The sequence below is a fragment of the Planctomycetota bacterium genome (assembly GCA_021414025.1).
Lineage (GTDB): Bacteria > Planctomycetota > Phycisphaerae > Phycisphaerales > SM1A02 > SYAC01.
This window is the reverse complement of the sequence record JAIOPG010000005.1, coordinates 284,576-335,142: the sequence shown is the minus strand read 5'-3', so window position 1 is coordinate 335,142 and position 50,567 is coordinate 284,576. Positions and strand designations below refer to the sequence as shown.

Here is a 50,567-nt window from a genome sequence, read left to right as displayed (position 1 = left end):
CCGAAGGCAAGGTCGACTTCACCCAGGACTTCTTCGGGCGCGAGGCCTTCCTGACGGTGTCGGGGCAGCTCAACGTCGAGGCGTACTGCCTCGCGCTGTCCAAGGTGTACACCTTCGGCCCGACCTTCCGCGCGGAGAACTCCAACACCAGCCGGCATCTGTCCGAGTTCTGGATGGTGGAGCCGGAAATCGCGTTTGCGGACCTCGCGGACGACGCGAACCTCGCCGAGGCCTTGCTGAAGCACGTCTTCAGGACGCTGCTGGCCGAGCGGGCCGAGGACATGGCGTTCTTCGACGAACGCATCGAAAAGGGCCTGGTGGCCAAGCTGCAAGGCATCGTGGAATCTGAATTCGTGCGCATGGACTATTCCGAAGCCGTTTCCATCCTCGAGCGGGCGAAACAGAAATTCGAGTTTCCCGTGAAGTGGGGCATCGACCTGCAGTCCGAGCACGAGCGCTACCTCACCGAGCAGCATGCGAAGAAACCGGTGATCGTCATTAACTACCCCAAGGGCATCAAGGCGTTCTACATGCGCGTCAACGACGACGACCGCACCGTGGCGGCCATGGACGTGCTGGCGCCGGGGATCGGCGAGATCATCGGCGGCAGCCAGCGCGAGGAGCGGCTGGACATCCTTGATTCGCGCATGCGCGAGTGCCATCTGGATCCGGCTTCCTACGGTTGGTACCGCGATCTGCGGCGCTACGGCTCGGTGCCTCATGCGGGGTTCGGCCTCGGCTTCGAGCGGACCATCGCCTACGCCACCGGCCTGACCAACATCCGCGACTGCATTCCATTCCCGCGGGCCTCGGGCACATGCGAGTTCTGAAGCCGCAAGCGGCGCGTACTTCGCCACGACTCGCGCGGAGGCTTTCGCCGTGAAATGCAACATCGATCAAAAGGGCCGCACCGCACGGATCATCGCTGGAGCCCTAGTTGAGTTGCTGGGTATCGCCGCGGTGGTGTGGTGGTTCACGAATGGTCCCGCTTGGCTGATCTGGCCCGCCATCGGATGCATTCTTGGCGGGTGGTTCGTCATGATCGAAGGCATGCTGGGCTGGTGCGCCATTCGCGCCCTCGGCTTCCGAACACCAATTTAAAGAGTGCAAGTTGCTAGACTTGTTCCTTCACTGATCGTTTGGCGGGGCATAGCTCAGCTTGGTAGAGCGTCTGGTTTGGGACCAGAAGGTCGTCGGTTCAAGTCCGGCTGCCCCGATTGCTGAAGGAGCGTTCCGGCCGCGTGTCCGGGGCCGTGTTGCGGATTTGACGGGTCCAAGGAACAATGGCGACGATGATCGAACTGGCACAGGCACCCACCGATTTCACGCTGAGCTCCTACGCGCCGATCCTGATCGTCTTCGTGATGGCGGTCATCTTCTCGGTGGTCAATCAGGTCGCCACCTCGCTGCTGGGCCCGAAGAACACCGGCTCCACCAAGGGCGTCGCGGTGGAAAGCGGCATGAATCCCTTCGGCACCACGCGCAAGCGATTCAACATCCGCTTCTATGTGCTGGCCATGACCTTCCTGGTCTTCGACGTCGAGATCATTTTCCTCTACCCGTGGGCGGTCACCTTCACGCAGCTCGAACCGCGAAGCCCCGAGGCGCTGCTCTTCCTGGCGCGAATTCTCTTCTTCATCGGCACCAGCGTGATCGCCTACATCTATGCGTGGCGCAAGGGCGTCTTCCGCTGGGATTGAGTCGCGGGCAGCCGCGGCACTTTCACATCCAATTCAGAAGCGTTCGGCGGCGCTCTTGGGACTGGCGTCCCAGACGTTTGACTTGATCCCGTTCACCGTTGACCCATTTTGAATCGCGGTCCGGATCATGTCCAGGAATTCCCAGGGGAAGGGCGGTTCGAACTTGGTCAGCTGATGCAGCTTGGCGTGGTCCTCGGCGGTCAGTTTCACGGCGCAGGCCCCGAGATTGTCCTTCAACTGCGATGGCCGCCGCGCTCCGATGATCACGCTGGTGACCCCGTCCTGGTCGAGCAGCCAGCGCAGCGCCACCTGCGCCACGGTCGCCTGACGCAGGGCGGCGATCTCCTTCAAGGCGTCGATGAGCAGGAAGGTCTTCTCGTTGAGCCAGACCGATTCCTTCTTCACGCGCGTCGAGCCGTCGTCCTTGGGCGGATTACTGCGGTCGAATTTTCCGCTGAGCACGCCGCCGCGCAGCGGGCTCCACGGCGTCACTCCCAGGTTCAGGTCGCGGGCCATGCTCATGAGGTCGCTCTCGACGGTGCGCTGCAGCAGTGAATACTCGATCTGCAAGGCGCAGAGCGGCTCCCAGCCGCGCATCAGCGCCGTGTACTGACACTTCACGCAAACCCACGCCGGATGATCGGACAATCCCAGATGCAGAACCTTGCCCGCCTTCACCAGGCGATCGAGTTCCGCCATCATTTCTTCGATGGGCGTGTGCTGATCCCAGAAGTGCGCCCAGAGCAGGTCGATGTGATCGGTCTGAAGCCGACGCAGCGAATCCTCCACCGCGTGACGGATGGCCTTGCGGCCGGCGCCGCCTCCGTTGGGGTCCTGCGGCCACATGTTGCCCATGAACTTGGTGGCGATCACCACGCGATCGCGCGTGCCCTTGCCCGGGCCCTTGGAGAAGTAGTCGCCGAGAATCTTCTCGCTGTGGCCCTTGTTGTACATGTTCGCGGTGTCGATGAAGTTGCCGCCCGCCGAGAGGTAGTGCGTGATCATCTCGTCGCTCTCGGCGCTGTCGGTGCCCAGCTTCCACTCGTTACCGAAGGTCATGGCTCCCAGGCAAATCGGGCTGACGCGCAGACCCGAGCGGCCCAACGTGACGTAGTCGGTCAATGAATGTCCTTGCATGACGAAGCGAACCTCCTGGTGATTTCGGATCTCGATCGGCGGGAAACTATTTCTTGCCCGCGGGGGCGCCGGCTTTTTCGGAGGCCCGCAGCGTGACATTGACATCCTGCTCCACGCCGTCGCGCATGATGTGCAGCGTGACGATGTCGCCGGGATTCTTCTCGCGCAGACGATCCATGAGCTCGCTGGCCTCGTTCATCGGCTGCCCATCCCAGGTCAGGATCACGTCGCCGCCCTTCAGGCCCGCGTCAGAGGCGCTGGTGTCGGCACTGACGCCGTCGATGGCCAGACCCGGCGACTTGCGCTTGCTCATGCCCGGCTGCACGCCCAGGCGAACCTTGGCGTAGCCGCGGCTGGCGCCCGCGCTGCCGTCGGTGCTCTTGAAGACCGGCTTGGTCGGCGTGGTCGCGAGAGTTTTCACCAGGCCCTCCGTCAGCGTGATGATCTTGCTTGCGCCATAGGGATTCACGGTGAAACCGCGGTCTTCGGGCTTGTGATACTCGCCGTGGCTGCCGGTGAAGAGGAAGAGCACGGGAATGCCCGCGGCGTAGAAGCTGGCATGGTCGCTGGGGCCGCGGCCGCCCGGATCCGCCTTCACGATCAGGCCGCTGGACTCGACCGCGGGACGGATCAGATCGATGAAGCCTTCCGCCGTGCCGGTGCCGCTCATGGCGAGCTCATTGCCGCGCAGGCGCCCGACCATGTCCATGTTGACCATGGCGGCGATCTTGTCGGAGGGAACCGTCGGATGCTTGACGAACTCTCGGCTTCCATCCAGGCCCATTTCCTCGGCAGTGAAGCCCATCAGCAGCAGGCTGCGGCAATTGTCCGGCGACTCCTTGGAGGCCATGTAGTCCTTCAGCTTCTTGGCCAGGCAGAGCATGGCCGAGGTGCCGCTGGCGTTGTCGTCGGCGCCGGGATGCAGTTTGCCGCGGTTGGAGGGATCCGCGCCGAAGTAGCCCATGCCGACGTGGTCGTAATGCGCGCCGAGCACGACCCATTCCGAGGCGAGCGCTCCCTTGCCGGGAATGACGCCGCCGACGTTCTGCGCCGGGAGCCCCTTCTCGGAGATCGCGACATGGACGGTGGCCTTGACATCATCCTTCAGAGCAAGCGTCTTGATCTTGCCCTGGTCGGCGAGGCGGCGGAACTCCATGAGCGAGCGGCCCTTGGGATCTGCGCTCTTGAGCAGCGCGTCGGCCTGCTCCTGGGTGATCTGCACGATGGGGAAGTCATAGCCCGGGCCGAAGACGCTGCTCTCGGTGTGCTCGAGGCCCTTGGCGCCGCTCTTGCACTCCGGCGGATTCACCATGATCAGCGCCGCGGGCTTGCGCTCCGAGAGCGCGTCGAGCTTGGGGCGCATGCCTGCGTATCCGCTGAAGCGGCGGTCGCTCCACAGGCTGGCGCCGCTCTCGTCCAGCGGCTCGTAGCGCAGGAACACCACGATTTTCCCGGCGAAATTGTCCTTCTCCTCGAAGCTGGTGTAGCCGTCCTGACCCGACTCGATCGCGTAGCCCGCGAAGACCAGCGGCGCCGTCACCGTGCCGCTGCCCGAGCTGCCCATGACCTCGAACTGATCCTGGCGCTTCAGCGCACTTCCATTCAAGGCGAGCTCGGCGGTCTCCACCACCGGCGCGCCGCCCTCCAGCTCGAAGGGCTGGCGATAGCTCTTGCCCGCGGCACCCGCCGCATTCGGGAAGGCCGGCTCAAGACCGGCCTGCTTCATGAAGAACTCGATGTACTCGGCGGCCAGATCGTTGCCGCGGCTTCCGGGCACGCGTCCCTCGAAGAAGGGGTTCGAAAGCGTCTGCACATGCTGGTACCACTCGGTGGCGGTCGGCCCCATGGCCTCCAGCGCGGCACGCAGGTCGGTTTCCGCGGGGTTGTTCGGATCGCCCGCGATCGATTCGGGCTCGTAGGTGTAGGGGTTGATCTTGTCACCCTCGACCAGCTTGCCCGCGTGCGACGAGGCGCTCTTGAGAGGGTCGGCCTGTTCCGGCGACGCCTTGGCGGCCTGATCCTTCTTGACGGGCGCGGTCTGCTCCGCGCTTTGTTCCGTCTTGATCGGAGCGGTCTTGTCGGGAGCCGGCGGAGGAGCGAACGCAATGGCGGCCGAGCACGTGACGATGAAAGCGGCGAGGGAGAGGCGCTGGGTGTTCATGATGACTCCTGGGAACTGGAAAGATGCACATACTAAGTGTGAGGAGAGGTCGGCGCATCGCCCAACCCGGACAAAGTTGCAATTGCATGCCCCGCCAAATCCGGCTTTCCAACGGCGATTTCCCCTAGACTGCCGTTCACGGCTGGGTTTTCGACGGCCTCACGCGACTCCCGCTGCTTTCCAAAAGAAGGATGACTCCCATGGTTCGACTTGCGACCCTCTCCGCATCCCTGGCTCTGGCCACCCTCCTCTTGTCGGGCTGCTCGACGGTTCCGGAAAAAAAGGCTGACCGCGACGCGCTGGCCTCCGCGTGCACGGCGACCATCTCCAGCGCCAAGGCGAAGGACGCGTCGCTGGAGACATTCTTCAAAGACAGCTATGGCTACGCCATCTTTCCCGAGGTGGGCAATGGCGGCGCGGGCCTGGCTTTCAGCTATGGACACGGCATGGTCTACAAAGGCGGAACGGTTGTCGGTTATTGCGATCTCAGCAAGGGCACCATCGGATTGACTCTGGGCGGACAGGCTTTTGCGGAGTTGATCTTCTTCAAGGACAAGGAGCGCTACGACGGATTCGTCGCCGGCAAGTTCGTCTTTGCGGCCAACGCCTCGGCCGTGGCCATCTCCGCCGGCGGCGGCGCCAGCGCCTCCTATAAGGAAGGGGTCGCCGTGTTCATCACCGATCCCGCCGGGTTGATGTTTGATGCCTCCATCGGCGGTCAGCAATTCAACTACCGGTCCATGGACTCGGTCAAGTAGCTGCCGCGATACGCGGGCCACAAACGCGGTCCAATCACGGGAATTCACGCTGCTTCCCTCCCTATACTGGGCCCATGTCCATGCTTGAAAAAGTTTCGTCCTCCACCGGCAGCGCCCACGCTTCGCTTGAGCCGCTCGACACCTTCGCCCGCCGTCACATCGGCCCCAGCGACGCCGACATCGCGGAGATGCTGACCTACATCGGATATGAGAGCTTGGACGCGCTGATGCGGGCGGCGATTCCCGAGTCGATCCGCTCGACCAAGCCGCTGGTCATCGACGATCCGACCAACCGCGGGGCTTTCCGGATGCGCGGCGAGGCGGAATGCCTTGCTGGCCTCGCCGAACTGGCGAGCAAGAACCAGGTCTTTCGCTCCTACATTGGCATGGGCTACAACGACTGCCACACGCCGGGCGTGATCCTGCGCAATGTGCTGGAGAATCCCGGCTGGTACACGCCATACACGCCTTATCAACCCGAGGTTTCCCAGGGGCGCCTCGAGAGCCTGCTGAATTTCCAGACCATGGTCAGCGAGCTCACCGGGCTCGAGATCGCCTGCGCCAGCCTGCTGGACGAGGCGACCGCGGCCGCCGAGGCCATGCACATGTGCCTGAGCGTGCGACCCGGCTGTGCCAAGTTCTTCGTGGACTCCGCCACGCATCCGCAGACCATCGCCGTGATCCAGACGCGGGCCAAGGGCCTGGGCGTCGAGATTGTCGTGAGCGACGCGGACAAGATCGACTTCACCAAGAAGGATTACTGCGGAGCGCTGCTCTCCTATCCGGCGACCGACGGTCGCATCCGCGACTGGAAGATCACGGTCGGCAAGATCAAGGCGGGCGGCGCTCTGGTGGTGATGGCCGCCGATCCGCTGGCGCTCACGCTGCTGACCTCGCCGGGCGAGCTCGGCGCCGACGTCGCGATCGGATCGATGCAGCGCTTCGGCGTGCCCATGGGCTACGGCGGCCCGCACGCCGCGTACTTCAGCACCAAGGCGGAGCATGTCCGCAAGATGCCGGGGCGCCTGATCGGCGTGAGCCGCGATTCGGCCGGACGTCCGGCGCTTCGCCTTTCGATCCAGACCCGCGAGCAGCACATCCGCCGCGACAAGGCCACCAGCAACATCTGCACTGCGCAGGCGCTGCTGGCCAACATCGCCGCCTTCTACGGCGTCTATCACGGCCCCGACGGCCTGAAGCGCATCGCCGAGCACGCGCACCGCGCCACCGGCACCGTGGTGGCCGGACTGAAGATGCTCGGCCACGCGCCGCTGCACGAGCACTACTTCGACACGGTCCGCGTCCAGCTCAAGGGCACAAGCGCCGACAAGGTGCACGCGGCGGCGAAGAAGCACCGCATCAATCTGCGCGACTATGGCGACGGCACGGTCGGATTCGCGCTGGATGAAACCGTTCTTCCCAACGATCTGCAGGACATCCTCGACTGCTTCGCGGCGGGCACGGGCCGGCCCACGCCCAAGGTCTCCTCGCTGCACGCGGTCGACGCGCTGCCGGTGTCGCTCAAGCGCACCAAGAGTTTCATGACCCAGGATGTCTTCAACCGCTATCACTGCGAAACCGAGCTGCTGCGCTACATTTTCCAGCTGCAGGGGCGCGATCTCAGCCTGGCCCACAGCATGATTGCCCTCGGTTCATGCACCATGAAACTCAACGCCACGGCGGAGATGCTTCCGGTGACCTGGCCCGCGTTTTCGAAGCTGCATCCCTTTGCGCCGCTGGAGCAGTGCGCCGGCTACGCCGAAGTCTTCCGCACGCTGGAGAAGTGGCTCTGCGAGATCACCGGGTTCGCGGGCATGTGCCTGCAGCCGAACTCCGGCAGCAACGGTGAATACGCCGGGCTGCGGATCATTCACGCCTACCACGAGCAGCGCGGACAGGGTCATCGCGATGTCTGCCTGATTCCGGTGAGCGCGCATGGAACGAATCCGGCCAGCGCGGTGGTGGCGGGCATGAAGGTGGTGCCGGTCGAATGCGACGCGGAGGGCAACGTTGACTTGGCCGATCTTCGCGCCAAGGCGCTGCTGCACAAGAACGACCTGTCATGCGTCATGATGACCTACCCGAGCACGCACGGCGTCTTCGAGGACCGCATCAAGGAGCTTTGCTCGATCATTCACGAGCAGGGCGGACAGGTCTACATGGATGGCGCCAACATGAACGCGCAGGTCGGACTGACCCGGCCCGGCGAGATCGGCGCCGACGTCTGTCACCTGAACCTGCACAAGACCTTCTGCATTCCCCACGGCGGCGGCGGCCCGGGCATCGGCCCGATCGGCGTCGCGCCGCATCTGGTTGACTTCATCCCGGGGCATCCCGTGATCCGTCCCGCCAACGCCGGCAAGCATGCGATCGGTCCGGTTGCCGCGGCACCCTACGGCAGCGCCAGCATCCTGCCGATCTCGTGGGTCTACATCTCGCTCATGGGTGCGGAGGGTCTGCGCAAGGCCACGCAGGTCGCCATTCTTTCCGCCAACTACATGGCCAAGCGCGTCCGCGACCACTACAAGGTGCTCTACGTCAACGCCAGTGGCTGCTGCGCCCACGAGTTCATCGTGGATTGCCGCGCCTTCGACGCCTCGGCGGACATCAAGATCGACGACATCGCCAAGCGGCTGATGGATTTCGGCTTCCACGCCCCGACCATGAGCTGGCCGGTGCCCGGAACGCTGATGATCGAGCCGACCGAGAGCGAGTCCAAGGAGGAGCTGGACCGTTTCTGCGAGGCGATGATCCAGATTCGCAATGAAATCACCCAGATTGAGCAGGGGAAAAGCCCCAAAAACGACAATCCCCTCAAGGGGGCCCCGCACACCGCCGAGGCGATCGGCGCTGACACGTGGAGCCATGCTTATCCGCGGTCGCAGGCCGCCTATCCGCTGCCCTGGGTCCGCAACCGCAAGTTCTGGCCGGCCGTCGGACGCGTCGACAATCCCTTTGGCGACCGCAACCTCGTCTGCTCCTGCGAGCCGATGAGCGCCTACCTCTGAGCAAAGCGCGATGGACCGCCGCCAAGTTCTTGCCGCGGGCTTGCTGGCGGCGGCTTCGCGCGGCGCGAGCGCGGCGATCCAATCGGGAAGCCGGGCGCCGGCGAAGGATGGCCGGCTGCTGCGGCAGAGCGTGGCGCGGTGGTGCCACAGTTCGCTGTCGATCGAAAATCTCATTGAGCTGGTGAAGACCACGCGCCTGGACGGCATCGACCTGCTGGATCCGCCCGACATCGAGAAAGTGCGCGCCGCCAAGCTCGCCTGCCCGGTGGCCAACGGGCCGACGACCATCAGCGATGGATTGAATCGTCTTGAGAACCATGACGCGATCCTGAAGCGCGCCGAGGAGCTCTTTCCGAAAATCTCCGAGGCGGGCGCCCCACTGGTGATTGTCTTCGCCGGCGACCGGCGCGGACTGGGCGACGACACGGGCCTGGAGAATTGCGCCGCGGGTTTGAAGCGGCTGCTGCCGCTGGCGCAAAAATGCAATCTCGGCGTCGCCATGGAGATGCTCAACTCGCGCGTCGATCACAAGGACCACATGGGCGACCACACCGAATGGGGAGTGCGACTCTGCGAGTCGGTCGGCGACAAGCGCTTCGGGCTGCTCTACGACATCTACCACATGCAGATCATGGAGGGCGATGTGATCCGCACGATCCAGAAGGCGTCGCCCTGGATCCTCCACTACCACACCGCCGGCGTGCCGGGTCGCGGACCGCTGGACGCGCAGCAGGAGCTCAACTACCAGGCGATCATGCGGGCGATCGTGGCCACCGGCTACCACGGGTTCATCGGGCATGAGTTCATGCCCGCGAAGGACACCAAGGCCGAGTTGCGCGCCGCAATCGCCGCCTGCGCCGGCGACTGAGGATCCGCGCCGCGGGTCCGGGCGGCCGCAAACATGAATGACGGCTATGCTCGGCCGAGTGGCTGAACGAGCGACAATCACACTGCTGGGCGCTGCGGGCGAGGTGACGGGATCGTGCACATTGCTGGACACGCCGCGCGGCCGCGTGGTGATCGATTTCGGGCTTTTTCAGGGCTCCCCCGAGCAGGAGCAGAAGAACCTTCAGGTCCCGGAGATCGACTGGCGGCACGTGGACGCGGTCATCGTGACCCACGCGCACATCGACCACGTCGGCCGCCTGGGCATGCTGCCGCGCATCGGCTGCGGCGCCCCGATCTACGCCACGCCCCCCACCGCCGACCTGCTGCCGCGCGTGCTGCGCTCAAGCGCCACGCTGCAGACCATCCGGCACGAGGAGTGGCGCAACGGAAGCGCGCCGATCGCCCGCGTGGTCGATCCGCCGCCGGCGCCTGGAACGCAGTCCAAGGCCTCCGACAGCGAGCCGCCGATCCTCTACGACACGCGCGACGCCATGCAGGCCGCGGAGAACATCCGGCCCGTCGAGTACGGCGTGTGGCGCGAGGTGAAGAGCGGTCTGCGCTTCCGATTCCATGATGCCTCGCACATCATCGGCTCCGCGAGTGTGGAGGTCGCCTTCGATGTGAACGGGCGCGAGAAGAAGGTGCTGTTTTCGGGCGACCTCGGTCCGGCTCGCAGCCCCCTGCTGCGGGCGCGCGAGGAGCTTCCCGCGGTTGATCTGATGCTGATGGAGAGCACCAATGGTGCAAGAGTATTTTCACCCAGCTCGTCGTCGGTCGACGCACTGGGCGCGGTGGTGAAGCGCGTGGCGGCGCGCGGCGGAAAAATTCTGGCGCCGACCTTCTCACTCGGCCGCGCGCAGACGCTGCTGTTGCGCCTGGCGGAGTTGTCCCGCGCCAACCAGCTTCATGGCATGACCGTGTATCTGGATTCACCGATGGCGATTCGCGCGTCGGAACTGTGCGGCCGCTATCCGGCGCTGCTCGAGCCTTCGCTGCGCATCGCGGCGGAAGCGGGAACGGATCCGCTGCACTTCGACGGACTGCAGCATCTGTTCAACCGCAAGCAGAGCCTGAAGCTGACCAAAAGCGAAAAGATTGGCGTCATCCTCGCGGGCAGCGGATTCTGCGACGCGGGTCCCGTGCTGCATCATCTGGCATCGATGGTCGATGATCCGAAGAACGCGCTGGTCTTTGCCGGACATCAGATCGTCGGTTTGCTCGGACACTCCCTGCTTCATCATGCGAAGAAGATCGAGCTCAAGGAAGGAATCTTTGATGTGCTCGCCGAGCGCGTCCACCTGGAGGGGCTCAGCGGACATGCCGATCAGGCCGATCTGGTGAACTGGATCGGGTCGCGCGAAGGCGGCACGCCGCGTGTGATCTTGAATCACGGCGAGAATGAATCAAGGGCAGCGCTTTCCGATGCGATTCGTGCCGCGCTTGCGCTTGAAACCGAGCAGCCGAACTTCATGAAGTGCATTGAAGTCTGATAATGTAATTTGGACGTCGTATTAAAGTCTACAAAGCACGTCGATACAAACAGTTGTGTGATCGCCGACCTGGCTCGACCACATATTCAATTCTCAAATCTGATTTGATCCGGACGGAGACCGAGTCTTCCGAGCATGCCCTCGAATTGATCGAGCGAGAAGAATTCCATGGAGACCTTGCCGGTGTTTGGCTTTCTTCCGAGTTGGATGGTGACTCGAGTTCCCATGAGTTGACTCAATCGAGTTTCTAAATCCTTCACGTTGGCCTGTCGCCTTGCGGTCGTTGTGGTTCCACGTGGAACTCTGCTTTTGGATTCAGTGGAGAGTCGCTGGACTTCACGCTCAAGTGTTCTGACGGACCACTCGCCGCGGATTGTGGAATCCGCAAGCGTTGACCTAGCCTTGAGATCAGCAACACCAAGCAACGCCTTGGCATGTCCTTGAGAAATCAAACCCTGACGAACCAGGCTTGCGGTCGCTGAATCCAATTCAGCCAAACGCAGCAAATTCGTGACGGTGGAGCGGTCGAGCGAGATCTTCTTGGCGAGCAAGTCGTGCGTCAAAGTAAATTCATTGGCCAGCCTTTGAACGGACAGTGCCCGGTCCATCGGATTGAGATCGGTCCTGTGGATGTTTTCGATCAGGGCCCAAACACCCGAGTTCTCGTCGGAGGCCTGGATGACTATGGCCGGAATTGTTGGCTTGCCAATGATCTGAAATGCGCGCCAGCGCCTTTCGCCGGCCACGATTTCAAATTGTCCAGGAGTCCCATCGACAGGTCGAACAACGATTGGCTGAAGCAGTCCACTCGACCGAATTGAATCGGCCAAGCTCTGCAACTCAGCTGTGTTGAAGTCGCTCCTGGGCTGCCTCGCATTCGGACGGATCTTTGAAAGTTCGATCTCCTGAACGCTCCTGCCAAAATCGACTTGTTTGGCATCCGGCTTCTTCACGGAAACCTGCAAATCTCCCGCAAATGCCTGTGGTTTTGGATTGATCGATGCCACAGGGGGCTTTTCTACTTCTGTGACAACTGATGATTTTTCAGCACCAATTGGCTGATTTTTGACCGGAATCAACCTTCCAAGTCCTCGACCAAGTCGAATCCCGGTGGGGGATGCCGGATTGGATGGGCCAGACACCTTGTTTACATCCTTGTTTTCGCCACTATTTTCGTTGGTGTTGTTAGTCATATTGCCTCCTTGCAATTGAGGCTGGAATGTAACACCAAAACGCCATTCTTGTGTTCCCCGTGGAACAATTTATCAAAATTAACTTATAGGACTTTTTGTGTCGGCCGAGTCCATTGGAATGGGATGCGGACCGGCGCCTCATTCGATGTCCATTTCTTCCACGCTACCTTTGCGACTTCCTGATCATCGCACCACAAACACATTCACGGAGCCAACCATGTTTCGACCCCTCATGACCTGCCTGGTTTCAACGTTCGCCGCCCTCGCCCTCGTCGGCGCCACTCAACAAAAAACTCCCTCCGCGACTCCGGCATCGGCGCCGCCGGCGTCATCCGCCGCGGCCGGCTCGACCACATGGAAAATTGACGACACCCATTCGATGTCCTTGTTCCGCGTCCAGCACTTCGGCGCGGGAATGTTCTGGGGAAGATTCGACGGCGTCACCGGAACGATCACGACCACCGGCGCCACTCCGGAAACGCTTGCCCTCAACGTGACGATCGACGCGAACTCGGTCTCCACCGCGAACAAGGACCTGGACGCGCATCTGCGCAGCCCCGACTTCTTCAGCGTGAAGGAGTTTCCGCAGATGACCTTCGTCAGCACCTCCGCGAAAAAGATCGACGGCAACTTCTGGGAAGTTTCCGGCAACATCACGATTCGCGGAACCACGAAGCCGCTCACCGCCAAGGTCGAGTTCATCGGACTCTCGGAGTCGCCCAAGGGCAACCGCATCGGATTCGAGGCGGTGTTCACGATCGACCGCGGCGAGTTCGGCGTGAACTACGGACTTGAGAAAAACGTGCTCGGCCGGAACGTGCGCGTCACGGTCGGACTCGAAGCGACCTCGTCGTAAGCCGCGGCGCCACTCGTCACGACCGAAGCCGACTCGACATGGAAGCGCAGATCCTTCTCTTCGGAGTGGCGCTGCCGGCGACGCTTGGTCTGCTCTGGCTGATTGTGCGCCGCCCCTTTGCCGCGGTATCGACCCGTGCGGATTCATTCGTGGGCTGGGCCTTCGCCCTGACGCTTGCGGCGAGTGCGTTGTCGCAGGAATCGATTCGGGGATTTCCAACGCAGGGCGGCTGGCTGTGGTTTCCCCTCGGCGTGCTGTTGTGTGCGTTGATCTCGGGAATCGAAGCGAGGTTCGCCCAATCGAAATCCTGGCACATCATTCTTGTGCTTGTTGCGGTCGTGCCCGCCGCGCTGCTGCTGGACATTCCCGAATGGAAGGGGCTGCTTTCCCGTGTTTTGCTCGGAATTGCGGCCGCCATCGCCGCGGCGGCGCTGCTTCGACTCAGCCGCGATCGGAATGCATTTTCAACATCGATCGCCCTGAGCTTTTCCCTTGTCGGCGCCTCCGTCGTGGCGATGCTCTCAGGTTTCGCCAAGCTGGCGGTTCCGATCGGGGCCGTCGCGCTATGCGCTGGTCTGCTTCCACTTGTCCGAATCGCGTTCGGTTTCCGACGAAGTCCCGCGGATCATTCCTTGGGCTTCGATGGCGCGGTGGTGATCGCCACGGTCGCTTCGCTCGGTGCCGCCACCGGATACGGCTACGACACCAGCGGCGTGCCGATGGCGAGCTGGATCTGCGCGGCACTCGCGCCGCTGGGCATCGCGCTGGGCGAGATTCCCGCCTTCCGTTCGCGACGCGCACTCTCCGCCTGCGCCCGGATCACGGGGTGCGCGGTGCTTTCGGCGGCGGCGATTGTCCTGGCCGCCAAGCCGTAGACTGATGAAGCGATGCGTTTCCCACCCGCGCTCACGGCCGCCGCTTCTTTGGCGATGCTCTTCCTGCCCGGCTGCTTTCCGCGCCCGCTCGATCTGCAACTGAGCAACGCGCAGGACTGCGCGCCGGTCGAGGGGGTGACGATCCACCGCCACAGCGTGACCCTGCTGTCGCTTCTGGCCACCGACTCGAACGCAGTCAAGAGCGGACCGGCGGGTGAGGCCCGCGTCTGGGTGCCGCCCTTCAACACCAAGTTGACCCTGCTGCAGCCGGGGTTCGAGCCCTCGTCGATCGAGGTCTTCTCCTCGAAGACAACGCCAAGCATGCTGACCGCCGAGGACTCCTCGCGCATGGTGCTGCGCTTCGACGACCTCGACGGCAAGGCGAAGCGCTCCATGTCGCTCACGCCGGTGACCTATCTGCCGATGACGATCCGCGTGGTCGATTCCTCGGACAAGGCGCCGATCGTCGACGCCGATGTGCTGGCGACCACCTTTCTCTATCTGCCCATGCCCGGTCTGGAGGATCGCTGGGGCTTTCCCGATCTGCAGAATCTTCGAACCGATGACCAGGGGCACTCCTCGGTGAATCACGCCTCGGGATTCCGCAATGTGATCACCGTGCGCAAGCCCGGCTACCAGGAGGCCCGGCAGGATTTCGAGGCGAATGGCTCCAAGAATGAGCTCATCGTGTCGCTGCGGCGCCTTCAATACAAGACGCTGCGGTTCAAGGCGGTCGATGCCGAAAGCGAGAAGCAGGTCCCCGGCGTGGTGATCCGCCTGGACGAGCAGCGCAACGGCCTGCCGCCCGATCCGAACGGCTTTGCCGCGGTGAGTGACGCCTCCGGCTTGTCGCCGGCGATTCCGGTTCCCAACCTGATGCCTCTGGTGATCGAAACTGAGTGCCCCGGCTACCGCCGCTACTCCGCCGGACTGGATTGGCGCTCCCTGAAGGAAGGGGAGGTCGTCAAGGTCCAGGTCCGAAAGAAGGGTTGGTTCGAATAATTCAGCCGGCCGCGTCTTGAAGCCGATCTACGCATTGCGCTTGGACTTGGAGAGATGGCCCGGCTCGCATATCGTGGCACACCATGGCAACCCCCTCAGCTCGAACTTGCAAAGGCAGCGAATGCGTCACGCACGGCATCCGCATCACGGTGGAGCCGCGCTACCTGCCCTCGCATTCCGATCCGGAGAACAACCGCTACCTCTTCAACTACAAGGTGGTCATGCTCAACGAGGGCGAGAGTTGCGCGCGGCTGCGCAGCCGCAAGTGGGTCATTGTGGACTCCGACGGCGAGCGCCATGAGGTGCAGGGACTCGGCGTGGTGGGACACCATCCCAACCTGGCGCCGGGCGAGACCTTCGAGTACTCCAGCTTCTGCCCGCTGCAGACGGCGTGGGGAACAATGCAGGGGACCTATGTGATGGAGCGCGACGACGGTTCGTCGTTCGAGGTCGAGATCGCACGCTTCTTCCTCATTGGTCCGCACCAGTGAGCGGCAGCGCGGCGCATCCCACCATTGCCCAGACAAAAAGTGATCGCACCGATTCCGGCAGGAAGACCTTTTGCGTTTCGGTGATCGGGGCCACGGGCGCCGTCGGCCGCGAAACACTGCAGGTGCTCGAGAAGCGCCGCTTTCCCGTCTCCGAGCTGCGCCTCTTCTGCAGCGACCGCTCGGCGGGCGAAACCTTCCAGTTCAACGGGCGACCGCACGCCGCACGCCTCTTCGAGCGCTCGGCGCTGGAGGGCAGCGACTTCGCGATCCTCTGCGTCGATGCCGAGATGGCGAAAACGCTGGCGCCGATGCTCGCCGACATGGGCGTCGTCACCGTCGACAATTCCAGCGCCTTTCGCAACGATCCCGCTGTGCCACTGGTGGTGCCCGAGATCAACGGTCACCTGCTCAAGAGCGGGGCGATGCTGGTGGCGAACCCGAACTGCACCACGATCGTGGCGCTGATGGCTGCGGCGCCGCTGCACCGCGCGGCGTACTTGCGGCGCATGACGGTCTGCTCCTACCAGGCGGTTTCTGGAGCGGGCATCGCCGCGATGCGCGAGCTGGAGTCGCAGGCCCGCACGTGGGCCGCCGGCGGCGAGGTCAAACCGCAGGTCTTTCCGCGCCCCGCGCTGTTCAACGTCTTTCCGCACAACTCGCCGCGCCTGCCCGACGGCTCGAACGAGGAGGAGCGCAAGCTGGTCCGCGAAAGTCGGCGGCTGCTGGCGTGCGAGGACCTGCGCGTCAGCGCGACCTGTGTCCGCGTGCCCACGCTGCGGGCTCACGCGGTGGCGCTGCACCTTGAATTTGAGAAACCGCTTTCACCCGCGCAGGCCGCGGAGATTCTTTCCCGCGCCCCCGGAGTGCGCGTGGTCGACGAATCGACCGGCGCCGCTCCCGCCGACTCGCTCATGGCTTCAGGTCTCGACGAGGTGCTGGTCTCGCGGATCCGCGTCGACGATGGCGGCGCTCCGGAGCGCTCGCTGGCGCTGTGGTCGGTGGGGGACCAGCTGCTCAAAGGCGCCGCGCTCAACGCGGTCCAGATCGTCGAACTGCTCGCCGCCGGTTGCGATCGTGGCGGATAACGACGCGCCCGCTCCGAGTCCGCGTATCTAGACCCCGCGAAGTTCCCTGAGCGCCGCACCAGGATCGGGCTGGCGAAGCAGATGCTCGCCCACCAGCACAATGCCCACCTCATGCTGCTGCAGGCGCTGAATGTCCTGCGCCGTTTGAATGCCGCTCTCGCTCACCACCACCGAGCGGTCCTCGATCAGATCGACCATGCGGAAGGTGTGTGCCAGGTCGGTCTTCATGGTCTTCAGGTCGCGATTGTTGATGCCCAGCAGCGAATACCCCGCGTGCGGGAAGCCAATGTGGTTCTGCACGCGATAGAGGCTTTCGACGTCGTGCACTTCGAGCAGGGTGGTGAGCCCGAGCTCGACGGCGAGAATCTGGAAGTCGACGATCTGCTGCTCGGTCAGGCATTCGGCGATCAGCAGGATGGCGTCGGCGCCCGCGGCGCGGCTCTCCCAGACCTGCCAGATGTCCACGATGAAATCCTTCCGCAGCACCGGCAGCGGCGTCGCGGCGCGGATCATCTCGATGTACTCCAGCCGCCCGCCAAAGTCCGTCTCGTCGGTCAGGCAGCTGATGGCCGCCGCACCGGCTTGGTGATAGCGTTGAGCGATGTCCACGGGATTGAAATCGCCCCGGATCAGCCCCGCCGAGGGGCTCTTTTGCTTGATTTCAGCGATGACCCGGACCGGAAAGGCCGTGTCCCAGACGACCGCGCCGAAAAAATTGCGCGGCTGCGGCATGGCGCCGACTTTTTCCCGCAGCAGCTCGATGGGGGTGTGCTCCTGCAGCTCCCGCACTTCGATTTTTTTCCGTGCGACAATTTTCTGGAGCGCGTTGAGCATGCCTGCTGCGAGTCTATGCGTTGCCGCCGAAAATGCTCCGAGCCATGTTCCGCCGGACTCGGTTTGGCTCCGCGCATTGATGACCCTCTGGTTTCTCTCTTCCATCTTGGTGGTGTGGCGGGCGCAGTTCTGCCGCCTGAAGGACACCGCGATGCTGATGTGGAGGCTCGGCGCGAACCAGTGCGGCCTCCTGGCGGCGGCGGGAACCTTGTTCTCCGGATTGGTCGGCGCCGTGGTGTTGCGCGCGATGAGCTCGGGTGCCGGCGGTGATCCTTCTCCGCCGGCCATGCTGCTGGCTTTGGTCGGTGGGTCGCTCACCACTGTCGCGATTTTTCTTTTCCTTCACTCGCGCGGCTCGCGGCCCGCCCCGTTTTCAAACCGAAAAGTCTGTCCTGTTCCCAAGGCGATTTGGATCGGCGCGATCGGCCTGCTCCTGACCTGGCCGCTGATTCAGTACGCCTCCCTGATTGGCGGAGAACTGCAAGCCACCTTCACGGGCGTCGAGGCGCCGACCATCGGACATCACTTTCTGGAGACCATCCGCGAGCAGGGGGGCAGCCCGGTGACCTGGGGACTGGTCGCCACGATCGTGCTGCTCGGGCCGCTGGCGGAGGAGTTGATCTGGCGCGGCGCCGTGCAGCAGGGGCTGAAGCAAATCGGACTTCCGCGCGTCGCCGCGATCTTCATCACCGCCGTCGCCTTCGCCTTCTTCCACTGGGGCGCGGTTCCTGAAAACGGTCGCGCCGCCGCGATTCCGGCGCTGGCGGTGCTCGGCGTGGCGCTGGGCTATCTGATGGAGCGAACGGGTCGCATCTGGGCCTCCTACGCGGCGCATTCCCTCTTCAATTGTGCAAACCTTTTTCTCTTCTCTATGCTTCCCCAATGAGCGCCGCCGATTCCAAGCAACCCGCCGCGGGCCGGCCCCGCATCCTGACCGGCGACACGCCGACGGGGCGGCTGCACCTGGGGCACTGGGTGGGCAGCGTGAAGCGCCGCGCCCAGTTGCAGCACACGCACGACTGCTACTTCATCATTGCCAACTATCACGCCTTCACCACCCGTGCCGACCAGCCCAAGGAGATCCGCGCCGACTGCCTGGAGATCGCCCGCGATCTGATCGCCATGGGAATCGATCCCGATCTCTCGAGCATTTTCCTGCAGAGCGAAGTGCCGACGATTCACGAACTGACCTTCCTCTTCGCCATGCTGCTGCCCTTCAACCGGGTGATGCGCAATCCGACCCTGAAGGACGAAATCAAGGTGAAGAACCTCGGCGAGACCTATTCCTTCGGCTTTCCTCTCTACGCCGTCGGGCAGTGCAGCGACATTCTTTCCTTCCGCCCCGAGAGCGTGCCGGTGGGCGAGGACCAGGTGCCCCACCTGGAGATGACCCGCGAAGTGGCGCGGCGATTCAACCAGATCTACTGCGGCGTCAGCGAGAAGGCGGAGGACCACGAGCATGTCAAGCTGGGCGGCGTCTTTCCCGTGCCCCGCGCCGACGTCGGCGCAGTCGGCCGCCTGATGGGCGTCGACGGCAAAAATAAAATGAGCAAAAGTCTGGGCAACGCGATCTTTATCTCCGATCCTCCCAAGGAGGTCGAGAAGAAGGTGATGCGACTCTTTACCGGCCGCCAGAGCGCCACCGAGCCCGGCGACATCAAGAACGCGCTCTTCCAATATGTGGAGACCTTCATCCCTGACGCGGCCCGCGTGGCCGAGCTGAAGGATCGCTACGCGCGCGGCGACAACATCGGCGACGGGCACATCAAGAAGGAAGTCGCGGAGGCGATCAACGCGCTGATCGCGCCGATGCAGAAGCGCCGCGCTGCTCTGGAGGGTCGCGACGACCTGGTGCTGGACATCCTGCGCAAGGGCTGCACCAAGGCGAACCTCACCGCGGAAGAGACGCTCGAGTCTGCTCGCAAGGCGGCCGGCCTTCACTTCTTTCACCGCGAGCTGAGCTTTCCGGTTTAGATAGAGCAGCGGACAACTTGTAAGAATTAGAGTATGAGTCGACTGGCGCCTCCAGCCCCTCCGGTAGACTCATTGTTTATCTTGAAAGGTCGAGTTCCAACTCTGTAACCAAGGAGAAGTTGATGTTGCAATGAAATCGTTTACGTTCATTGATTTATTTGCAGGAATCGGGGGCTTCCACCATGCGCTCTCTCGCATTGGTGGTCGGTGTGTAATGGCTTGTGAACTTGATGCAGAGTGTCGGGGGGTTTACCGATCTTCATTTCCAACGGCAACACGCGCCTGCTTCCCCAAGAACATTCGTGAACTGACTCGGAAAGATGTGGACGAGGAGTGTTCGATCCGCTCTGCTCGCGAGATCGATCGGATCATCCCCGACCACGACATGCTTTGTGCGGGATTTCCCTGCCAACCATTTTCGAAAAGCGGTGTCCAACTTGGAGTTCAAGACCGTACACGTGGGACTTTGTTCTTTGACATCATGCAGGTTGTCCGAGCAAAACGGCCGCGATACCTGTTGCTCGAAAACGTTCGAAACCTGGCCGGGCCACGGCACACCCAGACTTGGCGCCTAATCATCGAGAATCTTCGGGATGCCGGCTATTGCGTATCTGATGCCCCATCGATCCTCTCGCCACACTTGTTGCCGCCGAATTGCGGGGGAACTCCGCAAGCTCGTGAGCGCGTCTTTATCCTCGCGGAACAGAGAGGTGGTTCCACCTCCACATACGAAAGGTCTGTACCGCCTGTCGATCGAATGCCCGTTGTGCGATGGAACCCGGCAAATTGGCGAATTGAGCAATATCTGGAACCAGACTCCGAGATCATCGACATTCAACGATATCGTCTCAAGCGCGCGGAACTCAGTTGGCTTGAGGCGTGGGATGCGTTTGTCCGTGGACTTCCTTCCGATTCTTTACCTAGTTTTCCTATTTGGGCTGATGCTTTTAGACGTCGCCCGATCATTCCCGAGGGGGCGCCCGACTGGGAAGCAGATTTCTTGCGAAAGAACGCTCACTTCTACAGTGCCCACCAAGGATTCATTGATTCGTGGCTTCGTAAATCTTGGGGTGATTTGGGCCTCACACTTAGAGATTTCCCGGCTTCGCGGCGAAAATTCGAGTGGCAGGCTCGAAGTTGGCATCCGATTCGTAAAGGGCGAACAATTCGTGACCTAGTGCTCCAAATGCGCCCAAGTGGCATTCGGGTGAAATCACCAACCTATCTCCCGGCTCTTGTAGCAATAACGCAGTGCTCGATTGTTGGCCCCGAAGTCGGTCGGGTTAGCGAGTATCGAACGCTAACACCGCGAGAGGGTGCAAAACTACAGGGCGTTCCAGAGGATATTTTTGAAAAGGCGGGAGTGTCAGATCGCGTGGCTTACAAACAACTGGGGAATGCTGTAAATGTTGGTGTCGTGCGTTGGGCGGCCCACTCCCTTTTTTGTCGATCGGTATCCAAGGCATCTGCGAACAATGGTATTTCGCGACGCCTCAAGATATCAAATAAGTTCGTTTAGATGCCGTGCAGCGAGCACGGACAAACAAATCCGAAAAGGAATTAGAATGCCCGAAATGCTTATGAATAGTGAGGACTCTGCAGAGGAACTAACGGAGTCGTTGAACGAGATTGCAGAATCGCTGGCCGAGTTGTCTGCTCTTGAAGATCTGCCCCCGGTGGTTAGCCGCCCTCATGTACCGCGTTCCAAGGCTGAGATCCTTGATGGAATTTCGACAACTTTGTTTTCGACACTGATTTATGAGCAGGAGTGGCTCAATCTTGATGGGGAAGCGATCTCTCGGGAATCATTCGAAAGAGATCCCCTGACGGCGATGGTGTCGTTTTTTGTTGGCATTGGTATGTCCGACGATGAAGCGGGTGTGTGCGTGATACCTGGCGATTCGGGACCGCGTCTTACTACACAGGGCGCGGATGCGCTCTCGATTCGACTCGCGGCGGCGTTGCGATGCGCACAGCGATGCATGAAATTGGCGGCATCTGACGAAACCGACAGTCGTAAAGAGGAGTGGGAACAGGCCTGGAGTGAAGAATTAACAGATGAAGTGTCTTCGCCACTCCCAATTGTGGCCAAATCGGCGACTTGGCCTATTGCAGACCTCGCAGCGAAGGCTGATCGAGGGCAACTCGTACTCAATCCAACATACCAGCGTGATGATGTTTGGAAATTGAGTGATTCGAGTGCGCTGATCGAGTCAATTCTCCGTGGCATACCGCTTCCATCGATAGTTTTACTTGAAGTTCCGCGACCGGGCAAAAATAGATTTTCCTACGAGGTTGTTGATGGCAAGCAGCGAATCACCTCAATTCTTCGCTTCATTGGTCGACACCCGAAGGCAGTCGAGAAGGCGAAAGATCTTGATCGGAAGTACGGCATTTCCGGATTTACGGACGCACTCCGCCGCGACTACCGACGCTTTGTGAAATTGTGGAAAGAATATGTGGGGCAGAAACTGACCTCAGAAAAAGAACGCGAATTTATGCTGCCCTTCAAGGTCAAGGGTGGAAGGTTGAAATGAATCCAATCCCTGAAAGAATGTGCGGGCAAGTATTTTACCGACATTAAGGAAGTCAACCATTCGGAAGACTGCACGGTTGAGCAATTATTTACTGAAACGGTTGACTACAAACTTCTAGTCATCACCTTCAGCAAGACCGAGCCGCAGCAGATCCATGATGTGTTTCAACTTTACAACAGACAGGGCAAGCATCTCAATGCCGAAGAAATCCGCAATGCGGTTTATCACGACTTGTTGTTGACTAGGGCCATCCTTGGTGCTGGCCAAAACACCCACGACGTAAGTCAATTGCTACGCGACTCAGAGCAGGGCAGCGCGAAGTTGCGTGGGGCAGTGGAAAGAATCGGCAAGAGGCTCGATGAAAGAAGTGTTCCAAGTGACCGATATCGACGTACCAAGTTGTTTGCGTGGACTATCGCGTCCGTGTTCGCCATAAAGGAGCAAGCCGGCAAGTTCCGCGTAATGTCCACCGCCAAACAAATCGACGAAATGTTGTCACTGGTTCGCGACGCCAGGGGCGTGACCGACTCTTGGGAGTCTCTTGCGCTTGGCAAAACGAAAGGTCTCGAGGATGTCTTTGGCGCGCTTGATGACGCAGTTCGGGTGCTGGACGAGGAAGAGCTCTTCGATGCGAAATTCCAATCGGGTGGCGCGAGTAGAAAGTGGCAAGACCTCCAATTTGTGTCCGCACTTGCGGCCCTGCTCATCGCTCGCCTGACGCTAGATTTGGAATTTGATGAGCGAATCGCACGTCGCAAAGCCGCGATAAATGAATGCTCGAAACATTCCAAGCGCGATCCCAAGTCTCAGAATTCGACTCAGTGGCGATTCATCGGACGGACGGCTTGCGATTTGCTAAAGGCGTTGGACTTGACACACGCTGCGGTAACAACTGCTTTCGTGCGACAGTTCAAGCACGATCCGATGATTGCGCTCGCTGCCGCTCGTGATATTAAAGGGATGGGTTCCTAATCTGGTTGGAGAAGCTATCTGTGACCGATGAGACCATCCGGCGGATCACCGATGCGCCTTCACCACCGAATCCTCCTAACGGGTGGTTCCCGTCATTACTCGCCCGTAATTCTGAATTTTCGACCGAAACACTGCTTGCGTTGGAGGTTGATACCCGACATGTCGTCGACTGCTTTATTAAGCGGCTTACTTGCGATGATGCGCCACTCGTGTCTGGACTCGTACTTGGTGCGGTACAGAGTGGCAAGACGGGTTCGATGTTGGCGGTTTCCTCTCTTGCAATTGATCATGGGTTTGATGTCGTTGTGTTGGTGTCGGGAACGCGGGTGTCTCTTTGGCGGCAGACCCTAGATCGGTCGGTGCGGGATCTTGATGGGTGGGATGTGGGGAGTGATTTTCAAAGGCGGCAAGTCCGCCTCTGGCTTCCCGAGACGGCATACATCACTAACGGGAGATTTAATCCGGGCGAGATGTTTGACGTCAGCGTGAATCGCATGACAAAAAACATTCGCGCCGGTAATCCAATTGTTGCTGTTGTAATGAAGCAGGCGGATCATCTCAGTGCGCTTAGAGAATCTCTGCACCGGGCTATGGTGACAATCGATCGGCCCTTAAAGATGCTCGTGATTGACGACGAAGCCGATGACGGGTCGATTCTTGGTGCTGGTCCCGTAGGTGCACCGGCGGATCGATTTCTTCCAAGGTGGATTGAGGGCCTGTGGGCAAGGGGCCCGAGTGATAGTCGCGTGTTTCATGACAAGCTGAGAGTTGTTTATCTCGCTTACACAGCCACACCACAAGCCAATCTCTTGCAGCACGATCATAATCCGCTTAGTCCGCGTGATTTTGTCACTTGTATCCGCGCTCCTGGCGCATCGGGATCCCCCGAAATTCGAGACAGGGCGTCGTTTGCGGTGCCGTTGATCTCGCAGCGGCATTCCGGCGGCGGCGAGTTCTATCCTGCTGTTGCTGAACTATTCCAGCCGTGCATTGGACTTGAAAATGCAGATGGTCTTACCCGGGCCGAATGGGAAGTGCGGCGAATGGAGCTTGTGGGTGAATCGCTTCGTGCATTCATCGTTGCGACGGCCTGTCGCTTGATTGCATCGAGTCGTTCATACGTGGCTACCCGTGGTGTTGTAGTTTCAACGCTGACCGAAGCGAAGGCGATAATGCCGCCTATCTCGTCGATGCTTTTCAATCCATCCAGCAGTGTTGAGTCGCAATTCGAGGGTGAGTTAGTTGTAAAGTCTTGGGTGCATGATGAGTCACCACACATTCCACCAATTGTGGGCGTTGGCGCCGATGTGGCGCGCCCCGAAGTAGAGTGGCACCGACTTGCAGTTAGAATCACGCGTGAACGGAACATGTGGTCCGCGTGGCTTACTGCATATCGGCGGTCGGCGGAAATTCTTCGTGCTCGTCCGGGTTGTGCTGGCATTCAATTGCCACCAGAGGATTGGGAGATCGTGGAACGTGCGATCGTAGAAGAGGTGTTGCCATCTATTCAGATGCAAGTTGTCAACGGTTCTCTCGGGGCAGACGCGCCTCCAAATTTCGAGCCAATGCTTCAGGCAGATGGCACTTGGTGTCTTCCAACATCGCTTTGCACAATCTTCGTCGCCGGCAATATCATGTCGCGTGGACTAACTCTCGAGGGTCTTTCGACCACTCTTTTTCTCCGAGATCCAGATGCCCCGCTTGCGGACACGCAGATGCAGATGCAGCGATGGTTTGGGTATCGGGGTGCTTGGCTCGCGTATTGTCGGGTCTTTGCATTTGAGGATCAGTTAGACCGTTTCCGGCAGTACCACGCTGCTGACGAAGCCTTGCGTACTGAAATTATCAATATCGAACGCGCGAAGGCGGGGTCGGATGCGGGCGGTGTGTCTCCGCAAGTACTTGGTGGACGCAACTTCCTGCCGACCGGAAAAGTTGAGAATCTGCGGCGGCTTCCGCTCGCTCCTGGAGGCACTCCCTTTATCTCGGGATTTTGGGACGGTTCGGGTGTTGATCCGAATTTTGAAATGGTTGAACAACGCTTTGCTCCCGGAAATGCGGATGGGGTGACCGTGGGAATCAAGCGCGGATTAATTCTTAAAACAAAATATTCGCTTTCCGAAGTGGCTGACATGCTCGATGAAATGATCTTTGTCGATCACGATCCGACCCCAAGTGCTGACGAACATCATCGTTGGGAAAGTATTGAGCGGGCACTGAAACTTGATCCTGCCCAAAATTTCCTGTTCCGTCCCGGTCTTGAAGCCACTCGCCGGGGGGGCGATTCGAGAGACAAATTCCTTCCAACCAAATGTCCATATTCCATCGCTGCATATTTCCGATTATGGGCTCTTTGTCGAGAACATGCTGGGATTGGGCTTTATCCGAATGACAAACCCGAAGTTCCTTGGGGGCATCTGTCGCCGGGAGAGAGAGCGCGACGCTGCCCGAGATTTTCGATTGGTTTGCGATTTGGACAGGGACCAGTGGTTGCGGGAACGTCTTTGGATCGTGTTGGCACGGACTTGGGAAACGATTGGCGGATCCGCCTGATGGAACGCGAGATCGATGAAGTGCGTTCACAACTTGTCGCTACTTGGGGAACTCGTAACCCGACGGGAGGACCTGGGGCCTATTTCGGGGATCAGTTTTTTGATTACCACCGAACCGGATTAAATCGCAATCCGCCTCGTATCAACATTGATGACGCGCCCTGGAGAGCAATTGGTGAAGATGGGTTGATTCTATTTCATCTCCTCGCTCACCCATCAGGTCATCCCCGACTTGCGATCGGTGTATGTTTACCAGCCGGCGGCCCCGATCAGATTGGTGTGTTGCGACCAGTACAGCATTGACAGGATCCCAAATGAATAATTTCGAATCGTTGCGCGAACTAATCAGCGGTACAACCCGCCCATCATCAATAGATGAGCGAAATCCAGTTTGGTTGTCCGATGATCGGACACTGGGTGTCGCGCGTGACACGGGGGGGCGCTTTGAGGTGTTTCTTGCAGTTGAGCCGCTCAATGTCGAGTCGACGATCATTCGGAAGTACATCACTGGTGACAATTGGCAGACGAGCAGTGGGCGAAGATTCTCTGCATTCCGAATCTTGATTCCGGGGGAGCCGCACTTTGTCGGAGTTGTTGCCCTCGTGCTGGAGGAGCTTCTTCGACACCAGTTTCTGTCAAATCCGCAGGAGGCATTCACTCGAGCGGAGCCGTTAATTGAGTTGTTCCTCGAGCGAGCTGGGGTTGGGGAGGAGTTGGCGCTCGGGTTACTCGGAGAATTGATTCTGCTGGAGCAGATTCTGGTCCGCCATCCTGCTCTTGAATGGCGTCGTCGCATTCTCGACTCTTGGACTGGCTACCGGCACGGAGCGCGAGACTTTAGCGGCGCGATGGCGTCCATTGAGGTGAAGGCAACACGATTCGATCGTTCTCGACACCACATCTCGAATCTTGATCAAGTGACTTCGGGACCTCGAGGAACTGGTGAAGGCGATGGAAATTTATTCCTGTTGAGCATTGGGCTGATTCCGGCAGAAGGTCGCGGTAAGAGTGTTGCGAGTCAGGTTGAACTAGTAAGTGACTTATTCGCTCATGACCTCTCGCCCGAGCAATCCACCCTGATAAAGGGTTCCCTACTTCAGTGCCTTCGAATCTACGGGATAAGTCCGGGCCAGCCGGGCGGCTACGACCACTTATCTATGCGAAACTGGCCCATGTTTGCACAACAGTGGGAAGTGCGGTTTTTGCGTATGTACGACATGTCTGATCAGCAAATCCGAGTCATGCGCCGACCCGATGTTGCTGACTTCTCTCATGTTCGGACAGAATCCGTACGATTTGAAATCGAGTTGCCCGAATCGGTCCGCGGAGATATCAACCCGGCTGGCGACCCTTCTGAAGCCATTGTCCTTTTGATTGGATCCACTAGGCAGACGTCCGACTAATACTTTGGGTTGCTCGATCCAAATGACTCTGTAACCGTTTTGAACCTGCGCGAGAGTTGTGCCTCCCCAAATAGGTGGCGGCGTACGGCCCCTAAAAACTTGTTGGATCGAAGAATTTCCAGAGAACTGCCTTTTTGGAACCGCTGGGCGGGTCGCCCGACGCTTCGTCGAATTGAGCAAATGCCCGGCCTTGCTATATTTACAGTTCTGTACTCATTCCATCCGATTCCATACTCACCACTGCCATGAGCGACCACACCAACACTGACCATCACTGCCCGCATCTGGATGCGGGCGACCGGCGATGCGACCATCGCTTCACGATGGCGACTGTGGAGAGCGCGTTCTCGGTGTGCTGCAACGCCTACCACGGCTGCACCACCTTCCATCGGATCAACATGGAACAATCACATGGCACGCTGGAAAAACCCGTTCTCACCCGGCGCCTTGTCCGGACCGCGAGCAACGGATCCATTCCCGTGCAGGTGACCGCCCATGGAAGGAACCTCTCCCTTCGATCACGCGGCGCGTGACTTTCTCGCCTGGGCGCGGATCGAAACCGGATTGAGCCCCGCGACGCTCGAGGCCTATGGCCGCGACCTTCGCTACATGAAAGAAGACTTGATTCTCGCCGGCGTGACCAAGCCCGGCGCCGTCCGCATGGAGCATCTGGCACAGCATCTGCAGAAGCTGCGCCGCGAGCGCGGGATGGAATCCAGCACGGTGACGCGCCACCTGGCCACCATGCGGGTCTTCTTCCGGTGGATGCAGGCGGAGCGAAAGATCGAGCGCGACCCGGCGCGGCTGCTGGAGCGCCCCCACAAGTGGCGCCGACTTCCCGGTACCCTGACGCCCAGCCAGATGCGCAAACTGGTGGAGGCCCCCAACGCCCAGACCGGCGACCTCTGGCGGCGCGACCGCGCCATGCTCGAGGCGATGTACGCGGCGGGACTGAGGGCCAGCGAAGTGGGCACGCTCAAGATGAACGACTTCAACACCACGCTCGGCTGCCTGGTGGTGATCGGCAAGGGCAACAAGCAGCGCATGGTTCCGCTGGGCGAGCCGGCGATCGAGGCGATCGGGAAGTACGTGAAGGAAGTCCGCCCCGGCCTGACCCGATTTGGCGACGGGCGCGACAAATTCCGCCTCTTTCTCTCCTTCAGCGGCAAGCCCATTGAACGCGTCGCAGTCTGGCAGATCGTCAAGAAATACGCGACGCTTTCCGGCCTTCACGGCGTGCATCCGCACAAGCTGAGGCACTCCTTCGCCACACACTTGCTGGGTGGCGGCGCCGACCTTCGCGTGGTGCAGGAGTTGCTGGGCCACGAGGACATCGCCACCACCGAGATCTACACGCATGTGGACCAGAACCGGCTGCGCGAGGTGCTGCGCCGCTACCACCCGCGCGAAGCGAGCTGAGACTTCCCCCGCAACCTGCGATTGAGTTGAGCCGACGCAAGAGCCGGGCTTCGCTTTGGCGTGCGCTTCTGCGGGAGGCGTTAGCCTATGGCCATGCGCACCGCGGATCCCTGCGTCCTTGTCATTCTTGGAGCCAGCGGCGACCTGACCTCGCGCAAGCTCATTCCCGCCATGTACGAAATGGCCGAGGCCGGCTTGCTGAATCCCGCCACCTGCGTGCTGGGCGTCAGCCGCACGCCCAAGAGCGACGAGGCGTGGCGCGATGAGTTGAAGCCCTGGATCCAGAAGCAGGTGAAGAATTTCCGCGACGAGGTGTGGAAGGAATTCTCCAAGCGCATCTTCTATCTGCCGGGCGACGCCGCCACCAGCGAGCCCTACGCGCGGCTCTCAGCGCGCGTCGCCGAACTGGATGCGCAACGGAAGTGCGCCCAGAACATCCTCTTCTTCATGAGCGTGGCGCCGGAGCTCTACGAGCCCATCGTGGCCCAGATCGACGCCGCGGGCATGGTCACCGAGGGCCGCCGCTGGTGCAGCGTCAACCGCAACATGAAATCGTGGCAGCGCATCATCGTGGAGAAGCCCTTCGGCTTCGACGATGAGAGCGCTGCGAGCTTGAACCGGGCGCTGGGCCGCGTTTTTGAAGAAGACGCGATCTACCGGATCGACCATTACCTGGGCAAGGAGGTCGTGCAGAACCTGCTGGTCTTCCGCTTCGCCAACGCGCTCTTCGAGCCGGTGTGGAACCATCGCTACATCGACCACGTGCAGATCACCGCGGTCGAGACCGTCGGCGTAGGCCAGCGCACCGCCTTCTACGACAAGACCGGCGCCATCCGCGACATGATCCAGAGCCATCTGTTGCAGGTGCTGGCCTTCGTGGCCATGGAGCCACCGACGACGTTTTCCGCCGACCACATCCGCGGTGAGAAGATCAAGGTGATCGACGCGCTGCAGACTCCGCCGATCGACCGCATCGCCGAGTGGGGCGCGCTGGGTCAATATTCCGGCGACGCCACCGAGGGCGCCTATCACGAGCTCAAGGGGGTCGATCCGAACTCGACCACCGAAACCTTCGCGGCGCTGAAGATGCATTTCGACAACTGGCGCTGGTCCAACGTGCCGTTCTTCCTGCGCACCGGAAAGCGCATGGCGAAAAAAAGTACGCAGGTGGTCGTGCAGTTCAAGCCGCCGGCGGCGAATCTTTTCAAGAAGATCGTCAAGGCGCCGCTGGCCGGCAACCGCATCACCATCGACATCGCTCCCAACGAGCAGTTCCGGATCCGCTTCAACGCCAAGGTGCCGGGGCCAATGGACATCAAGCCCGTCGAGATGGAGATGGACTATGTCGACTCGTTCCATTCCGAGACGGTCGAGGCGTATGGTCCGCTGATGATCGACGCCATGCGCGGCGACCAGAGCTTGTTCAAGCATCGGCTCGAGGTCGAGAGCGCCTGGCACGCCATCATGCCCTTCCTGAACAAGGCCAGCGCGCCGCTGCGCAAGAACATCCAGGGCAACTACGCGCCGGGCTCATGGGGGCCCAAGGCTGCCGAGGAGCTGATGACGCGCGAGGGGCGCGCCTGGGCGGTGTGAGATTTAACGCGCGGATCGACGGGCGACGCGAGATCTGCTCAAGGCGACACGAGCCATCGGTACCATTCCGCACATGAGCGATTTTCTTCCCACTGACCTGCGCGACACGCCGATCCAGGCGCCGCCGCTGCCGGGAAAGATCGTGGCGCGGGAGGACCCCGAGGCGGTCTTCGACGCGCTCAGCGCCGACCTGTTGCTTCATGCGCACAACTGCGTCCACACCTTCGGCAGCTTCCACCTCGCACTCTCCGGCGGCAGCACGCCGATGCCGCTTTACCAGCAGCTCATGTATGACCCTCGCTACCGCGGTCTGCCCTGGAAGCAGACTCATCTTTGGATGGTCGACGAGCGCCGCGTCCCCTTCGACCATGAGCTGAGTAATTTCCGCCAGATCAAAGAGATCATCGTGGACCACACGGACATGCCGGCCACGAATGTTCACCCGATGCAGACTTCGCTTGCGGATCCCGCGGCGGATTATGAAAAGACGTACCGGGAAATCCTGTCGAGCCGACCCAAGGGGCAGGACCGGCTGGATTACGTGCTGCTGGGCATGGGCGACAACGGCCACACCGCGAGCCTGTTTCCCCACACGCAGGTGCTGGAGCAGCGCACCCGCTTTGTCGACTATTGCGATGGCCCCACGGTCACGCCGCCGCCGCGCATCACCCTTACCTACCTCGCCATCAACGCGGCGCGATTCGTCGCGGTGCTGGTGCTTGGCGAGAAGAAGGCCCCCATGCTGCAGCGGGTCGCGACGGGAACGGAGACCTACCAGGATCTTCCGATCAAGGGAGTGCATCCGCTCAGCGGAGAGTTCGCCTGGTATGTCGACCGCGCGGCGTGCGAAACCAAATCGGCCTGAAAACTAATTCGGATTCGCGGCGCGGACGCGGAGGAAATCTTCGAGCATCGCCGCGGCGGCAAGCGCGTCGCGCAGAGCCTTTTTTTCGCCATGTGTGCGGCCCGACTGCGCCATCCTGGAATCCGCTTCGAAAGTCGTAAGCCGCTCATCATGAAGATGAACCGGCTTGTTCGTGAGCTTGCCGATTTCGACGGCGAACTCGCGCACCGCCTTGGATGCGGCGCCCTCGCTTCCATCCATGTTCAGCGGCAGACCGATCACGATTTCATCCGGCCCCGTTTCGTCGATCGTCTTCTTCAACTCCGCGAGAAGCACCGGCCCCTTTGCAGCCTCAATGGCCCCGATGGGCGCGACGATGTTGGTCAGCGAATCGCCCAAGGCAAGGCCCGTTCGCCGCTCCCCGAGATCGATGGCGAGAAATCGGGCGATGCGTTTCGTCATGACTCGGTGACCCGTTCCATCATTGCAAGGCGGGCGGAACCTGGGCCGCGATTTCCTTCACGCGCTCGGCCATGTTCGCGCGGCAGATTAGCGTGGCGTCCTTGGTGCGCACCACGACCACATTGTCCAGACCGATCACGCTGACGGTGTGCTTCGCGTCATCGCTGGCGACGGTCACATGCTTCGACTCGAGATGCGAGACGCTGCAGTTGGCGCGATTGCCCGCCTCGTCAGACTTGAGCGTTTCCGCCCACGCGGTCCAGCTTCCGACATCCTTCCATTTCACCGCCATGGGCACCACCGCGATTGATCGCCGCGCGTCCTTGCTGGCCGTCTCCATCAGCGCGTAGTCGACGCTGATCTTGGGCAATTCCGGATACACGGCGTCGATTGTCGCCTTCTGCCGCGACGTGCCCCACGCCTGCGCAATCCGCTCCAGGCCCTCAAAGCTCGCCAGCTTGTGCCACGAGATCGATTCAAGGCATTTCGCTGCATTGAAGATGAACATGCCGCTGTTCCAACTGAAGGTTCCGGCCTCCAGGTAGGCCTCGGCGGTTTCCTTGTCCGGCTTCTCCACGAAGCGCTTGGCCTTGAAGCAGCCGTCGAAGCCCGCGATCGCATCGCCGCGTTCCACATAGCCGTAGCCGGTGGCGGCGAAAGTGGGCTGAATGCCGAAGGTCACGAAACAGGTCGGATCCTTCTCGACCAGTTTGAAACCCACGTCGAGCCGCCGCGCGAACTCCTCCTGCGGCTCGATGAGATGGTCGCTGGTCACAACCACAAACACCGCGTCGGGGTCGCGCTTGGCCAGCACCGCCGCCGCGAAACCAACCGCATTAAGCGTGTCGCGGCCGGTCGGCTCGCCAAGCCAATTTTCGTCGCGCAGCGCCGGCACGGCCTTCTTCACCTGCGCGCGATAAGCCTCCGACGCGCAGACCAGGCGGCGCTCCGCAGGAACGACCCCCTCGAGCCGGTTCCCCGCGATTTCCAGAAGGCACTTGCCATCTATAAAAGGAAGCAGTTGCTTGGGCTGCGCCTTGCGGCTCATCGGCCAGAGTCGGGTGCCGCTGCCGCCGGCCATGATCATCGCGTATCGCATCTCAGTCCTGCCCCTTCAATTGAAGCGCCGCCGCGACAAGTTCCTCCGCGCCGGCCGACTTGCCCGCGACCAGCGCGGCCCGCTCCGCCAGACGCTCCGCGACCAGGCGCGGCTCGCCGAGCTGGGCGAGCACCGTGACCGCGTCGGCGACCGCGCCGCTGCGCCGGGGTGCGGCGCTCTTGCGAATGGTCGCCGAACCCATGGCGAATCGGCTGACCTTGTCCTTCAACTCCACAACGATCGTCTCGGCCGTCTTACGGCCGATCTCCGGCAGCGATTGCAGCGCGGCGTAGTCCTTGTGCTCGATCATGGCGGCGATGTCGGCGAACGATCTTTGAAGGGCGCGCAGGGCCTTGCGGACGCCGATCCCCTTGACGCTGGTGAAAAGCATGAAGAAATCGCGGTCGTCGGCGCTCTGAAAGCCGATCAGGCGCGGCCAGAAGCTCGATCCCTGACCCTGGCCCTCCAGATAATGCAGCGTGACGAACTTCACATTCGAGCCCCGCACGCTCTCCAGCGCCGGCGCGTCGGCGGCGGGAACCAGCACTTCGTAGGTGATCGCCCCGGAGCGGACCAGCGCCGACGCCCCGTCGACCGAAACCAGTTCGCCTTCGATGGACGCGATCACGGGCGCCATGCTATCGACCGCATTTTTTCCAACTTGCCCGCTCCAAAAGGCTCTCGCGGGGGCTGCTATGGGCTAGACTGTTTCCGTTTGTGAAAGCCGCGAAACCCGGCGTTTCGCCCCCCTCGTGCCGCGCCAAAAATTCCCATGCCCCGACGCGACGACATCCACACCATCCTGATCATCAGCAGCGGTCCCATTGTCATCGGGCAGGGCTGCGAGTTCGACTACTCCGGCACGCAGGCGTGCAAGGCGCTGCGCGAGGAGGGCTACCGCGTGGTGCTGGTCAACTCCAACCCCGCCACGATCATGACCGACCCGGCTTTCAGCGACCGGACCTACATCGAGCCGATCACCCCCGAGGCGGTGCGCAAGGTGCTGGAGAAGGAGCGCGACCTGGGCACGCCCGTCGATGCGCTGCTGCCGACCCTCGGCGGGCAGACGGCGCTGAACTGCGCCTGCGCCCTGCACGACGATGGCACGCTGCAGCGTTTGAACGTGGAGATGATCGGCGCCGACCGCAAGGCGATCCACCGCGCCGAGGACCGCGAGGAGTTCCGCGCGATCGTCGAGAAGCTGGGATTGAAGCAGCCGAAGTCGCGCACCGTCACCACCATCGAGGACGCGAAGGCGTTCGTGCAGGAGATCGGCCTGCCCGCGATCATCCGCCCTGCCTTCACGCTCGGCGGATCGGGCGGCGGCATCGCCTGGAACATGGATGAGCTCGAGGAGATCACGCGCCGCGGCATCGCCGCCAGCATGATCGGCCAGGTGTTGATCGACCAGAGCGCGCTGGGTTGGAAGGAATACGAACTTGAAGTGGTGCGCGACAGGCGCGACAACTGCATCGTGGTCTGCGGCATCGAGAACCTGGACGCGATGGGCGTGCACACTGGCGACTCGATCACCATCGCGCCGATCATGACGCTGACCGACAAGGAATATCAGCGGATGCGCGACGCGGCCTTCAGCATCATGCGCGCCGTGGGCGTGGAGACCGGCGGCAGCAACGTGCAGTTCGCGGTGAACCCGGCCAACGGTGAGATGGTGGTGGTGGAGATGAATCCGCGCGTCAGCCGCTCCAGCGCGCTGGCCAGCAAGGCGACGGGTTTTCCGATCGCCCGGATCGCCGCCAAGCTGGCCGTGGGCTACACGCTCGACGAGCTGCGCAACGACGTGGTCGGCACCACCAGCGCCTGCTTCGAGCCGACGCTGGACTACGTCGTGGTGAAGATGCCGCGCTGGACCTTCGAGAAATTCCCCGAGGCGGACGAGCGCCTCACCACGCAAATGAAGAGCGTCGGCGAGGCGATGAGCATCGGCCGCACCTTCAAGGAGGCGCTGCAGAAGGTCATCCGCTCCATGGAGGTGAAGCGCCACGGCTTCGGCCTGGACCGCAACGACAAGTGGCTGGCGGCGCAGCGCTCGACCGCCAGCGACCTTGCCGACGGCAGTGAAGCCACCTGGCCGATCGCAGAGGAAACCCTGGTTCGCAAACTCACGGTCGCCAGCCAGGGCCGCCTCTATTACGTGCGCTACGCCCTGAAGAGCGGCTGGAGTGTGGAGCGCGTCAGCGAGGCCACCGGCTACGACCCCTGGTATGTCTCGCAACTCGCGGAACTTGTTGCCTTCGAGGATGTGCTCTGCAAGTACAAGTCGCTCGAGGAGCTGCCGACGGAAATCCTTTTCCAGGCGAAGTCGCACGGTTACTCCGACGCGCAGCTGGCCAACCTCTACTTGGGCGCCATCACCACCGACACCATCCTGAAGGTGCGGGCCCACCGCAAGACGGCCGGCGTGGAGCCGGTCTACAAGCTGGTCGACACCTGCGCCGCCGAGTTCGACGCCGCCACGCCTTATTTCTATTCCACCTATGAGCGCTCCTATTCGCACAACGGCAAGCCGGTCGCGGACGACGAGATCCGCGTCACCAAGACGCCGAAGGTGATCATTCTCGGCGGCGGCCCCAACCGCATCGGCCAGGGCATTGAGTTCGACTACTGCTGCTGCCAGGCCTCCTTCGCCTGCGCCGAAATGGGCCTGGAGAGCGTGATGATCAACTCCAACCCCGAGACGGTCAGCACCGACTTCGACACCAGCGACCTGCTCTTCTTCGAGCCACTCACGCTGGAGGACACGCTCAACTGCATCGAGCGCCTCAACGGCGGCGGCATCGAGCGGAACAATCGCAGTGGCGGCGTGGTCGGCGTGATCGTGCAGTTTGGCGGGCAGACACCGCTGAACCTGGCGCATGGGCTGGCTAAGGCCGGCGTGCCGCTGATCGGCACCGGACTGCAGAGCATCGACGACGCCGAGGACCGCGACCGATTCAAGATGTTGATCGACGAACTCGGGCTCACGCAACCGCCTTCGGGCATCGCGCGCGGCCTCGAGCAGGCGGTCGAGATCGCCGGGCGCATCGGCTACCCGGTGCTGGTGCGGCCCAGCTATGTGCTGGGCGGCCGCGGCATGGAGACCTGCTTCGACGAGACAAGCCTGCGCCGATACATGACCAAGGCGGTCGAGGTGAGCGATCTCGCCGAGACGCCGATCCTGGTCGACCGCTTCCTCGCCGACGCGATCGAGGTCGATGTCGACGTCATTGCGGACTTCACGCCCGACGAGGGCTCCAGCGCCAAGCTGGTCCAGCAGAAAAGCGCCAACCCTCGGGCCGTGGTCTGCGGCGTCATGGAGCACATCGAGGAGGCGGGCATCCACTCGGGCGACAGCACCTGCACCGTTCCCCCCTATTCATTGCCGCCGGCGATTGTGCGCCGCATTCGCGACCACTCCCTGGCCCTTGCGAAAAAATTGCGCGTGCGCGGCCTGATGAACGTGCAGATGGCCGTGAAGGATGATGTGATCTACGTGCTCGAGGTGAATCCCCGCGCCAGCCGCACGACTCCCTTCATCAGCAAGGCCAAGGGCATCGCGTTCGCGCGCCTGGCCGCGCGGGTGATGATGGGGGCCACACTGGACGAACTGAACGTGCGCGAGACTCCCGACGCCGGATTCTTCGCGGTGAAGGAGAGCGTCTTCCCCTTCGCGAAGTTCCCCGGCGTCGACGTGATCCTCGGCCCCGAGATGCGCTCGACCGGCGAGGTCATGGGCGCCGACCGCAGTCTGCCCGTCGCCTTCGCCAAGGCGCAGATGGCCGCCGGCGTCATGCTGCCCACCAAGGGCAACGTCTTCGTTTCGGTGCGCGAGAGCGACAAGCGCCACGTCTGCGAGCTCGGTCGCTCGCTCATCCGGATGGGCTTCAAGATCTTCGCGTCGCACGGCACGCACGCGGAACTTTCCAAGCAGGACATTCCCGCCACGGTGCTGCGCAAGATCTCGGAAGGCGCCCGGCCCAACGTGCTCGACCTGATCCGAAGCGGCGAGGTGCACCTGATCCTCAACACCGCCACGCGCAAGGGCGGCGACACCGACGAGGGCAAGATCCGCGCCCAGGCCGTGCGCAGCGGCGTGCCGATCGTCACGACGATTTCAGGGGCCCGCGCAGCCGTGCAGGCGATCGCCGGCATGCAGGCTGAGCCCTGGGGCGTCTATGCGATCCAGGATTATTTCCCGCACCTGGCGCGTCCCGCCGGAAAGCCGCCGGCGTCAGGCGCCGCATCCTTCATCGCCGTCAAACCCGCGCCAGAGGCGACGAGCCATGCCACTCCCGCGCCCATCTCCATCTAAGCCACGGCCACTTGCAATTGTCCGCATCTCCCTAGAATGCCCGCCTCCATGACCAACGTGAGCCAACATTTGCCCGCATGGCTTCCCGCGCTGCCGCAAACCGCGCAGCTGGTCACGGGAATCATCGTGATGGTGGTCATGCTGCATGTGATCCTGGTCGGCTGCGCCTACGCCATCATGCTGGAGCGGAAACTGAGTTCGTGGATGCAGGACCGCGTCGGCCCCAACCGGGTCGGTCCCTACGGCCTGCTGCAGCCGATCGCCGACGGCCTGAAGTTCCTTATGAAGGAGGAGTTCGTTCCCACCGGCGCCGACAAGGTGCTCTTCCTGCTCTCGCCGGCGCTGCTGCTGGTGCCGGCCATGATCACCTTCGCCATCGTTCCCTGGGCCGGCACGCTCGACCTGGACTCGCTGCCCTTCGGACTCGCGGCGACACTCGGACTACAGGGCATTTCCGTGAAGATGTGCGGAGCCTTGGTCAGCATCGGCATGATCTACCTGCTCGCCATCGCCAGCCTTGGCGTCTATGGCGTGGCCCTGGGCGGCTGGTCCAGCAACAGCAAGTTCAGTTTCATTGGCGGCCTCCGGGCCAGCGCCCAGATGATCTCCTACGAGATCCCGATGGGGCTTGCGCTGCTGTGCATCATTCTCACCGCGGGCAACCTGGATCCCTACGGCATCATCGCCGCGCAGAGCGACCGCGGTTTGTGGAACATCGTCCAGCAGCCGGTGGCCGCGATCATCTTCTACACCTGCATGCTGGCCGAGGCCAATCGTGCGCCCTTCGACCTGGCGGAGGCCGAGAGCGAGTTGGTCGGCGGCTACCACACCGAGTACTCGAGCATGCGCTTCGCCATGTTTTTCCTGGGCGAGTACTTCCACCTGATCACCGGCGCCGCCTTCTTCAGCCTGCTTTTCCTGGGCGGCTGGAGCGTCAGCCCCTTCGGCCTTTGGCCCGATCTGCCGGCCCAGGGCGGGCTGCTGCTGGTCGGCGCGCAATTCGCTGTGATGATGGGCAAGGTCCTTTTCATGGTGGCCTTCGCCATGGCAATCCGCTGGACGCTTCCGCGCTTCCGCTTTGACCAACTCATGCGGCTCGCCTGGGAGGGGTTGATCCCGACCTCGCTTCTGGTGCTGCTCATGACTGCTGCGTTTGTCTTCATGGGATGGAGCGCCCACATCTGGATCGGATCGATCGGCTGCGTCGCGGTGCTCTACCTGATCTCGCCGCTCATTCCCAAGCAGGCGTCGCCCAACCACCGCATTCCGATGATCGGCAGTCGCTTCAGCCCGCTGATCGATGGAACCGGCGCTGCCAGCCGCCATCCCATCGCCATGAGCGACGACGCGATCCCTGATCCGCGCCAGGGTCCGCTGAGCATCCACTAAATTTTCGTGCCGATGGTTCCGGGCGCCGCCCGTGGCGGTCGCCGCGGTTCGCATGCGAATTCAGGAATCGCGTGCGGCGAGTCGCCGCATCCGCCCCACCCATGCGCCATATTCAAGAACCGCCCTCCAGCGGGCCAGGCGCGGCGGCATGCGCTCCGCAGCGGCGCCAAAGGCGGTTTCGCGGCGCCACTTCCAGTACGCGCCGTGAAAACGAAATCGCAGAATCGCGCCGAGCCTCGCCAGTTGCCAGAGCGCGTCGATCGTGCGCATGGGGGAGAGCACGCGCCCATCCTAGTCGCCGCTCACCGGAACAAAATTGAAATTTTCCCGGACTGCGGCGTGACAAGCCGCGAATGCGCACTATATTGTGCGCAGCGGAAGGCCCTCGCTTCCGCCAACGCATCGAGGCGGCGCATCCGCGGCGCCTCAACAGCCACCCGAACGTCACTTCGCGACGCCGATCGAAACTCCGACTCGATTGGTGTCGCTGTCTTTGCGTCCCCGAAATGAAGCGGAGTTTCCGCGGGTTTTCACGCAGGCGCAGCCCCGGGCCGTAGAATCGCGCCATGGCCAAGGAACGCGTCTCCTATCTCTGCGGCACCTGCGGCGCGACCCATCCGAAGTGGATGGGCAAGTGCCCCGACTGCGGCGCATGGGATTCGCTCCAGCGCTTTGTGGAAGCCAAGCCAACTCCCGGCATGTTGCCAACGGGCGAACACGCCGGCTCAGATTCGGCGAGCGAAGCCCAGCCGCTGGGCGAAATCCAGGCCTCGCTGATTCCCCGCATCGCCAGCGGAGTCGCTGAGTTCGACCGCGTCCTGGGCGGCGGCTTCGTGCCCGGCAGCGTGGTTCTGCTCGGGGGCGACCCCGGGATCGGCAAGAGCACGCTTCTGCTGCAGGCCCTCGCCGCCCTGGCCGATGGCGGCAGCACCGTCCTCTACGCCAGCAGCGAGGAGAGCGCCCACCAGCTTCGACTTCGGGCGGAGCGACTGGAGACGGCGCTGCCGGCGACCATCGCGGCGGACGAATCAAAGCATTCGGCGCACAATCGTGGCTCACGCAACGAACGGCGCGAGACTCACTTGTGGATCCACGCCGAGAGCAATCTGGCCCGCATCATCGAGCAGGCGCGCAAGCTCAACCCGACCGTGCTCGTGGTCGATTCCATCCAGCTGGTTCACCGCGTCGATGTCGACGCGATTCCCGGCAGCGTCTCGCAGCTGCGCCGCTGCGCGCTCGACCTGGTGGCGCTGGCCAAGTCCAGCGGAATCATCGTCGTCATCGTCGGCCACGTGACCAAGGATGGATTGCTGGCCGGGCCGCGGTTGCTCGAGCACCTGGTGGATGTCGTACTGAGTTTCGAGGGGGACCGCCATTACGCCCACCGCGTGGTGCGGGCCGCGAAAAATCGCTTTGGCAGCACGCTGGAAGTCGGCCTTTTCGAGATGACGTCGCTGGGCCTGCGCCAGGTGGATGAGAGCGCCCTTGCCGCCGATCCGTCGCTGGCTCCGCGTCCCGGTTCCGTCGCGGTCCCCACCATGGCCGGCACCCGCTGCCTGCTCGCCGAGGTGCAGGCCCTGACCGCCACCGGACTTGTGGGTGCGGCGAAGCGCAAGGCTTCGGGGCTGGACTCAAGCCGTCTGGCAATGCTGATTGCGGTCCTCGAACAGCATGGGGGTCTGCGTCTTGGAGATCAGGATGTCTACGCGGCCGCTGCAGGGGGTCTCAAGGTGCTTGAACCCGGAGCCGATCTTGCCATCGCCCTGGCAGTGGCCGGGGCCCGGCTTGGAAGGGCGGTGCCCGATGGATTTGCCGCAATTGGCGAAATCAGCCTTTCGGGGCAGCTTCGCCCCTGCACGCAGATGCATGAAAGGATCGCCGCTGCCTCCCGAAGAGGAGTCACCCGGATCGCCGTGCCCGCTTCCCAGAAGATCCAAGCTCCAAAATCCATGGAAATCGTTTCAATCGAGCATGTTTCTGCGGCTTTCGAGCTTCTCAACCCATCCCAACCGGGATCGGGCAGGGCGAAAACGGCAAAATCAGGGGTGGCTCATTGAGTTCCCATGACCCGAACCGCTTCAAGACCGCATAAAAGGAAGGAACAATTTGACTTTTTTGATCAAAATCGAATGAAATCATTTGTAAAACAAAAAATAAATGGTTGAAAATCACCCAATATGTTGTACTGCAAAGAGTTGCGCCCACAGGATGGTGTGAAAAAAGCCACTTTTCAGCGTGGAAACGAATAATTTTCCACCAACCACCACACAGAAATTTTTACAACACTATGATCTCGCCCTCAACTTGCCGGTCCATTTCGACCGATACGTTGAGAACTCCCTCCGGTCTATGCCTAATGGGGCATGGACACCGACGGCAGGGTGGATGACGCAAAGGTACGAACCCAGGGTCAGGGCAAGTACCGAAATCACTTTTATATCAGGAGCACATGCAATGAGTTTGACAAAATTTGTTGGTCTTCTCGCTTTCACTGCGGTTGCCGGTACGGCTGCTGCGGCGTCTGTCGAGGCGACGAACGACACGAATGCGCAAATCGCTGAGTTGAAGAAGGAACTCTCCGAATTGAAGAGCCAGAACGGCGACAAGTGGCTGACCGAAGAGCGGGCAAGCCAGATTCGCGGCGTGGTTCAAGACGTGATGGCCGATGCGGACACCCGCTCGAGCCTTCAGGCAACTGCAGCAACCTCGGGCTACAACAATGGATTCTTCATTGCCAGCCCCGATGGAAACTTCAAGTTGCAGGTCAACGGCCAAGTCCAGGTTCGCTATGCCTATAGCCGCCTGAGCAACGCTGGTTGGACAACGACCGTTCCGCAACCGAACCAGACTCGCGTTGCAAAGGGATTTGAGATTCGCCGCGCGAAGCTCAACTTCTCCGGCAACGTGGTCGATCCGAGCTGGACCTACAAGATGACCTTGGCTTATCTCCCGGCCCAGAACAATGCCAACGGCAGCCCATACAACGTCTCTGAATCGACTGTTGCTTCAGGCAACGGCAACGGTACCTCTTCCACTGCGAATCTTGAAGATGCCTACATCAACAAGGATTTCGGCAATGGCTGGGGTCTGATGATGGGCCAATTCAAGAGCCCGTTCCTCCACGAGGAACTGGTCAGCTCGAAGAATCAGCTCGCGGTTGAGCGTTCCATCGTGAATCAATTGTTCTCAACGGGTTGGACTGACGGTGTGATGTTGACCGGCAAGAACGACAACCTGATGGGCATGATCAGCTTCAACAATGGTGGCAACAATGCCAACTTTGCGACGGCCAACAGCTCCACCACGGGTGGAACGGGTGGTTTCACCCAGTACGCCTTCACGGGTCGCCTCCAGTGGCTCGCTTTCGGCAACTGGAATCAGTTCAACGACATGACCAGCATGCGTGGCGATGCTCAGGGACTCATGCTCGGTGCGGGATTCAACTGGCAGCACGGTGGTGTTCAAACCAATCCGCTTCCAACCGGTGGTGGATCCAACACGGATTCGGGCTACTTCTCGTACTGCGTTGATGCGTCCTGGGATCTCGGCGGAGCGAACCTGTACGGTGCGTTCGTCGGCAACTTCACCAGCAGCCTTCCCGGCCTCGGTGGTGCGTTTGCTGGTGGTAACGGTAGCGCGATTCAGAGCTACGGTGCCATCGTCCAGGGTGGTTACTTCATCACTGACACCATGGAGCTGTTCGGCCGCTTTGAGTGGTACGAGACCGCCAGCCAGGGTGGCAACAACCCCGCGGTTGCTTTCCAGAGTCCGTTGGCTGCCCAGCAGAACATCATTATCACGGGCGGCTTGAACTGGTATCTCAACAAGAACGTGAAGTTCACGTTCGACACCGGATGGTCCAACAACGGCATCCTGTTCACGGGTGGTCTCTACGGCTCTTCAGTTGCCGGCACGAACTACCAGACCAGCAATTCGATCAATGCTGGTGGTGAATGGGTGTTCCGCGGCCAGATGCAGCTGGTGTTCTGAGTCACTTCACTTAAGACGTTATCCATCCTGACCCAGTAGTTGTCAGGGTTTCAGACCAACCACCCGGTCCCTTTTGGGGCCGGGTGGCTTTCTTTTTGCAAACCATTTCTTAATGCAACCATGACACGCCGCCCATGAAGCGGCAACACGACCCGAACGCATTGTGAATGAACTGCCTCCTTCCAGACCTTAAGGAGGCCTTCACATGCGTACGACAAAAATTGCCGGATTTCTCGCTGTTGCCGCGCTCTCAGGCGCCGCGTTCGCCGCCACCGGAGACACTTCCAACGCCGAGTTGCAGGCACAAATCGACCGCCTGCAGAAATCGTTGGAGCAGGTTCAGGGGGAAAATAAGCTCAACCGCCAGGAGCTGGTGGAGCTCAAGGCGCAGAACAACGACAAGTGGCTGACGGAGGAGCGGGCCGCGCAGATCCGCGGCGTCGTCCAGGATGTCATCGCCGACGCCGACTCGCGTTCGAGTCTGCAGGCGGCCGGGGCGACCGGGGGCTACGACAAGGGATTCTTCCTGGCCAGCCCCGACGGCAACTTCAAGCTGGTGGTGGGCGGGCAATTGCAGGCGCGGTATGCGCTCAGCCGCTTGAGCAGCGCGAGCCTGAACGGGTTTAACCCCGCCGCCGGCGTGCAGCGGACCGCCCGCGGCTTCGAACTTCGGCGCGTCAAGCTCGACTTTCTTGGAAACGTGGTCGACCCCAGCTGGACTTACCGGGTGACGGTCATCTACAACAGCTACGGCGCCACCGCGGGCGCCGCGGGCACCGCTTCTCCCACCGCCGGCAGCGGAGCCAATGTCGCCACCTCCTCCATCGAGGACGCATGGATCAGCAAGGATTTCGGCGGCGGAATCGCCCTGAAATTGGGCCAGTTCAAGTCCCCGTTCAACCGCGAGGAGCTGGTGAGCTCGAAGTACCAGCAGTGCATCGAGCGCTCGCTGGTGAACCAGCTCTTCACCATGAAATTCACCCAGGGCCTGGCCCTCACTGCCAAGGGCGACAACCTCATGGGCGTCATCAGCTTCAACGACGGCGGCAATGACGCCAACACCTCCGCGGTCATCGGCAACACCAACACGGCCGCCAATGCCGGCTACTCGCAATACGCGCTGACGGGTCGTGTGCAGTGGCTCGCCTTTGGCAACTGGAAGCAGTTCGACATCCTGACCAGCCCCCGCGGCGACGCCCAGGGCCTGATGTTCGGCGGCGGCTTCAACTGGCAGCGCGGCGGAGTCGGCGACGGCACCGCGCCGGTGAGCGCCGACGGTGATGTCGCCTTGTTCACCTACACCGCGGACGCGCAGTGGATGCTGGGTGGAGCCAACATCTTCGCCTCGTTCTTCGGCAACCTGGCCTCCAGCGCCGCCGCGGGCACGCCGGCCACCACGGTGGGCAGCCCGGTGCACACCTACGGCGCCACCCTGCAGGGTGGCTACTTCATCAGCGACGAGGTCGAGCTGTACGGGCGGTTCGAGTGGTACGACACGCTCGGCAATGGCCGCAACAACATGCGATACGTCGCTGCGGGGCCGGTGTCGAATCCCTTCTCCTCGCAGCACAACACCCTCTACACGGTCGGCTTGAACTGGTACATCGCCGGCAAGATGATCAAGCTGTCGACGGACTTGGGTTATGCGGTCAACGGCGTGATGTTCACCAACGGCTTCTACAACCAGAGCATCGCTGGCGCCGATTACCGCCAGGATTCCGCCATCGGCAACGGAGGTCAGTTTGTCTTTCGCTCCCAATTGCAGTTGCTCTTCTGAATTCTTCGATGAAAAAGGGTCCATTTTGCCGACTTCGGCGGACGCTTGGGGCGGATTTTGTCCGGTCGAGCCCGCGAAAAGCCGATGTAGTGCCGTGCTACTATGAGCCCTCGTTTCATGCCGCAAGCCGCCCATTCATCGCATTTTTGGAGGTCTTCCACCCACGGTCGGCTCTGTGGAATGGTGGTCGCATCCGCGGGCGCGATCGCATCGGCGACGGTGGCTCCGGCGGATGAACTCGGCCAGCCCGCACCCGCGAGCGAAGCCACCACCAAGGTCGCCGACGGCGGCGGAACCTCGCTGGAGGCCCTGCTGCAGCGGATCGATTCGCTCGAGCGCAAGAACAAGGCGCTGGACACGCAGGTCGCCGACCTCAAGGCCCTCGAAGGCGAGAAATGGCTGAGCGAGGAGCGCGCGGGGCAGATCCGCGGCATCGTCGAGGATGTGCTGGCCGACTCGGAGAGCCGCTCCAGCCTTCGCGAGGACGCCATGACCGCCGGTTGGAATGATGGCTTCTTCCTGGCGAGCCCGGATGGCCGCTTCAGGCTGGAGATCAGCGGATTCGTGCAGCCCGCATTCATCTGGAGCAACATCAACCCGCCCGAGGATGATCCGAGCATGGATCAGCTGGCCAACCGCTATGGCTTCGGATCCGGCGGCTACAACGAGCTCATTTTCAAGGGGCATGTCTTCAGCCCGGCGATCCAATACATGATCAAGACCAATGTGGTCTTCAACCAAGCCGCGGCCCTGAGCAAAGACACCGCGAATCCCAACGGCTTCGTGGTGGGCAGCGACAGCGGCCAGCTTCAGTTGCTCGACGCCTGGGCCCGCATCAATTTCTCCGACAATTGGAGCATGCGCTTCGGACAGTACCGTCTGCCCTACGCGCGCGAGCAGCTGGTGGTGGACCAGAACCAGATGGCGGTGAGCCGCTCGATCGTCTCTCGCAATTACGGTCTGTGGTACTCGCAGGGCATTGAATTTCAATACCAGGGTGACGATTTGCGCTGGGATCTTTCGGTCGACAACGGAGGCACGGACAATGTGCTGGGTGGGGATCTCCTGGCGGTCGGCTCCAATCCCTTGAACGCCCCCTGGTTCTCCATGCAATCCGACATCAGCTTCAACACGCGCCTGGAGTGGAAACCCTACGGCGCCTGGAACGATTTCAACAGTTTCACCAGCCAAATGGGAGAACAGGCCGGTTTTCTGATGGGTCTTGCCTATCACTTCCAGCAGTCCTCTCCCACCGAGCAGTACTTCGTCGCCCCCGGTGCCACCTCGTTCAAGAACTACTGGAACAGCGTGACTGCAGACGCTCAGTGGAACTTTGGCGGGGCGAGCATCTTCGCCTCGGCCTACTTCAACTACATCGAATCGCAGCAGAGCTCCCGCGCGGGAAGCTTCGGGCCGCCTCCGTCGACGCCGCAACTGCCCCTGGGATACATCAGCGCCTATGGCTTCACATTCCAGCCCGCGATCTATGTGGACCCGAAGGTCGAGATCTTCGGCCGCTACGAATACGCCTGCTGGAACACGAACAACGACACCAACCTCCAGGGCGGGCCGTTCCTGGACCAGGGCCCGCTGAGCATCTTCACGGCGGGCGTGAACTGGTACCTCGACGGACAGGACTTGAAGTGGACTACCGACATGGGCGTGACCGTGGGCCAGGCGGTCGGCGCCAGTTACATCGACACGCTCTCCGGGTGGCGGGCTTCCGGCCAGGGCGAAATCGTCTTCCGAACGCGGCTTCAGCTGATTTTCTAGGCCGCGAATCCGACCGCCATTCAGTCTTTCGGAGCGGATGCGCGGCAGCGTTACACTCGCTCCATGCCGGCGATCCATCGCATCGAGGTGCGCCCCAAACCCGAAATGGTTGATGTGCGCGGCTCGTCGCTGCTGAGGCGCGTCGCGGCCGAGGCCGGTGCGGCGCCCACCGCGGTGCGTTCGGCCCAGATCTACCTGGTCGAGGGCGACCTGAATCCAAGCGAGGTGGAAGTGATCGGCGGGCAGCTGCTCGCGGACCCGGTGACGCAATGCTCGTTCGCGGGCTCATCCGCCATTCCCAAAGCGGGCTGCACCATCGAGGTGCATCCGCTGCCGGGCGTGACTGATCCTGCGGCGGAGAGCGTGGAGATCGCGGTGGAGCGCCTGATTGGAAAGGCCGTGCGGGTCCGGACCGGCGACCGGTGGGATTTCGACGGGGTGGACGAGGCCCGCGGCCGTCAGGTGGCCGAGAAATTCCTGGCCAACAGCGTGGTGCAGGCCGTGCACGCCAAGCCCTACCGGCCGGATCATTTTCCCGCAGGGAGTTCGCGGCCGGTCGTGGCGCAGGACATTCCCTTGCGCGATCTCTCCGACGGTGACCTTGACCGGCTGAGCCGCAGCGGACATCTCTTCCTGGACCTCGAGGAGATGAAGGCCATCCAGGCGCACTACCGCACGCTTGGCCGCGAACCGCGGGAGATCGAGCTTGAGACGCTGGCCCAGACCTGGAGCGAGCATTGCGTGCACAAAACGCTCAAGAGCCGCGTGCGCTACCGGGAGAGTTCACTGATTGCGGGAACGCCCAGCCTGCTGCCGCGGGCGGCGCGAATGGCTGGCCACACCGCCGACGGGGCGGATTCGATGGTCGTCGACAACCTGCTCAAACACACCGTTGCGGCGGCCACCCACGCGATGATGGACGCCTCGAAACCCGGCGCCATCGACTGGTGTCTGAGCGTCTTCGTCGACAACGCCGGCGTGATCGCCTTCGACGAGAAGCACGCGCTCTGCATGAAAGTGGAGACCCACAACCATCCCAGCGCCATCGAGCCTTACGGCGGCGCGGCGACGGGCATCGGCGGCTGCATCCGCGACGTCATGGGCACGGGGCTCGCGGCCAAACCGATCGCTTGCACGGATGTGTTCTGTGTGGCGCCTCCGGAAGCGAAGGTGCCGCGGGGCTGCCTGCCGCCCGACCGGGTGCTGCGCCAGGTGGTGGCGGGGGTGCGCGACTATGGCAATCGCATGGGCATTCCCACGGTCAACGGCGGCGTGTGGTTCGATCCGCGCTACGTGGGCAATCCGCTGGTGTACTGCGGGGTCGTGGGCCTGCTGCCGCGCGACCTGGTGCGCGGCCAGGTGGAGGCGGGTGACCGAATCATCGCGCTGGGCGGTAGGACGGGACGCGACGGAATTCACGGGGCGACCTTCTCCAGCGCCGAGCTCACCGATTCCCACGCCGACGAGTTCGGCCACGCGGTCCAGATCGGCAACGCGATCACGCAGAAGAAGACCCTTGATGCGATCCTGGCGGCGCGGGACGCGGCGAAAAGGCCGCTCTTCCATGCGATCACCGATTGCGGCGCCGGCGGCTTCTCCAGCGCCGTGGGCGAAATGGGCAAGTCCATCGGTGCCGAAGTGCATCTGGACCATGCGCCGCTGAAATACGACGGATTGACGCCGACCGAGGTGTGGATCAGCGAGGCGCAGGAGCGCATGGTGCTGGCGGTTCCTGCAGCCAATCTTGCCTCGCTGCAGCGGCTCTGCGACGACCATGGCGTGCTCCTGTGCGACCTGGGCTCGTTTGGAACGCCCGATGGCGAGCTGATCCTGATGTGGAAGGGCGAGGAGATGGGTCGCCTCTCGATGGAGTTCCTTGAGGAGGGGCTTCCCAAACCGGTGCGCGAGGCGGTCTGGGATGGAGCGTGGCATCAGCGCTACGAGCCGGCGGCGGCGCATGCGCTCAAGCACGGTGCCGGCCTGGCCGAATCGCTCGGCGCACTGCTGGCGCATGGCAACATTGCAAGCAAGGCGTGGATCATCCGTCAGTACGACCATGAGGTGCAGGGGACCAGTGTCATCAAACCGCTGGTTGGCAAACGCGGCGCACCTGGCGATGCGGCGGTGCTGCAGCCGCTTCCCGATTCGCCGCGCGGAGTGGCGATCGCCAACGGCCTCGCCACGGGATTGGCGGCGGATCCCTACCTCATGACGCTCGCGGCCATCGATGAGTGCGTGCGCAACCTGGTCTGCGTCGGCACCGATCCGGAGAAGATCGCCATCCTGGACAACTTCTGCTGGCCATCCTGCAAGGACCCGCGCCACATGGGAAGCCTGGTGCGCGCGTCGGAGGCGTGCCTGGACGGGGCGCTGGCCTATCGCACGCCATTCATCAGCGGCAAGGATTCCCTCAACAATCAATTCCAGACCGAGGAGGGCGAGACGATCCACATTCCGCCCACCATGCTGGTCTCGGGGCTGGGGATTGTTCAGCGAGTGGACCGGGCTGTCACGATGGACGCAAAAAAGGCCGGAAACAAGCTGATTCTTGTGGGCGTGACCGATGCCCGAATGGGCGGATCGCACCGGTGCATGCTGGGTGATGTCGCCGGCGCGAACCTGGAATTGCCGGTGGTCGATCTGGAGAAGGGACCGCGGATCGCCCGCGCCGTCGCCGCGTGCATCGCCTCCGGACGTGTGGCTTCGGCGCACGACGCCAGCGAAGGCGGCCTGCTGGTGGCCTCGGCCGAGATGGCCTTCGGAGGCGATCTCGGATTGACGCTGGATCTCGACGCCGTTCCCTGCGCAACCACGGTTCCGCTCGAGGCCCGCGCCTTCGCCGAGACGCCAAGCCGCTACCTGCTCGAAGTGGCGCCGGAAGATGTTGCCGCAATTTCCAAGCTGCTGGGCACACTTGTGCACGCCGTCGTGGGCGAGTTTGATTCGAGCGGCGGGCTCAGGGCGGGCGGCGAAAGTATCTCCGTGAAGTCGCTGCGGGATTCGTGGGAGAGCGCCGGAAAGAGCTGGTCGACATGAGGCCCTGCAAGGCACTGGTGATCACCGCGCCGGGCATCAACTGCGACCTCGAGTTGTCGCAGGCCTTCGCCGCGGCCGGAGCGCAACCCGAAAGCGTCCTGCTCTCGCGCCTGATGCGCCAGCCAAGCCTGGTCGACGACTATGCGCTGATCGGATTGCCGGGTGGTTTCAGCTATGGCGACGATGTCGCCGCGGGACGGATCATGGCCGTGCTGATGCGCAGAGAGATGTATCCAGCGCTCTCCGCCGCAGTCGCCCGGGGCGTTCCCATGATCTGCCCCTGCAATGGTTTTCAGATCGCCGTGCAGGCGGGGTTGCTGCCGGGCCCGCAGGGCAACCGATGGCCGACCCGGTCGGCGGTCCCCACCGTCGCGCTGGCGACCAATATCGGCGAGCGCTTCAACGACGCGTGGACCCACGTGGAGATTCCCGCCAACACCCGGTGCGTCTGGACGAGGGGGCTCGCCCCTCGCGCCGATTGCGATCTGCTGCCCAGCGCCCATGGCGAGGGGCGCTTCATGACGGACCCCGCGACGCTCGAATCGCTGGAGAAGAACGGACAAGTCGCGCTGCGCTACGCGGCAAGCGAGAATTTCAATGGAAGCCTCAACGCCATCGCCGGCATCTGCGATCCCAGCGGCCTGGTGCTGGGTCTGATGCCGCACCCCGAGCGCTTCACCCGCTGGACGCAGCACCCCTGGTGGACCCGGCTGTCGGCCGAGGTCCGAAGCGGGGACACGCTGGGGCTCTCCATTTTCAAGAACGCCGTCGCCCACGTCGATCGAAACGAGCCCCACGTCGCGGCGGTAGGCCATCATCCGCCGCTCCATCACAACAGTCGATGAGCTCGCCGAAGCAAATCTCGCAGCTCTGCATGCGTTGCGGATATCAGCTGGTCGGGCCGCCCATGCCGACGCGCTGCCCGGAGTGCGGCTATCCGGTGGTCTATCAAAGCCGGTGGCGCGAAGGGGAGCTGCACCGGTCCGGACCGACCATCGTCTGGCCGATCGCGCGGCGCTTCGCCTTCGTGGCGGTGATGCTGGGGGCGTCGATCGCGCTCGCATTTGTTTTCTACTGGGATGCGCTGCGCCAGATCAAGCTGGTTTCCTTCTCGACGGCGCGCTGGCTCTTCCTTCCCTTCCTGATCCTGGCGCCGATTGCCTCGATGCTCTGGCTCAAACCGATCAACGGACCGGGCTCCGACACCTGGGGCCTGCACCGGCAGGCGGCGCTGCGCAGTTGGTGGCCCTTCTTCGGATTCTGGTTCTGGCCCGTCGCGCTCTGCGTCATCGAGGATCTGCGCATTCAAAGCACTCAAACCAACAATCCAACTCCCTCCCTCTGGTTCCAGGCCGCAACCTGGCTGCTCGTGCCCGCGCTCGCCGGATGGACGCTGGTCCTTTTTCAAGTCGCGCGGGTCTCGCTCTACCTGCGCAACGAGCTGCTGCACCGCCTCTGGATGGGCTGGGCGTGGACGGCGCCGATCGCGATGATCGTGGCGCTGTGCGTGGGCTGGGGCAAGGGTGATTTTCAGATCGTCGCGGATTTCCTCTGGCTCTTCACCTGGGTCGCCATGGTGCTGAGCCTGCTGCTTGGGGCGCTCACAGCGTGGGATCTGGCCCACTGCCTGACGCACTGCTACGACACGGTGGCGCGCGAAGAGCGCCTGGCGAAACAGAATGCCGAGCGATATACGACGCCGAAATGACTATCCTCGGCGGCAGCCATGAGCACGAAAACGCTTCGTTACGGTGTTGTTGGCGCGGGCCGGATGGGTCGGCACCACATCCGCCTGGGCACCCAGGTCGAGGGGATCGAGCTGGTCGGAATCGTCGACCGCGAGGTCTCGCGGCGCGGCGAAATGACCGAGACCTACGGCGGCAAGGGCTTCGCGACGGTCGAGGAACTGGTCAAGCATGGCGTGGATTGCGTGGTCATTGCCACGCCCACCATCCAC

General features: G+C 62.1%; 42 protein-coding genes and 1 tRNA gene (1 of these 43 cut by a window edge). 34 read left to right on the top strand and 9 right to left on the bottom strand.

The annotated features are described in order from the left end of the window. The 4 genes from asnS to ndhC form a co-directional block, all read left to right on the top strand. A partial coding sequence (asnS, locus tag K8R92_07655) for an asparagine--tRNA ligase (GenBank protein MCE9619770.1) occupies positions 1 to 830 on the top strand: 830 nt, incomplete at its 5' end. A 49-nt stretch (positions 831 to 879) separates the two neighbouring features. Next, positions 880 to 1,101, top strand: coding sequence for a hypothetical protein (locus K8R92_07650; GenBank protein ID MCE9619769.1), 222 nt, complete (start codon positions 880 to 882; stop codon positions 1,099 to 1,101). Between the two features lie 42 nt (positions 1,102 to 1,143). Next, a tRNA-Pro gene (locus K8R92_07645) sits at positions 1,144 to 1,217 on the top strand. A gap of 75 nt (positions 1,218 to 1,292) precedes the next feature. Further along, positions 1,293 to 1,700 carry an NADH-quinone oxidoreductase subunit A gene (gene ndhC, locus K8R92_07640; protein MCE9619768.1) on the top strand — a complete coding sequence of 136 codons (408 nt, stop codon included), beginning with the start codon at positions 1,293 to 1,295 and terminating at the stop codon, positions 1,698 to 1,700. 33 nt (positions 1,701 to 1,733) lie between these two features. Here the strand turns inward: ndhC and K8R92_07635 are convergent, their stop codons facing one another. Both K8R92_07635 and K8R92_07630 read right to left on the bottom strand, forming a co-directional pair. Further along, positions 1,734 to 2,837 carry an aldo/keto reductase gene (locus K8R92_07635; GenBank protein ID MCE9619767.1) on the bottom strand — a complete coding sequence of 368 codons (1,104 nt, stop codon included), beginning with the start codon at positions 2,835 to 2,837 and terminating at the stop codon, positions 1,734 to 1,736. A 46-nt stretch (positions 2,838 to 2,883) separates the two neighbouring features. Next, positions 2,884 to 4,998 (bottom strand): M28 family peptidase, encoded by a 2,115-nt coding sequence (locus K8R92_07630; GenBank protein ID MCE9619766.1) that lies wholly within the window; start codon positions 4,996 to 4,998, stop codon positions 2,884 to 2,886. A 200-nt stretch (positions 4,999 to 5,198) separates the two neighbouring features. Here K8R92_07630 and K8R92_07625 point away from each other — a divergent pair, with 200 nt between their 5' ends. The 4 genes from K8R92_07625 to K8R92_07610 all read left to right on the top strand — a co-directional run bounded on the left by K8R92_07625 (position 5,199) and on the right by K8R92_07610 (position 11,142). Next, positions 5,199 to 5,756 (top strand): lipid-binding SYLF domain-containing protein, encoded by a 558-nt coding sequence (locus tag K8R92_07625; GenBank protein ID MCE9619765.1) that lies wholly within the window; start codon positions 5,199 to 5,201, stop codon positions 5,754 to 5,756. Positions 5,757 to 5,830: 74 nt separating this feature from the next. Next, positions 5,831 to 8,764: an aminomethyl-transferring glycine dehydrogenase gene (gene gcvP, locus K8R92_07620; GenBank protein MCE9619764.1), complete on the top strand. Its 2,934-nt coding sequence runs from the start codon at positions 5,831 to 5,833 to the stop codon at positions 8,762 to 8,764. A 10-nt stretch (positions 8,765 to 8,774) separates the two neighbouring features. Continuing rightward, positions 8,775 to 9,632 (top strand): TIM barrel protein, encoded by an 858-nt coding sequence (locus K8R92_07615; protein MCE9619763.1) that lies wholly within the window; start codon positions 8,775 to 8,777, stop codon positions 9,630 to 9,632. A gap of 58 nt (positions 9,633 to 9,690) precedes the next feature. Next, positions 9,691 to 11,142, top strand: a complete 1,452-nt coding sequence (locus K8R92_07610) for an MBL fold metallo-hydrolase (GenBank protein MCE9619762.1) — start codon at positions 9,691 to 9,693, stop codon at positions 11,140 to 11,142. 86 nt (positions 11,143 to 11,228) lie between these two features. Here the strand turns inward: K8R92_07610 and K8R92_07605 are convergent, their stop codons facing one another. Next, positions 11,229 to 12,335: a ParB/RepB/Spo0J family partition protein gene (locus K8R92_07605; protein MCE9619761.1), complete on the bottom strand. Its 1,107-nt coding sequence runs from the start codon at positions 12,333 to 12,335 to the stop codon at positions 11,229 to 11,231. A gap of 217 nt (positions 12,336 to 12,552) precedes the next feature. Here K8R92_07605 and K8R92_07600 point away from each other — a divergent pair, with 217 nt between their 5' ends. The 5 genes from K8R92_07600 to K8R92_07580 all read left to right on the top strand — a co-directional run bounded on the left by K8R92_07600 (position 12,553) and on the right by K8R92_07580 (position 16,644). Further along, complete coding sequence (locus K8R92_07600) at positions 12,553 to 13,191, top strand: YceI family protein (protein ID MCE9619760.1); 639 nt, start codon at positions 12,553 to 12,555, stop codon at positions 13,189 to 13,191. 38 nt (positions 13,192 to 13,229) lie between these two features. After that, a complete protein-coding gene (locus K8R92_07595; GenBank protein MCE9619759.1) occupies positions 13,230 to 14,066 on the top strand; it encodes a hypothetical protein in 837 nt (278 codons plus the stop codon). Positions 14,067 to 14,078: 12 nt separating this feature from the next. Continuing rightward, on the top strand, positions 14,079 to 15,068 hold the full coding sequence (locus K8R92_07590; protein ID MCE9619758.1) for a hypothetical protein: 990 nt from the start codon (positions 14,079 to 14,081) through the stop codon (positions 15,066 to 15,068). Positions 15,069 to 15,151: 83 nt separating this feature from the next. After that, on the top strand, positions 15,152 to 15,559 hold the full coding sequence (gene apaG / locus K8R92_07585) for a Co2+/Mg2+ efflux protein ApaG (GenBank protein ID MCE9619757.1): 408 nt from the start codon (positions 15,152 to 15,154) through the stop codon (positions 15,557 to 15,559). Continuing rightward, positions 15,556 to 16,644: an aspartate-semialdehyde dehydrogenase gene (locus K8R92_07580; protein ID MCE9619756.1), complete on the top strand. Its 1,089-nt coding sequence runs from the start codon at positions 15,556 to 15,558 to the stop codon at positions 16,642 to 16,644. The genes apaG and K8R92_07580 overlap by 4 nt, the downstream gene beginning before the upstream one ends. Before the next feature lie 27 nt (positions 16,645 to 16,671). On the opposite strand, the gene trpC is transcribed toward K8R92_07580, so the two are convergent. Next, positions 16,672 to 17,478, bottom strand: coding sequence for an indole-3-glycerol phosphate synthase TrpC (gene trpC, locus K8R92_07575; protein MCE9619755.1), 807 nt, complete (start codon positions 17,476 to 17,478; stop codon positions 16,672 to 16,674). A 79-nt stretch (positions 17,479 to 17,557) separates the two neighbouring features. Between trpC and K8R92_07570 the strand changes: the two genes are divergently transcribed. The 4 genes from K8R92_07570 to K8R92_07555 all read left to right on the top strand — a co-directional run bounded on the left by K8R92_07570 (position 17,558) and on the right by K8R92_07555 (position 21,989). Further along, positions 17,558 to 18,364: a CPBP family intramembrane metalloprotease gene (locus tag K8R92_07570; GenBank protein MCE9619754.1), complete on the top strand. Its 807-nt coding sequence runs from the start codon at positions 17,558 to 17,560 to the stop codon at positions 18,362 to 18,364. After that, complete coding sequence (gene trpS / locus K8R92_07565) at positions 18,361 to 19,452, top strand: tryptophan--tRNA ligase (protein MCE9619753.1); 1,092 nt, start codon at positions 18,361 to 18,363, stop codon at positions 19,450 to 19,452. The genes K8R92_07570 and trpS overlap by 4 nt, the downstream gene beginning before the upstream one ends. 130 nt (positions 19,453 to 19,582) lie before the next feature. Next, the gene (dcm, locus tag K8R92_07560) at positions 19,583 to 20,971 is read left to right on the top strand and encodes a DNA (cytosine-5-)-methyltransferase (GenBank protein MCE9619752.1); all 1,389 of its coding nucleotides are present in this window, start codon (positions 19,583 to 19,585) and stop codon (positions 20,969 to 20,971) included. Positions 20,972 to 21,017: 46 nt separating this feature from the next. Then, on the top strand, positions 21,018 to 21,989 hold the full coding sequence (locus K8R92_07555; protein ID MCE9619751.1) for a DUF262 domain-containing protein: 972 nt from the start codon (positions 21,018 to 21,020) through the stop codon (positions 21,987 to 21,989). A 114-nt stretch (positions 21,990 to 22,103) separates the two neighbouring features. On the opposite strand, the gene K8R92_07550 is transcribed toward K8R92_07555, so the two are convergent. After that, entirely contained in the window at positions 22,104 to 22,265 is a 162-nt protein-coding gene (locus K8R92_07550) for a hypothetical protein (protein ID MCE9619750.1), read from the bottom strand. Positions 22,266 to 22,451: 186 nt separating this feature from the next. On the opposite strand from K8R92_07550, the gene K8R92_07545 reads away from it, so the two are divergent. The 7 genes from K8R92_07545 (at position 22,452) to pgl (ending at position 30,793) form a co-directional block, all read left to right on the top strand. Then, positions 22,452 to 22,961 carry a hypothetical protein gene (locus K8R92_07545; protein MCE9619749.1) on the top strand — a complete coding sequence of 170 codons (510 nt, stop codon included), beginning with the start codon at positions 22,452 to 22,454 and terminating at the stop codon, positions 22,959 to 22,961. A 20-nt stretch (positions 22,962 to 22,981) separates the two neighbouring features. Continuing rightward, complete coding sequence (locus K8R92_07540; protein MCE9619748.1) at positions 22,982 to 25,816, top strand: Z1 domain-containing protein; 2,835 nt, start codon at positions 22,982 to 22,984, stop codon at positions 25,814 to 25,816. Between the two features lie 11 nt (positions 25,817 to 25,827). Then, positions 25,828 to 26,916 (top strand): PD-(D/E)XK motif protein, encoded by a 1,089-nt coding sequence (locus K8R92_07535; protein MCE9619747.1) that lies wholly within the window; start codon positions 25,828 to 25,830, stop codon positions 26,914 to 26,916. Positions 26,917 to 27,161: 245 nt separating this feature from the next. After that, positions 27,162 to 27,449, top strand: a complete 288-nt coding sequence (locus tag K8R92_07530) for a hypothetical protein (GenBank protein MCE9619746.1) — start codon at positions 27,162 to 27,164, stop codon at positions 27,447 to 27,449. After that, positions 27,412 to 28,335 (top strand): tyrosine recombinase, encoded by a 924-nt coding sequence (locus K8R92_07525; GenBank protein ID MCE9619745.1) that lies wholly within the window; start codon positions 27,412 to 27,414, stop codon positions 28,333 to 28,335. The genes K8R92_07530 and K8R92_07525 overlap by 38 nt, the downstream gene beginning before the upstream one ends. Positions 28,336 to 28,422: 87 nt before the next feature. Further along, positions 28,423 to 29,928: a glucose-6-phosphate dehydrogenase gene (gene zwf, locus K8R92_07520; GenBank protein MCE9619744.1), complete on the top strand. Its 1,506-nt coding sequence runs from the start codon at positions 28,423 to 28,425 to the stop codon at positions 29,926 to 29,928. Between the two features lie 73 nt (positions 29,929 to 30,001). Beyond that, entirely contained in the window at positions 30,002 to 30,793 is a 792-nt protein-coding gene (gene pgl, locus K8R92_07515) for a 6-phosphogluconolactonase (GenBank protein ID MCE9619743.1), read from the top strand. 3 nt (positions 30,794 to 30,796) lie between these two features. On the opposite strand, the gene ruvX is transcribed toward pgl, so the two are convergent. The 3 genes from ruvX to K8R92_07500 are packed head-to-tail and all read right to left on the bottom strand — an operon-like array spanning position 30,797 to position 32,961. Then, positions 30,797 to 31,234: a Holliday junction resolvase RuvX gene (ruvX, locus tag K8R92_07510; protein MCE9619742.1), complete on the bottom strand. Its 438-nt coding sequence runs from the start codon at positions 31,232 to 31,234 to the stop codon at positions 30,797 to 30,799. 19 nt (positions 31,235 to 31,253) lie between these two features. Then, positions 31,254 to 32,333 (bottom strand): NTP transferase domain-containing protein, encoded by a 1,080-nt coding sequence (locus K8R92_07505; protein ID MCE9619741.1) that lies wholly within the window; start codon positions 32,331 to 32,333, stop codon positions 31,254 to 31,256. A 1-nt stretch (position 32,334) separates the two neighbouring features. Then, positions 32,335 to 32,961: a hypothetical protein gene (locus K8R92_07500; GenBank protein MCE9619740.1), complete on the bottom strand. Its 627-nt coding sequence runs from the start codon at positions 32,959 to 32,961 to the stop codon at positions 32,335 to 32,337. A 144-nt stretch (positions 32,962 to 33,105) separates the two neighbouring features. Between K8R92_07500 and carB the strand changes: the two genes are divergently transcribed. Both carB and nuoH read left to right on the top strand, forming a co-directional pair. Continuing rightward, positions 33,106 to 36,645, top strand: a complete 3,540-nt coding sequence (gene carB, locus K8R92_07495; GenBank protein MCE9619739.1) for a carbamoyl-phosphate synthase large subunit — start codon at positions 33,106 to 33,108, stop codon at positions 36,643 to 36,645. A 48-nt stretch (positions 36,646 to 36,693) separates the two neighbouring features. Then, positions 36,694 to 38,034, top strand: a complete 1,341-nt coding sequence (gene nuoH / locus K8R92_07490; protein MCE9619738.1) for an NADH-quinone oxidoreductase subunit NuoH — start codon at positions 36,694 to 36,696, stop codon at positions 38,032 to 38,034. 60 nt (positions 38,035 to 38,094) lie between these two features. Here nuoH and K8R92_07485 read toward each other — a convergent pair whose 3' ends face one another. Beyond that, positions 38,095 to 38,316 (bottom strand): hypothetical protein, encoded by a 222-nt coding sequence (locus K8R92_07485; protein ID MCE9619737.1) that lies wholly within the window; start codon positions 38,314 to 38,316, stop codon positions 38,095 to 38,097. A 284-nt stretch (positions 38,317 to 38,600) separates the two neighbouring features. Between K8R92_07485 and radA the strand changes: the two genes are divergently transcribed. The 8 genes from radA to K8R92_07445 all read left to right on the top strand — a co-directional run. Further along, the gene (gene radA, locus K8R92_07480; GenBank protein MCE9619736.1) at positions 38,601 to 40,091 is read left to right on the top strand and encodes a DNA repair protein RadA; all 1,491 of its coding nucleotides are present in this window, start codon (positions 38,601 to 38,603) and stop codon (positions 40,089 to 40,091) included. A 397-nt stretch (positions 40,092 to 40,488) separates the two neighbouring features. After that, on the top strand, positions 40,489 to 42,024 hold the full coding sequence (locus K8R92_07475) for an OprO/OprP family phosphate-selective porin (protein MCE9619735.1): 1,536 nt from the start codon (positions 40,489 to 40,491) through the stop codon (positions 42,022 to 42,024). Between the two features lie 205 nt (positions 42,025 to 42,229). Further along, positions 42,230 to 43,801 (top strand): OprO/OprP family phosphate-selective porin, encoded by a 1,572-nt coding sequence (locus K8R92_07470; protein MCE9619734.1) that lies wholly within the window; start codon positions 42,230 to 42,232, stop codon positions 43,799 to 43,801. 180 nt (positions 43,802 to 43,981) lie between these two features. Next, complete coding sequence (locus K8R92_07465; protein MCE9619733.1) at positions 43,982 to 45,574, top strand: hypothetical protein; 1,593 nt, start codon at positions 43,982 to 43,984, stop codon at positions 45,572 to 45,574. Positions 45,575 to 45,679: 105 nt separating this feature from the next. Then, positions 45,680 to 48,610 carry a phosphoribosylformylglycinamidine synthase subunit PurL gene (locus K8R92_07460; GenBank protein ID MCE9619732.1) on the top strand — a complete coding sequence of 977 codons (2,931 nt, stop codon included), beginning with the start codon at positions 45,680 to 45,682 and terminating at the stop codon, positions 48,608 to 48,610. Then, entirely contained in the window at positions 48,607 to 49,455 is an 849-nt protein-coding gene (locus tag K8R92_07455) for a phosphoribosylformylglycinamidine synthase subunit PurQ (protein MCE9619731.1), read from the top strand. The genes K8R92_07460 and K8R92_07455 overlap by 4 nt, the downstream gene beginning before the upstream one ends. 29 nt (positions 49,456 to 49,484) lie before the next feature. Then, on the top strand, positions 49,485 to 50,318 hold the full coding sequence (locus K8R92_07450; GenBank protein MCE9619730.1) for a hypothetical protein: 834 nt from the start codon (positions 49,485 to 49,487) through the stop codon (positions 50,316 to 50,318). A gap of 18 nt (positions 50,319 to 50,336) precedes the next feature. After that, a protein-coding gene (locus K8R92_07445) for a Gfo/Idh/MocA family oxidoreductase (GenBank protein ID MCE9619729.1) crosses the window boundary here: on the top strand, positions 50,337 to 50,567 show its 5' portion. 804 nt of this gene lie beyond the right edge of the window; the window shows 231 of its 1,035 coding nt (coding positions 1–231); the start codon lies at positions 50,337 to 50,339; its stop codon lies off the right edge, out of view.

Coding starts and splice junctions, on each gene's coding strand:
- ndhC (MCE9619768.1), top strand. CDS start 1,293: ATGATCGAACTGGCACAGGCACCCACCGATTTCACGCTGAGCTCCTAC.
- K8R92_07635 (MCE9619767.1), bottom strand. CDS start 2,837: ATGCAAGGACATTCATTGACCGACTACGTCACGTTGGGCCGCTCGGGT.
- K8R92_07630 (MCE9619766.1), bottom strand. CDS start 4,998: ATGAACACCCAGCGCCTCTCCCTCGCCGCTTTCATCGTCACGTGCTCG.
- K8R92_07625 (MCE9619765.1), top strand. CDS start 5,199: ATGGTTCGACTTGCGACCCTCTCCGCATCCCTGGCTCTGGCCACCCTC.
- gcvP (MCE9619764.1), top strand. CDS start 5,831: ATGTCCATGCTTGAAAAAGTTTCGTCCTCCACCGGCAGCGCCCACGCT.
- K8R92_07615 (MCE9619763.1), top strand. CDS start 8,775: ATGGACCGCCGCCAAGTTCTTGCCGCGGGCTTGCTGGCGGCGGCTTCG.
- K8R92_07605 (MCE9619761.1), bottom strand. CDS start 12,335: ATGACTAACAACACCAACGAAAATAGTGGCGAAAACAAGGATGTAAAC.
- K8R92_07600 (MCE9619760.1), top strand. CDS start 12,553: ATGTTTCGACCCCTCATGACCTGCCTGGTTTCAACGTTCGCCGCCCTC.
- K8R92_07595 (MCE9619759.1), top strand. CDS start 13,230: ATGGAAGCGCAGATCCTTCTCTTCGGAGTGGCGCTGCCGGCGACGCTT.
- K8R92_07590 (MCE9619758.1), top strand. CDS start 14,079: ATGCGTTTCCCACCCGCGCTCACGGCCGCCGCTTCTTTGGCGATGCTC.
- apaG (MCE9619757.1), top strand. CDS start 15,152: ATGGCAACCCCCTCAGCTCGAACTTGCAAAGGCAGCGAATGCGTCACG.
- trpC (MCE9619755.1), bottom strand. CDS start 17,478: ATGCTCAACGCGCTCCAGAAAATTGTCGCACGGAAAAAAATCGAAGTG.
- K8R92_07570 (MCE9619754.1), top strand. CDS start 17,558: ATGACCCTCTGGTTTCTCTCTTCCATCTTGGTGGTGTGGCGGGCGCAG.
- trpS (MCE9619753.1), top strand. CDS start 18,361: ATGAGCGCCGCCGATTCCAAGCAACCCGCCGCGGGCCGGCCCCGCATC.
- dcm (MCE9619752.1), top strand. CDS start 19,583: ATGAAATCGTTTACGTTCATTGATTTATTTGCAGGAATCGGGGGCTTC.
- K8R92_07555 (MCE9619751.1), top strand. CDS start 21,018: ATGCCCGAAATGCTTATGAATAGTGAGGACTCTGCAGAGGAACTAACG.
- K8R92_07545 (MCE9619749.1), top strand. CDS start 22,452: ATGTCCACCGCCAAACAAATCGACGAAATGTTGTCACTGGTTCGCGAC.
- K8R92_07535 (MCE9619747.1), top strand. CDS start 25,828: ATGAATAATTTCGAATCGTTGCGCGAACTAATCAGCGGTACAACCCGC.
- K8R92_07530 (MCE9619746.1), top strand. CDS start 27,162: ATGAGCGACCACACCAACACTGACCATCACTGCCCGCATCTGGATGCG.
- K8R92_07525 (MCE9619745.1), top strand. CDS start 27,412: ATGGAAGGAACCTCTCCCTTCGATCACGCGGCGCGTGACTTTCTCGCC.
- zwf (MCE9619744.1), top strand. CDS start 28,423: ATGGCCATGCGCACCGCGGATCCCTGCGTCCTTGTCATTCTTGGAGCC.
- pgl (MCE9619743.1), top strand. CDS start 30,002: ATGAGCGATTTTCTTCCCACTGACCTGCGCGACACGCCGATCCAGGCG.
- ruvX (MCE9619742.1), bottom strand. CDS start 31,234: ATGACGAAACGCATCGCCCGATTTCTCGCCATCGATCTCGGGGAGCGG.
- K8R92_07505 (MCE9619741.1), bottom strand. CDS start 32,333: ATGCGATACGCGATGATCATGGCCGGCGGCAGCGGCACCCGACTCTGG.
- carB (MCE9619739.1), top strand. CDS start 33,106: ATGCCCCGACGCGACGACATCCACACCATCCTGATCATCAGCAGCGGT.
- nuoH (MCE9619738.1), top strand. CDS start 36,694: ATGACCAACGTGAGCCAACATTTGCCCGCATGGCTTCCCGCGCTGCCG.
- radA (MCE9619736.1), top strand. CDS start 38,601: ATGGCCAAGGAACGCGTCTCCTATCTCTGCGGCACCTGCGGCGCGACC.
- K8R92_07475 (MCE9619735.1), top strand. CDS start 40,489: ATGAGTTTGACAAAATTTGTTGGTCTTCTCGCTTTCACTGCGGTTGCC.
- K8R92_07470 (MCE9619734.1), top strand. CDS start 42,230: ATGCGTACGACAAAAATTGCCGGATTTCTCGCTGTTGCCGCGCTCTCA.
- K8R92_07465 (MCE9619733.1), top strand. CDS start 43,982: ATGGTGGTCGCATCCGCGGGCGCGATCGCATCGGCGACGGTGGCTCCG.
- K8R92_07460 (MCE9619732.1), top strand. CDS start 45,680: ATGGTTGATGTGCGCGGCTCGTCGCTGCTGAGGCGCGTCGCGGCCGAG.
- K8R92_07455 (MCE9619731.1), top strand. CDS start 48,607: ATGAGGCCCTGCAAGGCACTGGTGATCACCGCGCCGGGCATCAACTGC.
- K8R92_07450 (MCE9619730.1), top strand. CDS start 49,485: ATGCGTTGCGGATATCAGCTGGTCGGGCCGCCCATGCCGACGCGCTGC.